We start from the raw sequence: 53,974 nt of genomic DNA on the forward strand, positions 1-53,974 counted from the left end.
CTTCATCAAGGAGGGGTGGGCCACGGCTTGTGGGGGCTGTGAGCCGGAGCCCAAGAGGACTCGGCGCTCGTGAGTTGTGGTGTCTCGCGGGGTTGGCGGGCGGCTGTCTCTGGGATTGCCGGCGTTGCGTCCGGGGCGGGGTGGTCGTGTGTGGCGGAGGGCCCGGCCGGTGTTGCGTGGCCGGGCCCTCGGTGTGTGCTCGGCTGCTCTCGGGGAGCAGGCTGCCCGTGCGCGCGCAGCCAGCGGGAGCGTGGGGCAGCGTCGGGGAGTGTATGTGGGGGGTCTGACAATGCGGGCGGCCGCCCTGTGGAGGGGCGGCCGCGGGGGGTCGTCCAGCCGGGGCGACCGAGAGTGCGTGTACAGGGTGCCATGGGTGCGGGCGCTGTCGCTGGTGTTGTCTGGTTCTCGCGCGGGTGAGTTGACTGTCTGTGAGGTGTGGTCGACCGTTGTGGGTTAGGCCGGTGGCGCGTGGATGTCCCTTCCCGGGGCGGGACGGTGCCGTGGTCTGTGCCTGGGTGGGCCGGCGTTCACTGTTGCGGAGTTTGGTGGTGGGTGTCGGGTTGCTCGGGGTGTGCCCTCGCTCGGTGCGGAGCGTGCGAGGGCACTCAGCCGCCTTCTGGTGCCGTGGCGGCTGCCGTCTGATGCGGATTCAGGCGGCCCCTGGCGGGAGGGCGGTTGGGCGGGTGGACGGCCCGGGGAGGCCCGAACAGCCCGTCGCACTTCCCCCGTTGTGTTCAGTTTCCTGCCGGATTGGCCGGAACTCGTAGGGCCGGTTGGGCCGCTTTACGGGCCGTACGGCCCTGTATCAGGCTCGATCGCTGCGCTGATGGTCGCTCAGGTGCCTGCACCGTGCCGTCTGGATATCGAATCGCCTCGTCTGCGAGCGGGAAGGGTGCGGGCGGGGCTACTCTCCCGGCGCATGGACATCTCGTGGGGCAACGTGGCCTCCCTCGCTGCGGCGGGGCTCAGTGCGGTGGCTGCTGCTGGTGCGTGGTTGGCGGCGCACCGGTCGGCGAACACTGCGGATACGGTCGCGCGGATTGAGCAGGATCGCTGGCATGCGGATCTGCTGCCCCAGTTCATCGTCAGCCTCGGGCCCTTGGAAGGCGATCGCGGCACGCTCCACGTGCACCTGGCCGGGCCACTCCCGCTGTGTCACCTGGATGAGATCCGTATCGAGATCGTGCAGAGCGATGACATGTCCTACACGTCGACTCTCGCGGGTGGTGTGTCGCAGGAGGAGATCGATGCGCAGGTGTGGGGGCCGCTCCGGTTTTCGTACGGTGCGAATGGCGCGGACATCAACGGGAGCACGGTCGATCCGTTCGATCTGGCGGTGGGCCGGGGACACCCGTTCAGTGTCGAACTGACGCGTCCGCCGCGGTGGATCGAGGGCAACGACCGGGCCGTACGGTGGCGTGAGCGGTGGGCGGGCAAGCCGATGCGACTGGTCCTGACGTGCCGGCGGGACGGTTTCAAGGACTGGGTGGTGCCCCGCGAGGTAGAGGTCCCGCAGGGCACCTGACCGCGCCAGGCCACCACCGGGACGGTGCGCGGCGCGGGACGCGCGCGGTGTGTCAGTCGAGGCCGCGCCGGTGCGCCTCGCGGCGGATCCGTACGGCCAACGTGCAGGCCTGGGTGGCGCGTTGGCGCTGGTCGCCGGTCAGGTGTTCCGGGATGGGGCTCGCAGTGCCGTCCGGTTGGAGGAACAGGTCGGCCTTGCGGGGCAGCGACAGGGCATCGGCTGCTGCGTGGCAGTCGGTCCAGCCGATGCGGTGGCCTGAGGGTGGGCACACCCAGTCTGCGTAGACGGTGGCGAGCAGGTGGTGTGCGGGTTGGCCGCCGAGTTCCGTTTCGTACGGCTCGGGCAGCTGCCGGTTGATGAACTTGGCGGCGTTGACGCGGCCGTGGGCCATGAGTCCTCCCGGACTCTTCAGCAGTCGTTCCCCGACCGCGATAGGCCCCGCGCCTGAGGCGAGTGTATGCGGCTCGCCTGCGGAGTGTTCCGGCAGCAGTCGGCACGCCAGCCCGCTGGCGTCTCGAGCCGGATCTGGACGCCAGGCGCGAACGGCTCCCCGCAGGCCGCGCACCGCCCTTCGCGGACGGCGGTGAACCAGGGCCGCTCCACAGGCGTGGGCCTGGCGGCCGGGGACGCCGACGCCCTTCGGGAAGGGACGCCGGCGTGCCCGGTTTCGGCAGGGGTGGGGCGGCAGTGCGCGCACATGCCGGGTTGCAGGTCGGTGAAGTCGCAGCGCTCGGTCATCAGTCCTTGAGGGCCGGGACGGCGGTGGTGGTGTCGAGGCGTGCTTTGAGGGCGGGGTCGGGGGTGCAGTCGCCGGTGCAGCCAGGTGGGCACCAGGCGGTGGCCGCGGGGTGGGCGTCCAGCGCCTGGAGGACGACGGAGGGTTCGCCGGCGACCTGGTGGGGGTGGTGGGCGATGAGCCAGAGGACGCGGTCGAGGGCGCGGGTCTTGTCGGTGTAGGCGTCGAGGAGGGCGTCGACGTTGTGCTGAGCGGGCATGGTCACTGTTCCTGGGGGTCTGGGGTGGTGGGGCTCAACGTCGGTAGCGGCGGGACTACTTGGGCGAGCCAGCTGGTGGGTTCTGTCGTGAAGTGGGGTGCTGGGCTGCTCTCCCACCACGACCTGGTGGCGAGGACCGTGTTTTCGGTGCTGGTGCGTTTGTCGGTGTACGTCGTCTCCCGCTCGCCGAGGTGGCGCACGGTGACGCGTCCGCGTTTGCAGCCGTCGGGGTAGTCGCTCCAGTTCACGCCTTTCTCGGACCACAGCAGTTCCTGCATGCCGGCGCTGTTCACGCCGTGGAGGCGTTGGTGGGAGAAGTGGGCCTGGGCGGCCATGCTGATGCTGTTGCTGACGGCGTCGCGTTGCCGTCCGATGAAGTAGTTCGCGACCTCGACCGGGTCGTTGATGGTGAAGACGCGGGCGTCGAAGAGTCCTCGTCGGCCGGGGCGGCGTTCGTTGAGGACGGCGGTCGCGAGGGATGCGGCGATGCTGAGCTGTTTCGCGATGACGCCGCCGAACCAGGGCTGCGTGGTGGGGGTGTCGAAGTCGGTGATCAGGATGCTGATTTCGTCGGACTGGCTGTAAGCGAAGCGGGCGCCGGCGATCTCGGTGCAGAGGGCTTCGGCGACGGCGTCCATGTCGGCCATGAACGCCTCGTCGAACGGCCGCTGCGCGCCGGCCAGGTAGGAGTGGAAGGCGCGGCCGTCGACGCGGAGTACGGCGTGTGTGCGGCGGGGCAGCACAGTCCGATAGGGGGCCTCGTACTGCTTCATGCGCTCGGCGAGCGGGGCGTTGTCGCTCATCGTGGTCAGTCCCAGGTGATGTCGTTGTTGGCGAAGGCCTTCACGATGGCGGGATCGTCGAGGAAGAGCTGGAGGGAGTCGAGTTCGGTGTCCCAGTCCTCCTCTTTGAGGTTGGCGATGAGCGGGGTGAGCGTCTCTTCTTTCAGCTCGTCGGAGGCGCCGGCCTTGATGAGGGCGCGGGCGACCGGGTTGAAGAATGTGAGGCCTGCGCTGCCGAATCCCATAGCTGTTGTCTCCTGTGTTCGATGATCTGTGCGGCTTCGTCGAGGCGTGTGGCGTGGCGGTTGCGGCGCCAGTGGCGGGTGCGGATGAACTTCACGTCGGCCAGGCCGCGGAGGTCTTCCGGGGTACTCGCGTACAGGACTTCCGGGTCGTGGGGTGAGAGGCCGCTGTCGTAGCACCAGGCGTTGAAGCGTTCCCGGGAGGAGGCGAGGACGACCAGGAGGGGATGACCCGTGGCAAGGGGAGGCGTCACTTTTTGCCCGCGCTCGCGATGACCGGCAGGCCGTCGGCGCCGGTCGGGATGTAGATCACCGAGCTGTTCTTGCCCGAGACTGCGATCTCCTTCAGTGCCTCGGTCATCTCGAACTGGACGTAGAGCGGCGTCAGAGTCGTCGCGATCTCGTCCTGCGCCTCGCGGATGCCCTTGGACTTCTCGAAGCGGATTTGCGCCTTCTGCTGCTCGATCTTCACGCGCTGCTTCTGCTGGCTGATCTCGATCTCGTTGAGCCTGACCCGGTTGTTGGCCTTGATCCGGCTCGTCGTGACGTAGTTCTTCGTGTCCTGGACGGCCTGGTAACGGTCGTAGGTCCTGTAGCCCCACATGCAGCCGAGGATGATCGCGACGAGCGCGGTGAGGCCGATGGCGACGGTGATGGTGGCGTAGCGGAAGTTCTGCTGGTCCTGGGCGGTGCTGCCGGTCATGGGTGTTGGTCTCCCTTGAGTTGAGTGGGCCCGCCAATTCGGGTGGCCGGGCACATGTTTCGGGACGGTCAGGCGGGGTGTTCGGCCTCGTACGTCTCGGCCACCGCTGCCGGGCTGGGCGCAGGCCCGGTGTGCCGGCAGTGGACGCCCGTGTACTTGTTGTTGATCCGGCACCGTTCGCGTTGGCGCCGCGCCCACTCCCGGAGCTCTTCCGCGTCCTCGGGGTGTACGAGCGTTGCTGCCGTGAGGAGTTCGGCGGTTTCGCAGGCGGTGGATGTGTACGGCGGGATGTCGAGCAACGCGAGGATGTGGGCGGGGAGCTGCTCGCGGGTGTCGCCAGGCGGCGGTGGCGTCCAGGCGATCGCTGTCGGAGCGGGCGCGGCCTCGGCCCGTCCCGCTCTCCGGGCGTATTCGGTGTTCGTCTCGTTGAGTTCGCCGACGACTTCGGCGTACCGGTCGAGGTCGTCGTAGAGCTGCTCCAGGTCCTCGACGGTCAGGTCTGCCAGGGGGATGCGGTCCTCGTGGTCCGGGTTGGGGGCACGGTCCAGGGCGCGTACTGCGCGGAGGGCTTGGAGGACGGCGAACACGTGGTGGAGGGGGATGCCCCGGCGCGCGGAGTGGATGCGTTGCGCGGTGACCTTATCGGCGGTGGCGCCGTCGGCGAGTTCTTGCGCGGTGGGTACGGGGACGGGTGCTTGAGCGGCGAGGACGGCGAACTGGTCGCGGAGGTAGCCGGACTGGCGTGTGAGGCCGGTGAGGTCGTCTTCCTCGGGGGTGACGAGCGACTGGTCGGATCCTTGCGCCCTGTGTCCGTTCCCGTTGGTCAGGGCGGACAGTCCGCTTGCGAGTTGCCGGGCGAGGGTGGGGTGGACGATGAGGCGGCGGGCGCGTTCGCGGTCGGGCTGTTCGAGGGCGTAGCCCGTGAAGTCGACCATGCAGGGGATGAATTCAGGGGTGTCGGGGTGGGGCTCGGCGAGGGCGGCTGCGAACCCGTTCGGGACGAAGACGTCCATCACCTGGGCGGAGTCGTGGCCGGGCAGCGTGGTGTCGGATTCGTAGACGCACTCGGTGCCGCAGCCGTGGCACCGCGGCTTGTGGTCGCGCTTCTTGCAGCCGCAGATGCACGCGGCCTCAGTCTCCGGCGGTGTGCGGTTGCCGGTCGTCAGTACGGTGATGAAGTCGGCTTTCAGTTTCCGGGTCTGTTCGAGGGTGAGGCCCTTCGGGCCGGCCGTCGGGATGGCTTCGGCGCTGTCGCCCGGCGTCGGCGTGGGCATCGTGTACGCGTACGGCCCGTTCGGGTCGGGCGGACATTCCGGGTGCTGGATGCCCCCGTGCTCGCGGGCCTGGCGGTCTGTTGAGAACTTTCCCGAACCGGCCCCGCAGGTGGTGCAGGTCCAGAACCAGCCGGTGTCACGGGGGTTGTCGACGACGATCGGCCCGGCCGCTGCCGGGAGTGGCCGGGCCTCGTCCAGGAGGGCGAGGATCTCGGACGGCCAGAGAGTGTCCGCGTCACATGGCTGTCCGTCCGCGCCTTCGGCCGTGTTGGCCTCGGCGAGAGCCCGTACGCGGGCGATGGCGGCCTCGGCGTTCTCGACGCGGCAGGCGTAGCACCAGTCCGCGCACGGCAGCAGCGCTGTGGTGCCGTCGGGGCGGAGCAAGCTGAACTGCATGTGGTTGGGGAAACGCTCGATGAACGCGAGCCAGTGTTCGGCCTGTGCCTCGGCGGAAGCGGCACGGGTGGTTGCGGAGGCGAGGGCCTCGCGCGCGGTGGCGAGTTGCCGTTGCGACTCGGTTTCCTCGGCTGCTTTCAGTTGCTCGTAGAGGGCGTTGAGGGCGTCGGTGGTGATCGTGTCGATGGTGTGGCGGTCGGCCATGGGGTCAGTCCTCCCTGGGTTCGCGGTAGTTGATGGCGAAGCCGGGCAGCCCGAGGCCGAAGTCGGGGTCGGCGGAGGCCGGGCGGAGTGGTGCGCGCAGTTCGGTTTCGTCGACGCTGCACGCGGGGTGTCGCTGGGACATGCCGGCGGGGACGCCGGTCCAGCGGAAGGGCTCCCTGCAGTCCCGGCAGTTGACCTTGATGTCGGCGTGGTAGCCGACGACGGTGGGGTCGGTCGCGGTGACGCGGTTGACGTCGATGTAGGCGTCGAAGTTGTCGTGCGGGCATGGGCGATCGGGGTCTGGGGACCGGGTCACCGGCTGGTCGGGGGCGGCCATGGGCTTACGGCTCCTCGTCGTGGGGGTTTTCGTCCACGTCGGCTACGGCTGTGGCCTGGGCGGATACGGCGGAGTGGACTACCGGCGCGGCGGACGCTGAGGGATCGTCCAGGAGCGGCTCTCCCGCTCGGGTGGGTGGAGGAGTGTCGGTCGCTCGACGACCGGGTTCGCGGAACTCCTCGGCTGGTAGCGGGCGTCCGGTCTTGAGGGCCCACCAGCCGGCGCAGACCTGTTCGCCGATCGGGATGGTGTGGGTGGCGCCGTCGGGGCGGTAGGTGGCGATGGGCTCGTACGAGCCGCCGTAGCCCTTGGTCATGCCGTGGTGGCACCAGAACGGGGCGTCGACGGGCAGCTGGGCGCCGTTGGCTTCGAGTTCGGGAGAGCCGGAGCGGAAGGCGCAGTCGACGCAGGCGCGGCGCATCACTCCGGGTGGGAGAGGTGCGGGGGTGAGTTCGGATTCGTCCCAGCCGCCGACGTCGTTGGTGAGGCCGATGCCGTGGCAGTGGAGACAGCGGCCCTGGGACTGGCCCATGTCGCCTTCGGTGCAGAACGGGCAGCGCCAGCGGTAGACGACGAGTTCGGTCACGGGGCGTCCACCCTCTGAAGGCCCGCGGCCTGCAGCTCCGCCGTGCGGGCGTGCTGGCGGCGTGCCCGGGCTTCGTAGTAGGCCGCTTCGGCGCGGAGGTCGACGAGCTCGTCCTGCTCGAGGATGGCCGCGATCGGGACGAAGGAGAACAGCAGGAAGATCCCCGCGACCGGGTAGTTGCCGAAGAGGTACTGCTGCACGGCGCACCAGGCGGACCAGACGCTGTGGAAGGCGTAGAGCAGGACGACGATGCGGGCGCGGACACTCACGAGGCGCTCCCGGCGGATTCGTCGGCCCAGTGCACGGTGATGGCCGGGTCATCGCCGGTGAGGGCTTCCACGGAGACGGCGCCGACGAGGCCGGCGTAGGGGTCGTCGGCGAGGACTCTGCCGGAGGGGAACTGGACGCCGTGCATGTCCGGGTGGCCAGGGTGCTGGAGGACGAAGCGTCGGGCGAACTGGACCCCGGCCAGGCCGTGCGGAGGCTCGCCCCCGGTGGAGTGGTGCGCGGTGCGGCGGACGGCGGCGAGGAGTTCGTCGGTCTCGTCGGCGAGGACGTGGACTGCGGCGCCTCCTTCGCCGTCGGCGCGGGCGGTGCGGAGGCTGACTGCCGGTTTGCCGTGGCGGTGTGAGGGTTCGATGACGAGTTCGTCGCCGTCGATGTCGGTGAAGCGGATCGGGTTGGCCGGGTCGTCGCTGTAGAGGAACGTCACTGCTGACCTCCGTCGTCGATCGTGCGGGCTGTAGCGAGCGCGGCTTCGTCGCGGTGGCGAGCCTTCGCCTGGAGGTGGTCGTAGTTGACCGCGCGGGCCAGGACGAGAGCGGGTTCGTCGGCGCTCACTTCGGTGCCGTCGAGGGCATCGGCGGTCTGGTCGAGGAGCTTGGCGAGGGCGCGGCCGACGCCGGGGTGCATGGCGCAGATGTACTGGGCATCGGTCGGCTCGTGGTGGGGGTCGGTGGTGGTGCTGGCGACGCGGTACGGGACGCCGATGTTGCTGATGGTCTGCGGGTAGTGGCGTGCCTGTTCGTTGACGATGTACCAGGGGCCGCGGTTGTCGCCGAGCGCCTGGACGAGGTCGTCCAGCTTGGCTGCCGCGGCACGGATCTCTTCGGTAGGTGTCATCGCTGCTCGCCGCCCAGGACGATGCGCGCGAGGGCGATGGTGGGGTCGATGACGGGATGGCCGGGCGCGCCGCTGCCGTGTTCCGTGTGGTCGGCGGTCTCCTCCAAGAGCTTGGCCAGCGCGCGCCCGACGCCGGGGTGCATGGCCGCGATGTAGTCGGCGTTCGCTCCGTTACTCATGGGCTCGTCGACGACGTACACGGGCGCCCGGTCCTCTGCGCCGGGGCCGTCGTGGAGGAGGCGGTCGCCTCGGTCCATGGAGAGCCAGGGGCCGGGTGTGAGTTCGGGGTCGGCGAGGCGCGCTCGCAACTTGCGGGCTGCCGTGCGGAGTTCGTCGGCAGGGCTGACCGGGTGCGGGGTGGCGAAGTCGCGCGCCTTGATCTTTGCGCGGCGGCCGTCGGGGTGATGCCACACGATGCCCTCGTACGGGCGGGTGAGGAGCCACTCGCGGAGGCCGTCGAAGTCGCGCGGGGCGGCCTCCACGTCGATGCGCTCGGACAGGGGCGCCCATCCGTGGGGCATGAGGAGGTGTGCGTCGAAGCCGTCCGCGTTGCGGTTGATTTTCGGGCCGAGGAGTTCGTAGGTGCCGGGTGCGACGGCCGTGCTGTTGGTCAGCGCTTCGGCGTGGAGCTTGGCGAATGAGGACTGGGCCATTGGCTCCCAGCCGACGAGTTTCCCGGTCGCCTCGTCGTGCTGCGCGGTGACGAAGGAGTGCGGGATGTCCTTGCCGGGTTTGACTTCGCGGCGGGCCCACCAGTTGCCGTGCTCGTCGAGCATGGTGCAGGTGCCGTCCCACTTGCGGGTTGCGATGCCTTCGCCTGCGGTCACCCATTCGCAGCCCGGGGTGACGTCGGGCAGGACGGTACGGGGGCGGCCCAGGCGGAGGTCGCGGGCGAAGAGGGTCGGGATTTTGCGCATCAGCTGGTGCCTTCTGTGGGTGGGATGAGGGTGAGGTCGGCGCCCCACATGTCGCGTGGGCTGGGGTGGTACTCGATGTGCGCGATCTCGTACCGGCTGCGTGGCCCGCCGTAGTCGATGAGGATGTGGTCGCCGCGTTCGATGCCGGGGCCCCAGCCGGAGACGCGGAGTTGCTGGAGGTCGTCGGGTTCGTGGTGGACGACGTAGTCGCGGCCCCAGCCGAGGTGATCGCGCGTGTAGTCGTGGACGCGCGGCTTCCGCCCTGGTGCGGGAGAGGGCTCTGGCGGGGCGGTCTCGCGGCGGCGCAAGAAGTTCAGCATGGAGGCTCCCCCGGGGCGGGAGCCGGTGCCGTGGGGGCGTTGGAGTCCGGTCGGTTGTGGCTGGCGTGGTCGAGGGTCTCCTCGATGGCCTGCGACCAGCTGGCGCGGATGCGCTCGGGGGCGTCGGCAGTTTCGGGGTTCAGCCGGCCGTCGACGACGGCGCGTACGCAGAGGGTGGCCAGCTGCCGGGCGTCCGTGTCGCTGGTGGTGAACTGCTCGGCGATGTTGACGGGGGTGAGGTGGTGGAGGGTGTCGGAGCGGACGGTGTGGGCTTCGTACGGTCCGTGGTCGGGGTTGAGGGCCATGACGAGGAGTTCGTGCGTGGCCCCGGGGAACTTCTTGATCGCGGGCGGGGTGCCGGGGATGTCGGCGAGGGTCACGACGGACAGCGAGTACTGGGACCACAGCGGGTGCCAGGCGGGGGCCGTGATGATCCAGAGGGTGAGAGCGGCCGGCCGGTCGGTGAAGGCCCCGTCGGGTACCCGGCGGGCGGTGCCGAGGTCTCCGGTCAGTTCGTCGAGGGGTGTGGTCATCTGTTGATGCTCCTGACGATGTTGTTGGCGAGGAGGAATGCTTCGGCAGGGAGAGGAACGGTTGTGCCGGGGGTGGTGGTGACGGTGCGGTCGAGCAACTGGGCTACGAAACGGGCGTTCGCTGGGCTGAAGAGGCCGGCGAGACGTCCGGCTGGGCCGCCAACGGCGTTGTCGATGCCGTGGCCGAACCACTCCTCCCTGGGCACGAGTTGGGAGTGCCAGTAGGTGTTGGCCGCGATCTCGTCGTCGGTCACGAACGAGAGCCTCTTGAGGTGTGCGGACGCCGTACGAACCGTGTCCGCGGGGAGCACGGTGGTCGCGCCGCTCCGTGCCGGGAGCGGCGCACGCAGAAGCTCCGGCGTCCGGTCGGGGTGGAGGCGGACGACCTGCGCGCCTGGCTGCGGGGTGGGGCGTCCGGAGTGGCCCGGGCAGTAGTCGCGGCCGTCCGAGTGGGTACGCCAGCCCTGGTGGCGGCCGAGCTCGCGGGCTTCTTCGATGCTTCGGGCACCGGTGTGGAGGGCGAAGGCGCAACGACCGTGCGTCCATTGCCGGTTGCAGTTGAGAGCGATGCTGATACTCACTGGCCGGCCGCTCCTTCGATCAGGTGGCGGAGGTCGACACACCTGTTGTCGACGACGGGGCCCGGTTGCCCGGGTCCGGGGCGGCCGGTGACCGGGGTGAGGATCGCGCGGGCGACGAGGACGGCGTGTTCGTGGTTCAGGTCGGTGGTGATAGAGGTAATGGCGAGTCGCTCGGCTTCGGCTTCGAGCCATGTGATGACGGGCTCCTTCATCCGCATCAGGGCGGCGACGTGCTGGAGGAGGCGCTCGTTGCCGCTATCGATCCGGCCGCGAGCCGGGGCGTCCTTGAGGAACTTGATCGCGGCCTGGACATCTTCGATGGGGGTGGCCATGGCTGGTACTCCGTTGCGGTCGAGGGCAGGTTGGAGGTGACGATCGTTCGCTGATCTCGTCACGCTGCCTCCTCCTGGTCTGCGGCCTGTTGCGGCTCGATGTCGACAGTCGATCGCGCTGATGGCGGAGCAGGCTCTTGGCCAGATCCGGAACATGGGTCCTCGCCGGCGCGGTGTCGGCGCATCACTCCGGCGGCCGTCAGCGACCGCCTCTTCTCGCATCCCGGGCACACCGCCTTGGGCGTCGCCGGGCGCGGGGACAGCACCAGGCGGCAGTCAGGACTGTCGGCGCGGGCGCGCGCCGCACGGCATCTGTCGCAGCGGCATTTCCAGTCGCGGAATCCGCTGAGGGTGCCGTGGAGGCGTTCGGGCATCAGGCGGCGCAGGACGGCGAGTTCTTCCTGCGCCCCGCGATACCAGTACCGGCAGGGGCCACACCGGGGGACCTTCTCCCGGCGGTGGCGCTGCCACCCCCTGCGGGTGCCGCAGTCATCGGGCCACGTCGGGGTGTCCTGGCCAGGAGGCAACGCTTGCCGGGATGCGGCCGACCCCAGCTTGCCGATCTTTCGGCGGTTGATCGCAGCGGCGGCTTCGTCATTGCTGGTGTCGAGGTAGACGCTGGTCACGGAGATGTCGGAGTGCCGCAGGACGTGCGCGACGATTGCCAGGTCGGCTTTGGCCTCGCGCACGAGGAGCGTTCCGGTGGTGTGCCGCAGGCCGTGAGGGACGTAGTGCCGCCCGAGTGCGGCCTTCGCGCAGCGCCCCACGATGTGTCCGACGCTGGAGGTGTTGAAGCGGTGCCGCTCCGCGGTGAGGAGGAGCGCCCGCTCGTCGCCCTTGAAGAGTTTCCCGTGCCGGTCGCGCCTGTCCGGCAGGGCGCCGGGTTCGGGGCGCCATTGGTCGATGTAGGCATTGATGAGGGTGGCGCACTCGTCGGTGACCGGGACGGTGGCGGCCTTGCGCCCCTTGCCGCAGCGGATCTGCACCACCCAATGCCCGGCGGGGTCTTTCTCAATGTCGTCTACGTCGAGATCGCGGATGTCGGCGTTGCGGAGCCCGGATTCCCCGGCGAGGCGGACGGCGATCTCGTCGCGGACCCAGCAGCCTTGGTCGCCGTTGAATGAGCCGTGGCCGACGCGGGCGGCGGCGAGCATCGCGTCGAGTTCGTGGCGGGCGAGTGCGGCGCGTTCCGGTCGTGTGGTGCGGGTGGGCATGGGTGCTCTGGGGACGTCGCGCATCGGGTTTTCGCGCAGCCACCGGTTAGATTCCGCGTGGGCCATGAGCCCGTTGATGGATTTGCGGCAGAACCGGATGGTGTCGGGGCTGCTCGGCTTGTCGCCCCGGCCGCGGGCCTTGTACGCGGTGAGCCAGCCGCTGATTTCTGCCGCTTCGATGCTGTCGACGGTGCGGGTGGGGCCCAGGTGGTCGATGGCGCGGCGAGCGTAGGCGAGGTAGCCGCGGGTGGTGTCGGGGCTCATCTGGTCGGCGTCGACGAGGGATCGCAGGCGGATCCCCCAGGACTGCCAGGCGGTCTCCAGGGTGACGGTGAGGTCGAGTTCGCGGGGTGCGGCCATCAGGCGGCGTCCTTCCTGTCGTTCTTGGCACGGGCGCGTGCGCGGCGGCGGAGATTGGCCACTGCCGATTCGCCGACGCGCTCGGTTCCGGCGGTGCTTCCGGCCCGGCGGTCGCAGCCCCAGTGCGACGACGGCGCCTCCCCCTCGTGCCACAGCTCACGGAACCCGTCGCGGCCCCGGCCGAGGAGGGACCGGAACGTCTGGTCCTTGATGCCCAGTAGCCGGGCCGCATTGGCGTAGTCGCCCGACGCGGCAAGGGCCGCAAGGGCTTCCCGCTGGCGCGGGGAGAGCGCCTCAAGGATCTGCGCGAGCGCCAGCCGCTCGACCAGGCTGGCCTCCGGACTGGGGGTAGCGCGGCCCGCCCATTCCCAGTACATGGCGTGCTTGAGGCCGTTGTTGGTGCCGTCGCGGCGTGCGCCGTGGTGCCGCATCGTGGCCTTGACGTCCTCGGAAAGAGCCTGGCGCCCGGCCTCCAGCAGGTCTACGCGTCGCGGTTTCTCTTCGGCGCTGCACAGGTGCTCGACGATGCCGTGCCACGCTGCGGCGTACAGGTCTTCGCGGTCGCCGGCGGGCCACCAGGCGCGGTTGTTGGAGACGACCGTGCGGGCGAGACGGTCGAGGTCTGCGAGGGTCCAGCCCCAGCGGATGCCGTCAGCGGTCATCAGGCCATCACCGCCAGGGTGTTGGGGCATTCGTCGTGCGGTGCGGTGCACCAGTGGTGCCCGGCCCAGGTGATGCCGCCGGGCTGCATGGCGCCGATTGCGAGGCAGGTGGCCATGGCGGTGAGGAGTCTGCCGCGTGTGCGTCGGTCTTCGGGGTCGCGGAAGTTGCCGGGCGCGGTGAGACGGTCCCCGGCTTCCGCGATGACGTCCGCGAGGCCGTCCTGCGCGGTGGCCTCGGCGTGCGCGCGGGCAAGTTCGCCGGGCTGGCCGAGCCGCATGAGACTTAGGGGAACGAGACCGTCGAGAACGAGGAGGAGGCGCTCGGTGTTGCTGTCCAAATGGCTCCGAGCGGAGGCAGTTTCGGGGGGTGTGGCCATGGGGGGCTGCTCCAGTGCGGTCGTGGGCGTGATGGGGGCGTGGGTCAGGCAGCGACTTCGGGGGCGCCGACGTACGTTCCGTGGATGCGGTAGTGCTGGTCCGCCGCCGTGTTCGCGGCCGTACACGGCGGGCAGGGGGTTTCTTGCCGGCGGCGATGACGGCGGTACCCGCGGCGCGTCCCGCACTTCACAGGCGTTGTCGGTATACGCCGCTTTCCGGAGTTGTCGCGGGACAGACGCTGGTTCGCTGAGACGGCCTGCTCGGGGAACCAGGCCTGAAGAGTGGCCCCGCTGACCCTGATGCGGTGAGCGATCACGGAGTACGGCACGCCCCGGTCGAAGAGCAGGGAGGCCGTGTAGCGGGCCTCGTCCTGGGTGAGCTTCCAGCCTTTGCGCAGGCCGTTGGCGGCGAGTTCCACGGCGATCAGGTCGATGCAGACGAGGCCGTCGGGGGTGGCCATCCACACCGTGGGCACCGCAAGTGTCGTGACGGGAATCCAGTCCCGCTGACGGCCGACCGGCACGCCGCTGACGAACGTGGCGGGCCGCTTCATTCGCCCACCGCCGGGAACAGGCCGAGCTGCTCCGGCGGGGCCAGGGCGTGCTCGGCGAGCCGGATGATCTGGGCGGCGAGCCAGTACGCCACCACCAGGCCACGGGCGATCTCCTTGCGGGTCTCCTCGGCCCAGAACTGTTTCTCCCAGCCCCAGCGGTACTGGTGCTTGCCGCAGGCGCAGCACATGACCTCGCTGCCGATGCCGCCGCTGTCGCGGTCACGGACCTCGAAAACGACGGTCTCGACGGTGGTCCCGCACCAGCGGCAGCCGCGCCCTCTCCGGATGCGCCCGGTCTGGTCCACGAGGCTCACCGGGCCGCGATCCTTTCGACGGGCGCGCCCACTGCGGCGCCGAGGAGCCTCCACTGCCAGCCGAGAGCGACCGCGCGCGGTGGCAGGGTGGTGCCGAGCCGCTCGTAGAGGCGCCGCCGGTACTCGCGGACCGTCGCCTTGCCGACGCCGAGTTCGTGGGCGGTGGCGCTCGTGGACAGGCCCCGGGCGGTGCACTGGAGCGTGCGCCGCAGCGAGCCGGGCATACGGAGCGCCGGCGGTACAGCCTGGGTTTTGACGGCCAGGTCGGGGATGCCGTCGAAGTCATGGTGCCGGTAGGCGTGGTCGACCAGGGCGCCCAGGGAGCGGCCCTCGATGCCGGTACGGCGGGCCGCGCGGCTGACGTGGCCGCATACGGCCCGCGGTGAGATGCCCAGTTCGGCGGCGACCTGCTGCGTCCCGTGTCCGCGGGCGTAGCAGGCGATGACGCCGGTCTGGGCCGGTGTGAGGCGCCCGTGGGGCGTGAACCCGAGGCTCAAGAGGGCTCCTTACGGGGATGTTCAGTCCGCCACGCCCGTACGGTGCGGCGGGTGTCCGTGGCGAGGAAGACGGTCAGGAGGAGTGCCTGGCGGGGGTAGGTGGCCCAGTCGTCGAGGCGGGAGCTGAGTTGGTCGTGGGCCCAGTTCCCGAGGCGCTCGCGGGGCCGGGCCCGGCCGCCGGCGTATCCGGCGGCCAGGCCCACGACCAGACAGGCCGCGCAGGCGTAGATCACGTGTGCGCTGGCGTGGCGGCGCTGTCGAAGTCGAGGACGTTGCGGGCTGCGCCGGCGTAGTGCTGCTGCTCGGCAACGGCCAGGTGCGCGTAGGGCCTTGAGATCCGGCCGGCGAGGTGGTCGTGGGCGGCCAGGAGCCGCGCGACGTCGTCGACCGACACAGCCGGCGGGTTCTGGGTCTCGTAGCTGATGACGATCTCTTCGCCATGGGGCCAGAACGCGATGGCGTTGTCCGGCACCGCGTGGTCCGCGGCGAGTCCGTGCTCGGACCGGTAGTTGCGGCTCGCGGACGTCCAGGCCCTGCTGATGTCGACGTGGTAAGCACCGTGCGCAGCATCGACAGGCACCGCGAACTCACGGCGAGTGAAGGAGATGGAACGCTCCGTGTGCGACATGAGGAACTCCAGAGTGAGGGTGGGATATTGAGAACTGGGCGGGTGAATGGGCCTTGAAGGCAAAGCCGTTACGAGGCGGCCGGCTCCATGGCTGGGGTGCTCATCGGCGCGTGGCCCTCCGGATGCCGACGACGACCAGGGCGATCACACCGGCTATCGCAGCGCCGGCGCCGACGACGCCAAGGCAGACGTAGACGGTTGCGCCGCCAATGACCAGGAAGCCGACCTGGACGACGTCACTCACGTCGATGCCTCGTCAGTCCCGCGCTTGCCCTGAGCCGTGACGTGCTCGCCATGAGGGCCCTTGACGACACAGCGCTCGACCGGTTCCGAGTCCTTCGGGAGGAGACCCACAGAGCAGTGCGGCGTCTCCTCGGCCAGGACGTCCCGGCCGCAGCCGGACTCGGTGCAACTGCTCGCGTCGCCGTCGACGTCGAGACCGGTCCGGGCGAACCAGTCGAGGCCGATCAAGTTCGCGGCCGGAGCGTGCACGAGGCACCGGAGTTGGCGCCCGTCACGGGACTGGTAGGCGGCCACAGGGTGGTGCCCCGCCGCGTGGGCACCCTGTTCGTCGGCCATGCAGACCGCGTAGCCCTTGGCGCGGCAGTCGGCGCACAGGACCGCGATCCCAGGGGCGTGCCGGACGGGCTCGGCGGGCGCGGTCGGCAGGTTCTTGCGGTGCGCGGCGATCACGCACTCCCCGGAGCAGTGCGGGCGTTCGTCGCCGGTGCGGAAAACGAAGTCGTCCTCGGCGTAGTCAGTGATGTCCTGGCGGCAGCGCGGGCAGAGCAGGCGGTCCTCGCCAGCCCCACCCGGGACAACGGCGGGCACGGCGGCCAGCAGGCGGCGCAGCGAGGTGACGGCGGCCTGGTCCTCTTCGGTGAAGCCGTCGCGGGACCAGATGTGCTCCTGTGCCTCGGCGAGGGCGTAAGCCAACATCGTGCGCTCGGCCTCGTTGAGCACGGTGGCCCCATTCAAGTTTTCGGCTTTTTCCTTGAACTTCGGACCAGGAAGTTCAAGCGAACCTGAACCGGTCTGCTGCTGCGCCTCGCTGGCCACGCGCCGTAGTTCGTCCGTGCCGGGGCTCATTCGTAGCGTCCCGTCAGCCGTCGGGTAGACCGCGACGGTGTCGGACCAGTGGAAGCCGTGCTCGTCGACGTGGTCCTGGCCTACGTGGTGGGCGGCCCTGATGCACAGGCGCATCGCGTCCCACTCCTCGACGCGCGCGTCGTACTGCGCACTGCACGTCGTTGCCGGGACGGCATTCTGGTCGGAGGCGAGTTCGGTCCCCCACATGCGCACCTGGAAGGCCGCAGCACGGTGGTAGATCCTCGTGAAGCCTTCCTTGTCGCCCTGCTCTGCGTCCGCAGCCAGGCGGTCGGCGACCTCGGCGTAGATAGCGGCCCGGTCACCGGGCTGCCGGCTCTCAGCGACCGTCAGCGCCGCGTCCGCGTACACGTGGGCCGGGATCAGCTGCGGGTACATCTTCCACCAAGCGAGGGCTTCGGGCGTGGTGTTGCTGTCGCGGATCGCCTGTGCCACGCGGCCGACCAGGGTGACGCGGCACGAGGGCGCGTGGTCGGGCGGGTACAGCTCGAGGCTGGACAGTTGGAGGACGCCTCGGGTACGTGCGTCGTGGACGCAGCGCGCGCAGTACGCCGGGTCCACGGACTCCGGCGGCTCGGGCGCGGCGGTGTCCGGGTCGTGCAACCGTGCTTCCTCTACGAGCTGCGCCGGCCACCTCGTCATGTCGCCGGAGTAATGCTGGCCAGGCAGACCATCGGTCGTCGGCCCGTCGCTCTCGGGACGCCAACGGCCGGACACGTAGACGTTGACGCGCCCCAACTGCGGATCCTCGGCGGCCAGGTAGGTCAGCGAGATCTTGGTGGGCGCGAGGGTTCCGGGGCCGTGCAGGTTCGGCACGTCGGGCATGCCGCGCACCGCGTACACGACGGAATGTGAGATCGGGGTGCGGTCGGGGTGCGGGGTAGTGGTCATCTTCTGCTCCGGGTGTGAGACTCGGTGGCCCGGGCGCCCCCGCAACTCGACTGCGGGGGCGCCCGTCGTTCAGGACGCTGGTGTGCCGGTGCTTGGGTCGACGGACAGCGGCACGGTGGAGAGCGCGCGGCCGGTGGACGGTTCGACGAGCGGGAGGAGCCCGAGGGCTACCGCGGCGCGGAGCCAGTCGCGTGCTCCCTCGATCAGCGCGGCCGGATTGTCCTTGCCGAGGGCGAGCCAGTCGGTGTGGGTGCCGCCGGTGGTGAGGTGCCAGCGGGTGTAGGCGAGGGCGCGTACACGGGGGTCGGTGTAGTGCACGCGGCTGGCGTCGGTGGTGTTGAGCAGCCGATGGAGACCTGGGCTGTCTGATCCGGGGTCCTGGCTCGGGTGGGGCGCGACGGACATTCCTGAGGCGAGCAGTTGCACCTGGCGGAGCTCGTAGGGGCTGACGTGGATGGCGCCGAGGTTGGCGAGCCACTGCATCCACACCGGTTCGATGCCGGGACTGGCTGTGAACTCGGCTTCGGTGAGGTGCCCTTGGGCGTAGGCGGCGGTCCGGTTGGCCAGGGCTTGGAGGGCGTCGGGTGTGAGCCAGCGGACGTTCTTGGTTTCCCGGGCACTCGGGGTGAGGTCGCCTGTGACGGTGGCCTGGTAGACGGTCCAGTCGTGGCCGACGCCGCGCGCGCCGGGGAGGCGGCGGCATCGGTTGTTGCGCCACCAGCCGGTGACGTGGGTGAGGCCGGTGATGGTGAGGCCGAGTTCTTCCTCGACCTCGGCGCGGGCCGCGTCCTCGGCGGTGCCGTGTTCGTCGATGTGGCCAGCGGCCGACGCGGTGCCGGGCGGGAAGGTGTTGCGGTCGAACATCAGGTAGCGGCCATGCTCGTCGGTGATGACGATGCCGACCGAGCTGTTGTCGCAGACCTTCACGGTATTCCTCCTAGAAGTGGATGAGTCGATGGGGGCGCAGTCCCGGGGCAGTCATCCGGGCAGGTCGAGGACGCCCTGCGCGAACCGCTGCTTGGCGAGGTCGTGGTACGCGGAGTTCAGGTCGATGCCGATGTACGGCCTCCCCAGGCGGCGGGCCGCGGCGCCGGTGGTGCCCGACCCGCTGAAGGGATCGAGGACGGTCCCGCCGGGGCGGCAGCCAGCCTTGATGCAGCGCAACGGGAGATCGATGGGGAACACCGCGAAGTGTGCGGCCGAGTAGGGCCGTGTCGGGATGGACCATACGTCGCCCGGGTTCCGGCCGAGCGGGTGCCCGTCAACGCCCGGCTCGTCGCGTTGGGAAGTCGAATACGTCTGTGCCGGCAGCACGCCGAGCCTCTGCCGCTCCTTGTGACCTCGGGGCCTGCGCTGCGGTCGCATTGTGTGCGGCTCACGGACTGGGTCGAGATCGAAGCTGTACCGCTCTGCCTTGACGAACAGGAAGATCTGCTCGTGCCGCGAGGACAGCCGGTCCTTGATGCTCTCCGGCATGGCGTTCGTCTTGTGCCAGATGATCTCGTTACGCAGGATCCACCCGTCGTCCTGCAACGCAAACGCCGTGCGCCACGGGATCCCCAGCAGGCTCTTCCTTGGCCGGTCGGCCGGCTTTGACGGCATGTTCTGCATGAGTTGCACGCGCCTGCCTTGCAGGGCGCTCGTGCTGCCGGGGTCGGTGTGTCCACCTGCGGCGGCGTAGCTGTCGCCGAGGTTGAGCCAGAGCGTCCCGTCTGCGGCGAGCACTCGACGGGCCTCGGCGAACAGGCTGCTCATGCGGTCGACGTAGGCGCTCGGGGTGGGCTCCAGCCCGTACTGGCCAGGCGTTCCGTAGTCGCGGAGCCCGTAGTACGGCGGCGAGGTGACGATGCAGTCGACGGACTCGTCCGGCAGGGTGCGCAGTTGCTCCAGGGCGTCGCCGAGTAGCAGGGTGACCTGTTCGTCTCGGTAGTAGGGCGTGTTCACCGTGGTCCTTGGTGGTCAGAGTTGGGCGATGACGGTGGCGGCATCCGAGTCGGTGGCGTGGCCGTGTTCGCCGGCCCAGTCCGCGACGTCGAGGGGCCAGCGCTTGTCGAAGTAGCTGATGACCACGTCCGCGCCGTCATGGCGGATCGTGTGGACGCCGCCGCTGCGCCGGATGGCCTCCTCGGCGACCGAGACGACGGTGGCCGCGTGCTGTTCGTCGAGGCAGGTCAGACGTGCTTCGTTCACGCTGATGTGTTCTTTCGGGATGGCGAGTTGGCCGGGGATCGTGTGGGGCGGCGGCCCGAGGCGGCGCCGTACGGCGGCCGCGGCCCGTCCGGCCGCCGTCTGACGCCAGCGGTCGCGGCGTTTGCGGCGGCAGCCGGGGCCGAGCCCGTCGGGGCTCCGGCGGAGCATGACGTGCTTGCAGTCGGCGCAGCGGACCTTCGCGGTCACGTCGGGATCGACTCAAGGGAGTCGAGGTGCTCCAGGAGCGCGATGACAGCGGCGCCGGTCTGGACGCCTTCCTGGCGGACGTCGGCGAGCCGGGCCTCGGGGTGAACGTCGTCGCTACCGGCGGTGAGGACCGCTTCAGCGATCCGGCCCATGTTTTCGACGAGGACCAGCAGCCACTCCTGCAGGATGTGGTGCTCGGCGCCGAGCCGGCCTTTCTGGGCGGCACGTTCGGTGTGGATGTCGAGGTAGGGGCCGGTGAGGCGGGGGCTGTCGTAGTCGGGGTACATGGGGTGCTCCGTTCCTGTGGTGGTGGCGTGTCAGCGGGTGCTGGTGGCGATGGCGTGGAGGGTGTCGATGCCGGTGGGGCTGCACCGGGTGAGCCGCACGGCGGCGACGAGCGCCGGGTAACTCCGGGCCAGGGCGATGCGGTTGGCGGTGTCGGCCTCGGCGATGAGCGCGACGAGGCGACCGCGGAAGGTGTGCGTCTTGTCGGGGATGCCGGGGAGCGTGTAGCCGAGGTGCTGGAGGACGAGGCGGGCGTCGTCCCGGGTGATCGCCGGGTGCTCGTCGTCGACGCCCCCGGGCTGGAATGCGGTCGGGACGGGGCAGGTGGTGGTGGTCACTGGTGGGTGTCTCCGAACAAGTGGTGCAGGAGGCGTGCGAGTTGGCGGAGGGTGGCGTGGTCGATGACGTGGTCGGGTGCCACGCACAGCGGCATCGCGCAGCCGGGGACGACCGGGCCTTGCGGGTCGTTGGGGTGGGTCATGCGCCAGGCGACGCGCAGCGCGGAGTGGACGTGCCGGTTGTAGTGGAGGACGGGGAGCCCGTGGTCGACGTGGTCGAGCCACAGCAGGTGGCCGCCGTGGATGTGACGGGTGCGGGAGCGGAAGTACTGCTCGATCGTGAGGCGGCGGCGCAGGGAAACTCCGGCGCGGCCCAGGCTCCTGAGGACGTCGGTAACGTCGCTCGGCGCGACGCAGAGTTCCCGCACGACCATGTGCGGGGGCCGGCCGCCGAGGAGGTGCTCAGTGATGTCGACCCTCACCTGCGGCGCGAGGACAGCGAGGCTCTCCGGCACGGCGGCCTGGCCGTCCTCCCCGACGGCCCCCGCCGTCGGTCCTGGGGTGAGTGTGGAGGCGGTCACAGGATGCTCCTGGTCTTCTCGACGGAGCTGTGGCGTTGGTCGATGAGGGCTTCACTGACGATGCGCAGGGCGCCGTTCGTGGAGGCGAGTTCGTGGCGTGTGGCGGCGAGCGCGTGCAGCGCGCGGTCGAGCCGGCCGCGGAGGTTGGTGCGCTCCCGGGTGTGGGCGCGCTCGAGACGTCGGCGTTCGAGTTCCGCGGAGGTGCAGGCCTGGGTGAGCTGGTCGGTGAGTCGTGCTTCGACCGTGCGGAGGTGTCTGGTGGTGGTGAGGCCGAGCATCGCGTTTCCCTCTCGGTCAGCGGTTTCGGTTGCGGCGGCGGTCGTCGAGCCGGACCACGCCCTTGGGCAGCGGGAGCGGCAGCTGCGTCTGTTGGGCCCGGCAGGTGGCGGCGTGGGGCATGTGGAGGCGCTCGTAGCCCATGAGGGGCTGCTGGTCGGTGACCCGGCGGGAGACCCAGGCGGTGGTGCCGTCCCGGCGAATCGCGGTGTTCCCGGCCGGGTCCGGGGCACGGTCGACCGGCAGGCGCTTCCCGCCGGCGGTCGTCGCGCCGGGCAGCGTGCGCGTCCACAGGACGGGACGGTGGCAGTCGGGGCAGAACCCGGGACCGTTCATCGGGGCCGTCCCTTCACATTGCGGGACGCGTTCTCCAGGGCCGTCGCGTAGGTGTCGTCGGCGGCCTGCGCGCGCTCGGGGTGCACGCCGGTCATCGGCGTCCCGCCCTCGGTCGTGCACGGGATGCCGGCCTGCGCGGGGCAGGTGGTGCAGTCGGTGTGCGCGACGACCCAGGCGTCACGGCGGCTGGGGTGGGGCTCGCGGCGCGGGCCGTTGCGGCGGTTCGTGCAGGGCTCGCCGGGTGCGGCGTGGCACCAGCCGCAGCGCTGCTCGACCGCGGGGTGCCGGCGTTCAGCTCGTGAGGTCATCGTCATCTCCCCAGGGGTCAGGTTCCGGTTGATGTGCGGGGCCGCTGCTCGGCGGTCTCCCGCAACTGCGCGCCGAGTTCGGCGCGTTGCGGGTGGATTCCGTGGCGCGGGGTTCCGCCGGGGTCGGTGCAGGGGCTGCCCGCGGTCGCCTTGCAGCTGGGGCAGGTGGTGTAGGTGATGTCCCAGGCGTCCAGGCGGGCTTCGTGGGCGGCCCCGCGGAGTCCGGCGCTGCTGCTGCAGGCCGTGCCGGCGGAGGCGTTGCAGTAGCCGCAGGGGACCGCCGCTTCGGCCGGTCCGGGGTGGTGGCGTGGGCTTTCGCAGGTGCCCGTGACGAGTTCCCGCATGACGAGCCCGCGGCCGTATCGCCGCAGGGCTGCGGGTACACCGAGATCGGCGATCGTCTGGCGGACACGCTCCACCGTCGCTACCTCCTGTCCCGGTACGGCGAGGAGCAGCGGCGGCTGGGTCGGCCCGTCTGCTGCCGGCTTCTTTCTGACGCGTCCCGGGGGTGCGGGCACCGAAGCCAGCACGGGTCCTGTCTTCTCCGAACCGGCGACGCGGCTTTCAGAGGCGCCCCCAGGTGAGATCGGTGGACGGGGTTCGGTGCCGGCAGCGTCTTGGTGTGCTTCTCTCGTCTGCCCGTCGCCTGGCTCCGCCTCGCGCGCCGCCAGGGCCTCGGCGATCGCCTTCTCTTTCAGCCGCCGCTTGGCCCGGGCCTGCGGGGTGTCGGTGTAGAGGTGCAGGTGCTCGTCCCAGTCCAGGCCCTGGTCACCCAGCGGCGGATGGAGCAGGTATTCGGAGTTGGTGTTGGGGCGTCGCCGCTCGACAAGCACCCCGAGCGCCTTGAGAACCTTTTTGGCCCGGGAGACGGTCTCCTGGCTGGAGCCGACGATGGCCGCGATGGTCTCGGTGGCCGGGTCAGCGTTCGTGCCGTCGGCATCCGCGTACGAGGCGATGACCCAGCCGACGTGGACGATCTTCGAGATCTCCGGGCGGTCCATGCGCAGAGCCTCGGCCCGCATGGCGTGCATCCACGCCGTCCTGGGGGCCTGCACCGGCTCGCTGTCGGTCACGAGAGCGCGCTCCTGGTGGCTGCGTGGGGCACGGTGGCTCCGATCAACGAGAAGAAACAGGTACGGGGTGGGCTACTCGCGTTGAGGGTGCTGAGCGGCCTGGGCGGCCCGGTAGGTGTGCTGGCTGGAGCGGCGATTGCCGGAGCCGATGGCCCGCTCATCGATGAGCGCGGACGCGGCCAGCGGTGACGGCGTCGTCCAGGCACCGGCCGGTAACCCGGGCCCGGGCCGTGGCTCAGGCCGCCCGGCCAGCGCGGCCGGTGTGTGGAGCGGGCACCGGCGGCCGGTCAGGTACGACCGCAGGTCGTCCCCGGCGAGGCAGTACCGGCGCACGGCGCCTATCCAGTGGCCGCACACGGGACTTTTCGCGGCGCCACGCGGGAGGCTGCTCACGCTGCACCGCCGTCGGCTTCGGCAGCAGCAGCGCGGCGTTGCTTGGCCGCGAGGTCCCTGCGGCCTCTGGCGGTGTGCCCGCCGAAGACGCCGGACCTGTGACCGTTCTCGCCCTCGTGGCGCATGGCGTCCTCCAGGCACTCCACCCGCACGGGGCACGAGGAGTTGCAGAAGGCCATCGCCGTCTGCGTCTTCGCCCGGTTCTTCGAGTGGAAAAAGTCGGCCGGCGGTCCCCAGTCCTTGCCGCAGGCCGCATCGAGCAGCCAGGGACGGTTCTTGATTCCGTCCGTCCATTCACGTACCGGCATTCAGTTCGCCCCCAACAGGGCTGCTGCCGCGTCGAGTTGCCGGGGCTGGGTGCGGGTCCTGTCGCGGTCTACGGTGTCCGCCTGGTGCTCGGGAGCGACGCACCAGGCGTACACGCAGGCCGCTTTGACGCGGCCGACGGGTTTCCGGCCGTGCTGGATCTCGTAGGCGATCGGACGCACCGACAGCTTCGTGCCGCTGTGGGAGAGGACCGGCGCGCAGTCCTGCGTGCGTTCCCCCGTCCACACCATGTGTCCGCCGGCGACCTCCACGGTGGCGGCGGTGAACTTGTCCCGCGAGGTGGGCGGGATGCTTCGGGGCGGCGGCGGGTAGCCGAGTTCCTCTCGCACCTGGGCGGCCGTTTCCCGGGTGATGCGCAGCTGCCGGGCGATCTGCGTGTTGTTCATCCCGGCCTCGAGGAGCCGGCGGATGTCGGCCTCTTTGTAGTGCGTGCGGATCGCCACAGGTTCACCTCTCCCGGGGGCTGCGGGGGCGCGGCAGGACAACCCGTCGGCGGGGGGCCTGCCCCCGGCCGGAGCCGGGAGCAGGCGCAGCAGCGCGGTGGGCGGAGGGATGCCGGAGCTTCGCTCGGTCCCGGTCGGCCCGCGTGGCCAGCGGTTCGCCGGTGTCGTCCACGTCCTCTTCCGCGACCTCGTCCTGGCCGAGGTCGCAGCTGCCGCCCTCGTCGCCCGGCTCGGAGTCCAGGGCTCCGAGCCGGGACAGGGCAGTGCCGGTGATGACGGCGATCGCCAGCACGAAGACCAGGACGAGCGCGGCGTAGAGGACGGTCACTGGACAACGCCGCCCCGAGCCGTACGCACGGGCACGTACCGGCGACGCGCAGTGTGCGAGTTGTCCACGGTCAAGTGGCCGGCTTCCGCGAGGGCGGCTAGGTCCCTCCTCGCGTCGGAGAGGCCCAGTCCCTTCCAGCCCCAGCTGATGTAGATGTGATGGACGTCCGACGTGGTCACCGGGTGGCACTTGTTCTCGATGTGCGTCCGGAGCCTGGAGAGGCGGTCCGCGATGCCGGGCGGCATCGGGCGAGTGGACGCCGCCCCCGCCACAGCGGCGGAGGTGTCCTTCTCGCCCTGCTGTCCGTCGCGCACGTCGCCCGTGCCGCTCCGCATCGAGGCTTGGAGGGCGGCGATCGACGCCCGCAGCTCGGCGATCTCTGCGGCCTGGTCGTAGACGAGCCCGCGCAGCAACGCCTCCTCGTCGAGCCCCGGGCGCCGCTCAGGCTCCATCACCAGCGACGGCCACTGACGCCAGACGCCGTCGACGTAGGCGGCGTGCGCCCGGGAGAGCCGGTGCCCGAACTGTCCGGCGCAGATGGCAGGGGGGTTGTCCGGGTCGGGTTGTCCGCAGTAGCCGCCAGGCGGCGGGATCTCGATACGGTGCCAGGCGCCGTCCCGGAGTTCCTCCGTACGCCAGGTGCCCATCGTGCGGCAGTACCGCAGCCGTACGCCCGTGTCGGGGTGGGTGGTCTCGTGATCTTCCCAGTGGGAGCGCGGAAGGTCGCACTGTGCCGGGATCGACCAGTGCACTGAGACACAGCGCTTGTCGTCGGACAGGTTCGGAGCGATCTCAGACATCCTCCCCACCCCCCGCGCCTGCCATCGAGACCGGGGCTGGGGCTGGGGCGAGTGCGAAGCAGCTGCGGGGCTTGTCGAGGTTGGGAAAGATGACCTGCCAGGGGCCCGGGAGCAGACCGTACGCGGCCCACTTGCAGCCCCGTCCGCTGTAGCCCTTGGACAGGGCGCCGAGGGTGCGGCCGATGCACTCCTGGCTGAGGAAATCCGAGTACTGCGCCACCTTGCCGTTGGGCAGCTCCCGGGGACGCTCCTCCAGCGCTTTCCGGAAGTCCAACCCGGTCGCGACGTCCTTGCAGCCCGGGCACACGAACGCCCAGTTCAACGAGTCCTGACCGAACCGGGCCCGGGCCTCTTCCCAGAGCTCGTCGATGGTGAAGGTCCGGCTGTCACTCATCGGCGCGCCTCCCGGTCTTCGGCAAGGAGCTGGCCGAGGCGCGTGAGGCTCTGGACTTCGTCGATCCGGTCGACGCCGCACGCTCCGCAGGGCCGTACGAGCTCAAGCGCGAGAGTCTCCTTGCCGTGGTCGGCGCGGCATCTGAGGTACTCCAGGCGCCCCGGCTCGAGGAGCGCGGTCGCCTGCTCCACCTCGTCGGGGAGGCCCTCGCTGGGGGTGTACTGCCAGTCGAGTTTCCCGGCGTCGGCGCACAGCGTCTCGCCCGCGCAGCGGCGCGCGAGGACGAGGAACTCCTCGCGGGCCTGCTCGAACATCTCCGCCATCTCGACGGCGTGCGCCGGTTCTGCGGCCTCGTACTCGTCGTAGGTCGTGAGGGCGAGTTCGATGAATTTCATACGGCTACCTCGACGGTCTGGGGCTTGTACTGGGCGGCGATCCACGCGGCGGCCTGGGCGACGGAGTGCAGCTCGTTCTGGCGGCGTGCCCAGCGCAGCTGGTCACCGCCGTGCGGCCCGTCGGGGTCGGGGATGGCGTGGGCCTTCCAGCGGGTGTGGTGGCCGGCGGTGAAGCAGCTCTCGATCGTCCCGGCGACGTCCACGGCCCGGACCGGCATGTCGGGAGCACGGGTGACCAGCCAGTCGTCCGGGTCTTCCTTGAAACCCGGGATCGGCTGCTCGCCGGGCCACAGCCACAGGCCCTCGACCTCACGGGGGGTATTCCCGTAGCCGTACGCCGCGGTGGTTTTGCGGTCGATACCGACGTCCTCGCCGCTGATCGTGTGGACGGCCGTGCAGGAGCGGCACACCAGGCGCACGGTGAACCGGCGGAACAGGTTGGCGTGGAGGCACTCCTCGGCCGTACACGCGTGGACCTGCTCGTCAGTGCCGGTGAGACGCCCGCGTCGGCCGTGGTCCATCCGCAGCTGCGCCTCCCACGCCGGTGTCGGGCAGCCGCGCCGGTGGGGAAAGCAAAGCCAGTCGAGGTAGAGGTCTCTGACGAGGTTCACTGCTCACCCCGGGCGCCCTGCGGGACGGTCACGGCGTGCGCTGCGTCGGTCGCGGTGAGCGGGCCGCTGTTCATGACGATCGAGCCGAGCGGGTAGACGGGCCCGTCGGTGCCGCGCAGGAGCAGGAGCGGCATGCCGCCGTCCTGGCGGTGACCGAGGAAGAGCCAGGTGTTCCCGTGCCGGTCGACCTGACCGCGGCTCAAGTCGTACATCCGGCCCCACAGGTAGAACGGCTCCCTGGCCGCCTGCTCTGCTTCGTGGAGCAGGTGCGGGACGTCGTGCGCGGTGAGGTGGACGGGGGCGCCGTTGATCTGTCCGGCGGCGAGCTGTGCGTTTTCGACCGTGCGGGTGGCCACGTTGGGGGGCGCGCCGATCGCGTCGAGCCAGTACTCCCAGTCGCGCAGCGAGTGCGCCCGGATGACGACGGTGACGCGGTCGCGGTCGGGAGCGATCTCCGTGAGGTCGAGGCGCCCGGCGTGCTGGAGCTGCAGGGTCGCTGCCACGGTCACGGCATGCGCGCACGCGGCCTCCCAGCCGGCTGTTCCCTCGGCCCGGGGATTCGTCTGCCGGGCGGCGGCAGGCCGGATTTCCGGGGCCTGCCCGTTCACCCGCTCCACTGTCAGACGTTGCACCACGGCGCGTTCGAGGCGGGGCGCGACAGGCAGGACAACGGCGCCGCGGGCAGCCGGGCTGAGCGGCCCCCGGCCTGGGCCCGGCTCGGGTTGCGGTCCGGGCCGCGGTTCGCCGTCGCCGCCGAGCAGCCCCTTGCGGCGCAGCGCGGTCGCGACGCGTACGGCAACCTCGCTCGGGTATCCGCACTCGTCGACGATGGTGTCGACGGCCACCTGGTACACGTCGGGCAGGTTCCGGCGCGCTTCGACCTGCGTGCGCAGCCGCTTGAGGACGGCCGCGTCGCCGGCCTCCACCAGATGCCCCTGCGCCTGGAGGGCGGTGAAGAAGCCCTTGGCGTATTCGCCGAGCCGTTCGCCGAGCCGGGCAGCCAGCTGCGTTTCCAGTTCAGGTGTGGTCGTCATGCCGCTGCCCCCCTGTAGGCCCTTCGGAGCGAGTCGATGGCCCGGAACTGAAGCTGTTTGACCGCGCCGGGGGTGACGCCGAAGACGTCGGCTGTCTCCGAGAGCGACATCTCGTCCAGGAACCGCAGCCGGAGGACCTCCTGCTGCCGCGGCAGCAGGCCGCCGAGGGCGGTGAGCAGGTCGGCTTCGTCGAGCGCGGCGAGCACGGTGTCCTCGGCGGTGCCGGCGGGGGCTCCCCAGGCGTCCTCGACGTCGCGCATGTCGCCGACGTAGTGCAGGCGCTTGGTGGAGGCCCCTTTGTAGTGGTCGGCCACGGCGTTCCGGGCGATCGCGCAGAACCAGGCCCCGATCGGTGCCCCGGTCCACCTGAAGGTGTCGATCTTCTTGAAGGCCTTGAGGAAGACATCGGCGGTGAGGTCCTCGGCGACCGGGTGGTTCCAGGAGACGCGCTTGAGGATGTAGCCGAAGATGTCGTCGTGGTTCGCCCTGTAGAGCTCGGCGAACGCGCTCGGGTCGCCTTGCTGAGCGCGGGTGATGAGGGCTGGTTCTCTCGTATCGCCGGACCGTGGTGCGGCGTTAGCCTCAGTGATCAAGGCCTACTCCCGTTCAGGAATGGTGAACTGTGGTGGGCTGGTGATGCGAGGGGTTGCTCCCGGCCATGGCCCGGCCTGGGGCGCCCCTCGTGCTTGTGTCAGCCGATGCGCGTGCGACGACCTGCAGAGGTACGGGTCCGCGTGCGGGAGCCGACCGCCCTCGAAGGCAGCGCATCAGGCGAGTCCGGCTCGCAGGTCTTGTCCGTGTCGAGCTGCGCCGGCTCCTCGTAGACGAGGCTGTCGAGCTTCATGCCGTAGGCGCCGCGCAGGGCCCACAGCGTGGACAGGCTCGGCGGCTGGGAGCCGGCGGCGAGCCTGTGAAGCGTCGACTCGTGAATGCCGGTTCGCGCCGCGATGGCGGCGACGGTGCCGTCGCCGGCCTTTTTGGCCTTCCGGTAGACCCTGTCCGTGCACAGGCGGAGCGGCATGGGCAGAGCACCCCCTAAGACTTGGCTTGCATGCATGCGACTTGCTTGCACACATGCAACCTATGCAACTAAGTCGCACGTGCGCAAGTTGCATCGCTCGAATGGCGGGAGATTTTTTTAAAGGCACAGGCGTGCGAGCAAGGCCATCAGGCCTGCGGAAACGTGAAACCAGCCTCCGACCTGCAAAGTCGCACGTACGCAAGTCGCATGTGGGTTGCATGCGTGCGCGTTACTCTCCAGTTATGCGGAGCATGGAAGATCCCCCCCACGGCGTCACGCGCGAGGAGCGGCAAACCGTCGCGCGACACGTCGGCGCATACCTGACGAAGGCCGCGACCGCGGCCGGGTTCGACGTACGCCAGAGGGCCGGCGGCCGAGCCCAGCTCGCCGGCCGGCTCAACGTGAGCCTGACGACAGTCAGCCGGACACTGGAGGGCAAAACCCTCCCGATGCCGTCACAGCTCACATCCTGGGCGTCAGTGCTTGGGCTGGACCATCAGCAGTTGCTGTTCGAATCCGGGCTGATTCCTTCCGAATCGGACCCAGACGCTCCAAATGCGGATGTAGCCTCGCCCACACTCACCCCGGAGGCAGCGATGGATGCGTGGGAGATCACAGATCCCAAAATTCGCACAATGCTCGCCGGAAACATCAGGCAGGCGCGTGAACTCCAGCAGGAGACCGACGCCGCCGACCGGGGGGCCACAGCAAGGGGGTAGAACGAGTGGCGTACAAACTGGCTGGGGCCGCCACAGCCGCATGCGCAACCGGGGGGATCCTGACCGGTGACGGAGTCTTCCGGCACACCTGGGAGACCAGCGCTGCCGGCGTCGGGTTCCTCGCGGTCGGCGTCGCCGGCGTCCTGGCCGCGACGATTCGCTACATGCTCGCGCGGTTCGAGGAGCGCACACGTCGCGACCTGGACGAAGTCGCCGAGCAGCGGCGGCACCTCGAACTGGAGATGCAGCAGCGGGAGCTGAACCTGGAACGGCGAGAGGGGGCCTTGAGCCGCTCCAAGGTGACGGGCAGCGTCCGCATCGCGAGCTACGCGTACGAGCTGGACAGGAACCGGACCCTCGTGAGCCAGCTCCGCCTGCGCGTCGAGGAGCAGCAGACAGAGATCGAAGAAATCAACGACGAACGCAACCAGCTCATCGCCAGGGAGCTCCTCCTCACGCGCGGCCAGTTCACGCAACGGAGCTACGGAGCGCTCAAAGCCGTCGCAGGGGCCAACGCGCATGCGCTGTACCCCTCGGGGGGTGGAGAGTCCTCGGCCGAGGTGACGGTTCTGTACGCCGATCACGGCCGTGAGCACAGATGAATCGATCCCTCAACCTCCTTTGCGGTGAAGGACGTTGACGCGAGCCTGCCGTGTGACGGAAGCCGCCTCCGGTTCTCCCGGAGGCGGCTTCCGTCTGCAAAGGGGATCGTCCCCAGCGCCCGGTGGAGACGTGGCCGCCCGGGCAGGTGGCGTCTCACAGAATCTCACGAGCCCCCGTGGAAGATCTTCGCTGTGAGACACCATCCGCAGGATTCATGCGCCGTGCGCAAAGGTCGGCGCCCGTCTGCACGGTCCGTATGCTCCAGCAGATTACATCCGACCCCGATCCCGCCCCTCTGGGAGGGGCGGGACACAAGAGGCGCCTGAGATCACTTCAGCGCAGGTGGCGCCGCCTGGGGTGATGTACCCCACTCCGACGGGTGCGGGCCGACCGTGAAGTCGAGCGACCGTACGGAGCGGAGATCGCCGGTCGTCAGGTACGTCCGGTCGTACGATGCCCCGTCCGCCCGCGCCCCCTGGATGTAGCGGTCGGCGGCGGAGGTGCCGGGTGCCTTGATGGTCAGGGCGCCGTGCGGGTAGTAGCGCCGGTCGAGGGTCAGGTCGACCCGGTCGAACACGGGCGTGGACAGGCCCCAGGTGTCGTAGCCGGGCTGAACCGGGAAGATCCCGATCGACGACAGCACGTTCCAGGCGGACATCGTGCCGAGGTCGTCGTTACCGGTCATGCCGGTCGGACCGTCCGTGAACAGGGTCAGCGCGGCATGGACGACGTCGGTCGTCTTCCAGGGCTGACCGGTCGAGAGGTAGGTGTACGGGGCGATCAGGTCGGGTTCGTTCTGCGGGTTGTACTTGTCCGCGTTGTAGTAGTCGTACGGCCCGTTGACCCACACCTCGCGCGCGGTCTTCACCGGGTCGGCCAGCAGCTGGTCGTAGGCGAAGAAGGAGTCGAGCCGGGCGTTGGCCGCCTGCCGGCCGCCGATGAGGTCGACCATGCCCGGCAGGTCCTGCGGCACCAGCCACTGGTACTGCCACGACGTGCCCTCGTGGAAGCCCTCGCTCTGCGCCGGGTCGGCCGGTCCGACGAAGGCGCCGGAGGCGTCGCGGGCGCGGAAGAAGCCGGTCGAGGGGTCGAAGATGTTCCGGTAGTTCTGGGCCCGGGCGGCGTAGCGCGCGGCGTCGGCGCCGTGTCCGAGGTCGCGGGCCATCTGCGCGAGCATCGCGTCCGAGAGGGCGTACTCCAGGGTGGCCGAGGCGCCGTGGTCGTAGTCGGAGTCACCGGGCTTCGCGTGCGGGCGGTCCTTGATGTACGGCGCGAACCCGTTCGCGAGGTACTCCTTGTTCGCCTCCCGGCCGACCGCCGCCGAGTCGGTGGGCGGTACGCCGTCGGCGTTCTGCTTCAACGCCCGGTAGGCGCGCTCCTCGTATCCCTTCAGGAGCCCTTGTTGATAGGCGTTGGTGAGGAACGGGGTGACCGGGTCGCCGGTCATGATGTTCGTCTCGACCGTGCCGTAGCCCCATTTGGGCAGCCAGCCGCTCTCCTCGTCGATTTTGATCACCGAGATCGCCATGTCGCGGGCCTCGCGGGGTGCGAGCAGGGAGAGGAGCTGGGACTGGGTGCGGTAGGTGTCCCACAGGGACCAGTTCTGGTAGTACGTGAAGCCCTTGGCGCGGTGGATCTTCTGGTCCCAGCCGGTGTAGCGGCCGTCGGCGTCACTGCCGATGTTGGGCGCGAGGAAGGACCGGTACAGGGAAGAGTAGAAGGTCCGGCGCAGGCTGTCGGAACCGCCCTGCGCGCGGACGTCGTCCAGCCGGTCCTCCCAGGCCCGTTGGGCGCGGTGGCGCACCGCGTCGAACGAACTCCCGCCCTCCGCACGGAGGTTGACGGCCGCACCGTGCGCGTCGACGTACGAGAGAGCCGTGGTCGCCTCGACCGTACGGTCCTTCGACGTGTCGAAGCGGACGTATGCGCCGCCGCTCCCGGTCTTCGAACCGGCGGTCACCGTTGGACCGTTCCAGGTGCCGTACGTGGTGAAGGGCCGGTCGAAGTGGGTGACCGTGTAGACGGTGTACGGCTTGGTGTCCTGGCAGAAGCCGCGGCCGGTGATGGCGGTGCGCACGGTCCGGCTGTCGAGGACCTCGACCTTCGAGGTGACCCCGCTATGCAGTGACTGGGCCGCGTTCAGCAGGACGTTGGCCTTGTCGGTGGCCGGGAAGGTGTAGCGCTGGACGCCGGTGCGGGCGGTCGCCGTCAGTTCGGCCTCGATACCTGATTTCAGGCCGACTTGGTAGTAGCCGGGGCTCGCGTGCTCGTCGTCGTGGCTGAACTCGGCCGCGTACTGGGCGTAGTCCGTCTGCGTCACGTCCCCGGTCGTGGGCAGTACGGGCAGATCGCCGCCCAACCCGCAGCCGACGCCGGAGAGGTGCACGAGAGAGAAGCCGCGAATGTGGTTCTGGGAGTAGTCGTAGCCGGTGTTGTGACCGGTGTCCGGCGAGAACTGCACCATGCCGAAGGGCACGGCGGCGCCGGGATAGGTGTTGCCGTCGTTCTCGGTACCGATGAACGGGTTGACCAGGTCGGTGAGTTGACCATGGGCAGATGCTTCGGCTGCGGCGGGGACGGCGAACAGCGCGGACGCTGCCACCGCCCCCGCCATGCCCAGGCGCAGGCGCCGGGTCCATCTCATGCGGGTGGGCCTCCAGTTGGCGAAAGGGGTCAGGTGGTGGGGCAGTTCGCGGGCGTCGCCTGCGAGGCGTCACGGATCAGGGCCTGTTGAGCGGCCTTCACCCGCTGCGCGTCGGGCTTGAGCACCCGCCGGTCGTACGTCATCAGGCCGTTCAACTCGCCCTCGACGTCCGAGATTTGGGTGTAGACCGCGCCGTTGCTCCCCTGACAGGTCAGGGCGTGCACCTCGGCGAGCTTGGCGAGGTAGTCGTCGGTGTAGGCGGCCGGGTCGACGTCGACGTACGACTGCTGGACCGACCAGGCGTGTCCCGGCACCGCGAGCCCGAGTCCGCCGTACTCCCCGCTGACCAGGGCGCGTTGACTGTCCGGGTGAGGTGGCAGGGCGGGGCTGGGATAACCGTGTTCGTCGATGATGTCGCCGGTGCCGCCGTCCACGCCGAGGTTGATGCCGGACATGCTGTTGACGAGCCGCGTCGGGTCCCAGGCCTTCGCCTGGTCGGCGATCCGGGCCTCGTCGTACTGGCCCCAACCCTCGTTGAACGTCACCCACATGACGATCGACGGGCTGCTGATGTGCTCGTCGATCATCTGCTTCATCTCGCGCTCGTACTCGGCCCGGGCGGCGGTCGACGGGTTCACGCCTGCGGTCATCGCGGGCATGTCCTGCCACACCATGAGGCCGAGCTTGTCGGCCCAGTAGAACCAGCGGTCGGGCTCGACCTTGATGTGCTTGCGCACGGCGTTGAAGCCCAACTCCTTGTGAATCTTGAGGTCATGGGCGAGCGCCTCGTCGGTCGGGGCGGTGTAGAGACCGTCCGGCCAGAAGCCCTGGTCGAGGGTGGCCATCATGAAGATCGGCTTGCCGTTGAGGACCGTGCGCGGGACGCCGTTGACCTTCTCGACGGCGATCGAGCGCATCCCGAAGTAACTGCCGACGCGGTCCTTGCCGACGGTGACCTTCAGGTCGTAGAGGAACGGGTCGTCGGGTGACCAGAGATGCGGGTTCGCGAGGGTCAGGGTGAGCGGTGCACCGGTGCGGCCCTGCGCTGTGGCGACCACGCGCTTTCCGTCGTACGCCGTCGCCGTGATCGGTACGCCGTCCCGAACTCCCTTTGCCTCGACGGTGAGTTGGCTCTTGGTGACGTCGGGGGTGAGTTTGAGGGAGTCGACGTGGTCGGGGGCGACCGGCTCCATCCAGACGGTCTGCCAGATGCCCGAGGTCGGGGTGTACCAGATGCCGCTCGGGTCGAGGCGCTGCTTACCGATCGGGGGGTTCTCGCCGTTCGCCGCGTCGGTGGGGTCGTAGACGCCGACGATCAGCTCCTGGGTGCGGCCGGGCTTCAGGGCGTCGGTCACGTCGGCGCTGAACTTGTCGTAGCCGCCTTGGTGTTCGGTGACCTTCGTGCCGTTGACGTAGACCTCGGCCCGCCAGTCGACGGCGCCGAAGTTGAGCATCAGCCGCTTGCCCGAGCCGATCCTCCAGTCGGCGGGGACGGTGAAGGTGCGGCGGTACCACATGCGGTCCTCGTGTCGTTCGAGGCCGGAGAGCTGGGACTCGACGGGGTAGGGGACGAGGATGTGCTCGGCCAGATCGCGGCCCACAGGCGGCTGTTCGCCCTCTGCGGCTGCCGCGAACTGCCAACTCCCGTTGAGGTTGCGCCAGTCGGTGCGGGTGAGCTGGGGGCGCGGGTACTCGGGGAGGGCGTTGTGCGGGCCCACCTGGTCGGCCCACTGGGTGCGCAGCTCGTAGGTGGAGCGGTTCGGGCCGGTGCTCCAGAAGCCGTTGATAACGTTGCCATCCACTGACGCGAGGCCGGCTTCGCCGTCGTAGCGGATGTCCGCGGTGCCGGATGCGGTGCCGGTTTTGTTGCCTACGACCGGCTCGGTGAGCGGGATGAGCAGGCTGCGCGGGTCCGCAGAGTCCAACTCGGCTGTTCCCATCGGCCACTTGGCGCCGCCGATCACCGCTTCGAGGTGGTCGGTCAGGTCGGCCGGGGGCGCGGCGAGGGGCTGGGCGAAATCGAGCTTCAGGGTGCGGCCGGTGCTCGTGACGGTGGCGGCGAGGGCGCCGTCGTAGTCGTAGCCGTCGGGGAGCCGGAAGGCCGACTGCGGGATGGCCACCTTGGTGCCGCCGGGCTCGGTCCAGCGGACGTGGAGGTTGGAGCCGCCATAGTGCTCGAAGTACTCGACCTTGATGTCGTAGGCCGTGCCGGCGGTCAACTCGACGGGGGTGGAGGTCTGTTCGGTGTCCCAGTCGTCGACCCAGTGGTCGATGGCGAGTCGTCCGTCGATCCAGAGGCGGAAGCCGTTGTCGCCGATGATCGAGAAGGTGTGGGGGCCGGACTTCGCCGGGACGAGCTTGCCGGTCCAGCGGACGCTCACGTCGTCCGATTGGCCGGTGGTGAAGGCGAGTCGGGGTTCGAGGTTGTCGAAGTCGAGGTTCGGGTCGACGCCGGTGGCCTTGAGGTCGGCGAAGTCGAAGGCGCCGGGGGCGGACTGGGTGTAGTACTCGCCCTTCAGGCCGTGGATCTCGACGGGGTCGTCGGCGGCGGTGGCGCTCGCGGTGGGGACGGCGGCCAGCCCGGCGATGCCGAGGGCCAGGGCGAGCAGTAACGCGAGTCGGTCTCTGAGTCGTCTGATGCGCACGGAACCTCCATAACAACGTTGTCATAGGCGGCAGTTGGCATGACAACACGGATTCCGGATTCCGTCCAGGGACATGACAAGCACGGGCGGGACTGCGGCGGGGCCCGGGCGGGAACGGGGCGCGGCAGGCACCCGGACAGCGCGCAGCCCCGGTGCGGCCGAAAAGCACCGGGGCTCTGCATCGCCAAGACGTGGTGTTACGTGACCAGTTGGCCCTTCCCGAGTGCGATGACCCCGCCCTTGGAGACCGTGTACAGGTCGGCGTCGCGCTCCGGGTTGACGCCGATCGTCGCGCCCGGCGGTACCTCGACGTTCTTGTCCAGGACCGCGCCCCGAACCACCGCGCCCCGCCCGATGTGGACGTTGTCGTGCAGGATCGAACCCTGGACCACGGCTCCGGGGTCGACCACGACCCCCGGGGACAGCACCGAGCGCGTGACCTGGCCGCGGATGAGGCACCCGGAGCTGATGATCGACTCGCTGGCCATGCCGCCGGCGTTGAAGCGGGCCGGGGAGAGCTGGCCGGAGTGGGTGTAGATGGGCCAGTTGCGGTTGTAGAGGTTGAAGGCGGGGCGCTCGGCGATGAGGTCCATGTGGGCGTCGTAGTACGCGTCCAGGGAGCCGACGTCACGCCAGTAGCCCTGGTCCCGGGTCGTCTCGCCGGGGACGTGGTTGGCGCTGAAGTCGTACAGCGCGGCCTCACCCCGCTCGGTGAGCGCGGGCAGGATGGAACCGCCCATGTCGTGCACGGAGCCGATGTCCTCCGCGTCGCGCTGGAGGGCCTCTATCAGCGCCTTGGTGGTGAAGATGTAGTTGCCCATCGAGGCGTAGACGCACTCCGGGTCGTCCACCAGACCGGGCGGGTCGGCGGGCTTCTCCAGGAAGTTCTCCACCGTCTGGCCGTCCGAGCCCGGCGTGATCACGCCGAACTGCGAGGACTCCGCGCGCGGGACGCGGATACCCGCCACCGTGACGCCCGCGCCGCTCTCGATGTGCTGGGCGAGCATCTGCCGCGGGTCCATGCGGTACACGTGGTCGGCGCCGAACACCGCGACGTACTCGGGGCGTTCGTCGTAGATCAGGTTCAGCGACTGGAGGATCGCGTCCGCGCTGCCGAGGTACCAGCGCGGGCCGAGGCGCTGCTGGGCCGGGACGGGTGTGACGTAGTTGCCGAGCAGGCTGGACATGCGCCAGGTGGTGGTGATGTGGCGGTCCAGCGAATGCGATTTGTACTGCGTGAGCACGCAGATGCGGAGGATGTCCGCGTTGACGAGATTGGACAGCACGAAGTCCACTAGGCGGTACGTTCCGCCGAAGGTGACCGCGGGTTTGGCCCGGTCGGCGGTCAAGGGCATCAGCCGCTTGCCCTCACCGCCCGCCAGTACGATCCCGAGCACCGAAGGTCCGCCACGACGCATGGCCGCTCCCCTCACCCTGGTTGACCCCAGCCTGCCCCTGAGCAGCGCACACTAAGCCTGTTTGGCGATCTCCCCGTAGAGCCGCGCGGTGCGCAGCGCCACGGCGTCCCAGCCGAACTCGCCCACCGCGCGCTCCCGCCCGGCCTCGCCCATCCGTTTCGCAGTCTCCGGGTCGGCGAGCACGGAGTCGAGAGCGAGCGCCAGGTTGGCCTCGAAGTCGTCGTCGACGGACACCAGCAGCCCCGTCTCCCCATGTGCCACCACCTCCGGGATGCCCCCGACCCGGGAGGCGACCACCGCCGTACCGCAGGCCATCGCCTCCAGGTTCACGATCCCGAGGGGCTCGTACACCGAGGGGCAGGCGAACACGGTGGCGTGGGTGAGGAGCTGGATCACTTCCGGGCGCGGCAGCATCTGCGGGATCCAGTGCACGCCCGCGCGGACGCTGCTCAGCTCCTGGAAGAGCTCACGGAACTCCCGGTCGATCTCGGGGGTGTCCGGCGCGCCCGCGCACAGCACGACCTGCGCGGCCGGGTCGATGTCCCGCACGGCGCGCAGCAGATGGGGCACACCCTTCTGGCGGGTGATCCGGCCGACGAACAGCACGTAGGGGCGGTCGGGGTCGATGCCCAGCCGGGTGAGGACGTCGGTGCCGTGGTCGGGCTGGTAGAGGGTGGTGTCGATGCCGTTGTGGACGACCTGCACCTTGGCGGGGTCCAGCGTCGGGTAGCAGTTGAGGATGTCCTCGCGCATGGCTCCCGACACGGCGATCACGCCGTCGGCGGCCTCGATCGCGGTGCGCTCGGCCCAGCTGGAGAGGGCGTATCCGCCGCCGAGCTGCTCGGCCTTCCAGGGGCGCAGCGGCTCCAGGGAGTGGGCGGTCATCACGTGCGGGATGCCGTGGAGGAGCTTGGCGAAGTGGCCGGCGAGGTTGGCGTACCAGGTGTGGGAGTGAACGAGTTCGCGGCCTTCGAGGGCGGCGGCCATGGAGAGGTCCACGGAGAAGGTGCGCAGGGCGTCGTTGGCGCCGTCGAGGGTGGGCCACGAGCGGTGGCGTACGACGCCCTCCGTGCGGCCCTCACCCCAGCAGTGCACGTCGAGATCGACCAGGGGCCTCAACTCCCGGGCGAGGAACTCCACATGGACGCCCGCGCCGCCGTACACATCCGGCGGGTACTCCCGGGTCAGCAGTCCCACTCGCACCCGAAACCCCTTGTTCTCGGCGGCTGATTGCCCTCATGGTCACCCAGAAGCGGCGTTTCGGGAAGAGCCAGGCAGCTGTGTGAAGCAGCAGTCCCCGCACACCCCGCCACCGGGGATCCGATAGTAGAGGCAGCAGCTGCGGCGCCGGAAGGAGCCGCCGGTGAACGTTCCGGTTCCGGCGAGGAGCGGGTGGGCGAGGAGTTCCGCGGTGAGCGCACGCGCGCGCGTGGCGACGTCCCGGCGGCCACGCGTGCGTGCCCAGCGGTCCAGTTCCCGGGCGGCGCCCGCGAGCGCGGAGGCCACGTTGCCCCACAGGAGGCCGGTGGCGATGCGGTGGCGGGCGACCAGGGCCGCGTTCAGGGGTTCGAGGTGGGCGTGGAGCACGGTGTCCGCGAGGGCGCGGGCGTCGCCGGGCAGCGGGCGGACCTCGGCCAGCCACAGGTCGTCCGGGGCGCCGCTGTCGGCGTCCCAGTGCAGCAGTAGCGGGTCGAGGTCGGGGATCCGGCCGTACAGGGCGGCGCAGCCGAGCGCCACCGACCACAGCCGGGCCGCGAGCGCCTGCTGGGCGATCGAGGCGGCGATGCGCAGCTCAGGGGCCTGGAGACGCTCCGCGACGACATGGACACGAAAAGTCAGGGAATTTCCGTAAACCTCCGACACCGGGTTTTCGTAGGTCCGCGCGAGCGTCGGCAGCGGGCCGGGCGGCACTCCGCCCGTGCGTAGTACGAAGAAGCCGCCGAGGGGGCGGAGCGCGGCGAGTTCGGGGTCGAGGTCCACGAAGAGCAGTAGTACCAAGGCTCCTAAGGGTTTCACCCAGGGGGTGTCGTCCGGTGTCACCCACCTTGGGGAGGACAAGGGTCCTTTCGTACTCCATCGGCAGTACTACCCAATCGGTGCTCAGGTACGACGACGGGAAGAACATCAAGCGGCATCGTGTTCTGTATGAAAGCCGACCGTTCGCCGCGTGGTGCCAGAGGCGCCCGCCTGACGCAGAGGAGCTGCCGATGAGCGCCCTCGCGTTGTCCATCGTGCTGTCGCTCGTCTCCGCCGTGGCCTACGCCGGCGGAGCGATCGTGCAGGAGCGCGTCGCGGTGTCCTCTCCCGACCAGGAGTACGCGCCGCTGCGCCGCCCGAGCTGGTGGGCGGCGGTCGCGTTGAACGGTACGGGCGGTCTGCTGCACGTGGTGGCGCTGGCCTACGGCCCGCTGAGCCTGGTGCAGCCCCTCGGTGCGCTGACGATCGTGTTCGCGCTGCCGATGGCGGCCCTGTTCGTCGGCCGCAAGGCCGGTTCCACCGCCTGGCGCGGCGCCATCATGGCGACGATCGGTCTCGCGGGTCTGCTGTCCCTGGTGGGGACGTCCGACGGTCAGTCGCTGAGCACCGCCCAGCGGGTGTCCGTGGCCGTGTTCACCGGCGCGGTGGTCGTGACCCTGATGATCGCCGGCCGCGCGGCACACCGGCACCCGGCGGTGCGCAGCGTGCTGCTGGCGACCGCGTCCGGCATAGCGTTCGGCATGTCCTCGGTGTTCACCAAGACGGTGACGGTCGACTGGGACAACGGCGCGGTCTCGGCGACCGACATCCCGTTCCTGGGCGTCATCGCGGTGTTCGCGGTGGCCGGTCTGATGCTCTCGCAGGCGTCCTACCGGGGCGCGGGCCTGGCGGCTCCGCTGGCAGTGCTGACGGTCGTGAACCCGGTGGTGGCGGCGGCGGTCGGCATCACGATGTTCGGTGAGACCTTCCGCTACGGCACGACGGGCACCCTGCTCGCCCTGTCCGCCGGAGTGGTTGCGGCGGGCGGCCTGATCCTGCTGACCACGGAGCGGCTTGGCAGCGAGAGCGCACCGGCCGACACCACCACACCTCCTGTGGTGCCCTCGCCCGTCGAGGAGTTGCTGGACGCCCTCCCTGGACAGCCCGTCGGCGTGAGCGTGAACGTCGACGTGCCGGCCGCGGACATCACGGCCGGCACACCGGGCGGCGGAATCCTCCTCCCGGCCCAGGCGACGATTCCGGCCGGCGAGAGTTACGAGACCCTGGAGCCGGCCGGCTCCGCTGAACCGGTCGGCTACTTCGGTCCGTTCCACGCCGGGCTGTACGTGATGATGCCGGTCCACGACCGGCACCGCACCCGAGTCAAATCCTGACGCCGCCGGCCCGCAGATAGGCGAGCGGGTCGATGTCGGAACCGAATCCGGGCCCCGTCCGCACCTCGAAGTGCAGATGCGGGCCCGTGGTGTTCCCGGTGGACCCCGACCGCCCGATGCGCTGCTCCTCGCCGACCGACTGGCCGTCCCGTACGGAGATCGCGGACAGGTGCGCGTACTGCGAGTACCGCCCGTCGGCGTGCCGGATCACGACCTGGTAGCCGTACGAACCGGCCCAACCGGCGCTGACGACCGTCCCCTTCTCGATGGCCTTCACCGAAGTGCCGGTGGGGACAAGGAAGTCGACGCCGGTGTGGTAGCCCTTCGACCAGGAGGAACCCGACGCGTGGTACGCGGTACCGATGGGGGCGTTCACCGGGGCGACGAGGGAGTGACTCGTCGTCTTCTTGTGGGTGACCTTTTCCGTGGTCTCCGAAGAGGCCTTCTTCTTCGGAGACTTGGTGGTCGACGACTTCGTAGTCGACGACTTGGTGGCCGGTTTCGTCGTCGTGTGGGCCGTCGAGGCCGCCTTGCCGTGCAGGCTGAGCCGCTGGCCCGGCAGGATCAGGTCGGGATCGTCCCCTACGGTGGTGCGGTTCGCGGCGTAGAGCCCGTGCCAGCCGCCGTCCACGCGCTCGGTGTCGGCGATCCCTGAGAGGGTGTCGCCGCGCACGACCGTGTACATCTCGGCGGTGCCCGCGCGGGACTGCGGTGTGGTCTGCGGCTGGACGTCCTTCACGGACCGCTTGACGACGGTCTGCGTCTTGGCGTCCTCGGCCTTGGTCTTCTTGTCGGTGACCTTGGTGCCGCCCACGTGGATGTCGGGGGTTCCGCCGCCCCGGGTGAGCCCGGCGCGCACCGAGCAGACCGGCCAGGCGCCGGGTCCCTGCCCCTTGAGCACCTTCTCCGCTATGGCGATCTGCTGGTCCCGGGTGGCGAGGTCGGCGCGGTGCGCGTACGCCGTGCCGCCGTAGGCCTCCCAGGTGGACTGGGTGAACTGCAGCCCGCCGTAGTACCCGTTGCCGGTGTTGATGCTCCAGTCGCCGCTGGACTCACAGGCGGCGACCTTGTTCCAGGTGCTGACCTCGGCCGCCTGGGCGGTGCCCGCGCCGACGGTGGCGAGCGGGATCGCGATGCCCGCGCCGCCCGCCGTGACCGTGAGCAGCGAGGCCCGGTTGATCCTGCTCGGCTGATACCGGCGGTGCCGACCGCGTACGGCCATGGGGAATCCCCCTCCACATGCGTCAGGAGGGCCAAAAATAAGCGCCCCGAACAGGCCATGACAAGACGGGTACCGGCCTCCCTGGGGCTCAAGTGACCGGTATTCCCTGCCCGTTGGGAAACGGGTGGGGCCAGTGGGGTTGGGGTTGCGTATCCGCGGAAGGAGCGCTGGTGGAACACCGACCGAAGGCGGACAACTTCGCACGGCCAGCACGTGCGGTCGGGGTACCGGCGGGCCAGGATGGTCAGTGGGGCAATACTGGCGAGCACGACCGGTACCACCGATGTCAGGACCTTCCTGATCTTTAGGAGCCAACCGAATGAGCACTTCAGCGCAGATCGGCGTCACGGGTCTCGCGGTCATGGGCCGCAACCTCGCCCGCAACTTCGCGCGCAACGGCTATACGGTCGCCGTGCACAACAGGACCGCGTCCCGCACGCGTGACCTGGTGGCGGAGTTCGGCGGCGAGGGCGACTTCATCGCGGCCGAGACCGCCAAGGACTTCGTGGCGGCGCTGGAGCGGCCCCGCCGCCTGGTCGTCATGGTGAAGGCCGGTGACCCGACGGACGCGGTGATCCAGGAGTTCGCCCCGCTCCTCGAACCGGGCGACATGATCATCGACGGTGGCAACGCGCACTTCGCGGACACCCGGCGCCGGGAGCACGACCTGCGCGAACAGGGCATCCACTTCGTCGGCATGGGCGTCTCCGGCGGCGAGGAGGGCGCGCTGCACGGGCCGAGCATCATGCCGGGTGGCCCGAAGGAGTCGTACGACTCGCTCGGTCCGATGCTGGAGAAGATCTCCGCGAAGGCGAAGGACGGGGCACCCTGTGTGACGCATGTGGGTCCCGACGGCGCCGGGCACTTCGTGAAGATGGTGCACAACGGCATCGAGTACGCCGACATGCAGCTGATCGGCGAGGCGTACCAGCTGCTGCGCGATGTCGCCGGGTACTCCCCCGCGCAGATCGCGGACATCTTCCGCACCTGGAACACGGGCCGGCTGGACTCCTACCTGATCGAGATCACCGCCGAGGTGCTGTCCCACGTGGACGCGGCCACCGACAAGCCGTTCGTGGACGTGGTCGTCGACCAGGCCGAGCAGAAGGGCACCGGCCGCTGGACGGTCCAGATCGCCCTCGACCTCGGCGTCCCGGTCTCGGGCATCGCCGAGGCGGTCTTCGCCCGCTCCGTCTCCGGCCACGCGGCACTGCGCGAGGCCTCACGGGGTCTGGCCGGACCCACGGCCTCACCGCTGAGCGAGTCCGAGGCGGGGGCCTTCGCGGACCGGGTCGAGCAGGCGCTGTACGCGTCGAAGATCGTGTCGTACACGCAGGGCTTCCACGAGATCGCGGCGGGCAGCGAGGAGTACGACTGGAACGTCGACCTCGGCGCCATCTCCTCGATCTGGCGCGGCGGTTGCATCATCCGCGCGGCCTTCCTCGACCGCATCCGCGCCGCGTACGACGCCCGCGCGGACCTGCCGAGCCTGCTGTCCGACGAGACGTTCGCGCAGGAGATCGCGGGGGCGCAGGACGACTGGCGCGAGGTCGTCGTCGCGGCCACCCGCCAGGGCGTCCCGACGCCCGGCTTCTCGGCGGCCCTCGCGTACTACGACGCGTTGCGCGCCGAGCGGTTGCCCGCGGCGCTCACGCAGGGACAGCGGGACTTCTTCGGGGCGCACACGTACCGGCGGCTGGACCAGGACGGCTCGTTCCACACTCTCTGGGGCGGTGACCGCTCGGAGGTCTCCGGCTGACCTCTCCCGCTGTGCCGAGTGCTGTGGCAGCCCGCCTGCCGATGAGACGGTCAGGCGGGCTGCCACAGTTCGACGCGGTTGCCCTCGGGGTCGGTGACCCAGCCGAAGCGGCCGACGCCCTCCATGTCCTGGGTCTCCCCGTCCACGTCCGCGCCCTTGGCGCGCAGCTGCGCGAGCATCGCGTCGAGGTCGCGGACCCGGAAGTTGAGCATGGTCTGCTGGCTGCGGGACCCGAAGTAGTCGGTCCCGGACTCGAACGCCGCGAACACCGTCGGCCCGGCTTCCTGACCCCACAGACCGTGCTCGTCGACGTCCAGACCGAGGCAGTCCCGGTACCACGCGCTCAGGGCCTCCGGGTCGGTGGCCCGCAGGAAATATCCGCCGATTCCAAGCACACGTTCCATGGGGGCATCCTGCCAGGACGGCAGGGCCGGTGCCGGGTGGCCCGTTTCGGGCGAGCTTTCAGGTGAGCGGCGGTCCCGGCTCCGGGGTCGGTACGGGTTCCGGGCCCGGGGGGATCGGGGACGGGGACGGCTCCGGGCTGGGGCGAGGGCCCGGTGGTGGGGTGGGGAGCGGTACCGGGGGCTGCGGGTCCGGCACCGGTACGGGACCGGGTCCGGGCTGCGGGTCCGGCACGGGACCGGGTCCCGGAGTGGGCGCCGGGGGTACGGGGTCGGGGTACGGGTGGGTCATCGTGTCCTCCAGTCAGTGGTGAATGTCGGCTACGTCGGCCCTGGACTACTCCCCCGCGTACCCGTGACCGGCGCGGACACTCACCCGGGTGGGCTCACCCGCCGCACGCCGCACGCGCACCGGCCGCGAGCCCGGGGCGGGGACTCGACAGCACCGGGATCGCCGTGGTCGTCAGGTGCTGGGCCGGTGCCATGGAGCCCTGCGCGAGGATGATCGCGTCGGCGCCGGTGACCGCGTCCACGGCGTCCGCGACCAGCCGGGCGCAGCCCTCGGTGTCGCCGGCCTCGAAGCGGGTCCAGGCGTCCTCGACGAGCAGTGTGCGGACTTCGAGAAGTCCCACAGGGCGGCCGAAACACCTGCCTTCCTCCTCGACCAGCGCCACGGTCGGTTCCAGGGTGCTCTCCAGCGTCGCGGCCACGACGACACGTGGACCGGCGGCCACCGCGGCCGCCGCCATCGGGCGGTCACCGCGCAGCACCGGCACGCCGACCCGCGCACCGGCCGTCTCCGCGACCCCGCCGATGGTCGAGCAGGTGCACAGCACCGCCCGGGCCCCTTCGGCGACGGCCGCGTCCAGCACGTCCCGCACCGCCCCGGCCACCGCTTCCGGTCCCTCGCGGCGGGCCCGTGCCAACAGGTCCTCGTCGACGAAGTGCCGTAGTTCCAGGCCCTGGTGGTCCTCGTCGCGCAGGGCGTCGAAGACGGGGACGTGAGCGGGCGAGGTGTGCAGGAGGGCAAGCACGCGGGCGTGCCTTTCTTCAGGTTCGATCTTCAGGCCACCGGTTCGGGCCCCACCGGTTCAGGTCCGCAGGTTCAGAAGCGAACGGTGCCCTAGAACCGACCCGGATGCGCCCTGAGCCACTCCATCGCCGCCCGCAGCAACGCCGGGTCGGCGGCCGGTGCCTCCTCAGGATGCCGTTCCGCCCACTTGACGACGTACGGGCAGAGCGGGGCGACGACGATGCCCTCGCGGGCCGCGATGCCGTACAGCTCGCGGGCCAGGGAACCCGCGATGCCCTTTCCCTCGTGGGCCGGTTCCACGAGCGTGTGGACCGGGACGAGGGCGCGGGCGGGGGATTCGAGGACGAAGTACTCGATGTGGCCCACGACTTCACCGCCGGCGATCGCCTCCAGGCGGCCTGCCGCCCGGTCGTCGCGGATCTCGATCTCGCTCATGGGCTTCCTCCAGGTGCGATGGTCAGGCCGTGAGGTCGGCGGAGTCCACACCCGAGCGTAACGGATGGTGATCACCAGGTCTCCGGGATGTACCGGGCAGACGGCCGGACGCGCTTCTCGTAAGGACCAGGTAAAGACCGTGGTTCACAGTTTCGGTTGCGGTTGCCGGTTCCCGTGCGGGGGATGAATGTGGCCACACAGGCCGGATCAGCACCCTGGAGACGCCGTGACCACCACATCAGAGCCCCGGGTGTCCGGGCTGGAGATACGTTCCATCGACTATGTGCCCCTCAGCGAGCGCCACGGCAAGCTGTGGCACCTGGGGCCCCTGTGGTTCATGTCGAACGCGCAGATCGCCACCCTCGCCGTCGGCCTGATCAGCATCACCGAGGGCGGCAACCTCATCTGGTCGCTCATCGCGATCGTCGCGGGCACCCTGCTCGGCACCTTCTTCATGGCCTTCCACTCGGCCCAGGGCCCACAGCTGGGGCTGCCGCAGATGATCCAGTCGCGGCCCCAATTCGGTTACGTGGGCGCCCTGTTGGTGTGGCTGTTCGCGTATGTGCAGTACGCGGGCTTCAACGTCTTCAACACGATCCTCGCCGGGGAGGCGCTGCACACCACGGTGCACGGCGGCACCAAGATGTGGGTGGCCGTGGTCACCGTGGTCGGCTTCGTGATCGCGCTGGTGGGCTACGACGTCATTCACAAGGCGGAGCAGTTCCTGACCTACACCTTCCTGGTCGTCTTCGGGATCTTCACCGTGGGCGTGCTGGCGACCCTGCACTACCCGGCCGGCTCCTTCGACCTCGGCGGCTTCTCCTGGACGCCGTTCCTCGCGCAGTTCGGTGTGGTCGCGGGATACCAGATCAGCTGGGCGATCTACGTCTCGGACTACTCGCGCTACCTCCCGCCGGACGTGACCGTCCGCAAGACCTTCTACTGGACCTACTTCGGCTCGGCGCTCGGCGGGGTCTGGCTGATGACGCTCGGCGCGCTGCTCGCCGCCTGGGCGGGCAAGGACTTCGACACGATCCGCTCGATCAACGCGGCCGGCGACAAGGTGTTCAGCGGCTTCGGCGCGATCGTGCTGCTCTTCGCCACCCTGGGCCTGGTCTCGGTGACCGCGCTGAACATGTACGGCGGTTCGCTGACCCTGATCAGCGCGATCGACTCGTTCAAGAAGGTCCAACCGACCGTGTCCGTAAGGGCGTTGACGATCGGGCTGACGGCCGTACTCTCCCTGGTCGGCGCGATGGCCGCGACCGCCGACTTCCTCACGAACTTCAACAACTTCCTGCTGCTGGTGCTCTATCTGTTCATCCCGTGGACCGCGGTCAACCTGATGGACTACTACGTGGTGCGCCGCGGCCACTACGCGATCGCCGAGATCTTCAACCCCCATGGCATGTACGGCCGTTGGGGCTGGCACGGGATCATCTCCTACCTGGTGGGCTTCGGCGTCATGGTGCCGTTCTTCTCCGTCGGCACGCTCTACGTCGGCCCGATCGCGCACGCCATGGACGGCGCCGACCTCTCCCTGTTCGTCGGGCTGCCGGTCGCCGGGTTGCTGTACTGGTGGCTGAGCCGCTCGATCGACGTGGCGGCCGAGATCCGGGTGGCCGAGGCGGAGGCCGAGGGGTTGGAGCAGGCGGCGAACGAGCACCGCGAGCCCTGACGCCCGTTACGCCGCTCCGCCGTCACACCACCGCTTCCTGGACCGGTCCAATCTCCGGCTGCTTCTCGAACTGGGTGCGGTACAGCTCGGCGTATCGCCCACCGGTGGCGAGGAGTTGCTCGTGCGTGCCGCGTTCCACGATGCGGCCCGCCTCGACGACGAGGATCTGGTCGGCGGAGCGCACGGTGGACAGCCGGTGGGCGATCACCACGGCCGTGCGGCCCTGCAACGCCTCGGTGAGTGCCTCCTGGACGGCCGCTTCCGAGGTGTTGTCCAGGTGGGCGGTGGCCTCGTCGAGGATGACGACGCGCTGCCCGGCCAGCAACAGCCGGGCGATGGTGAGGCGTTGGCGCTCGCCGCCGGAGAGCCGGTAGCCGCGTTCGCCGACGACCGTGTCCAGGCCGTCGGGCAGCGACCGTACGAGATCGTCGAGGCGGGAGCGGCGCAAGGCGTCCCACAACTCGGCCTCGGTGGCGGCGGGTTGGGCCAGCAGGAGGTTGGCGCGGACCGAGTCGTGGAAGAGGTGGCCGTCCTGGGTGACCATGCCGAGGGTGGCCCGCAGGGAGGCGGCGGTGAGGTCGCGGACATTGACGCCGCCGACGCGTACGGCGCCTTCGTCGACGTCGTAGAGCCGGGGCAGGAGTTGGGCGATCGTCGACTTTCCGGCGCCGGAGGAGCCGACGAGGGCGATGGTCTGGCCGGGTTCGGCGCGGAAGGAGATGCCGTGCAGGACCTCGGCGCCGCCGCGGGTGTCGAGGGAGGCGACCTCCTCCAGTGAGGCGAGGGAGACCTTGTCGGCGGACGGGTAGGCGAAGCGGACCTCGTCGAACTCGACCGCGACCGGACCCTCGGGGACCTCGCGGGCGTCGGGTTTGTCCTCGATCAGCGGTTTCAGATCCAGCACCTCGAAGACGCGCTCGAAGCTGACGAGGGCGCTCATCACCTCGACGCGGGCCCCGGCGAGGGCGGTGAGCGGGGCGTAGAGGCGGGTCAGGAGCAGGGCCAGCGACACGACCGCGCCCGGCTCCAGGGTGCCGTGCAGGGCGAACCAGCCGCCGAGGCCGTAGACGAGGGCGAGGGCCAGGGCGGAGACCAGGGTCAGAGAGGTGATGAAGACGGATTGGGCGGTGGCCGTGCGGACGCCGATGTCGCGGACCCGGCTCGCTCGCTCCGCGAACTCCACGGACTCCTCGTCGGGGCGGCCGAAGAGCTTGACCAGGGTCGCGCCGGGCGCGGAGAAGCGTTCGGTCATGCGGGTGCTCATCGCGGCGTTGAGCGTGGCCGCCTCGCGCTGCATGCCGGCCATCCGGCTGCCCATCCGGCGGGCCGGGATCACGAACACCGGCAGCAGCACGAGCGCGAGCAGGGTGATCTGCCAGGACAGGGTGAGCATCACGGCCAGCGTGAGCAGCAGCGTCACGAAGTTGCTGACCACTCCGGACAGGGTGTTGCTGAACGCCCGTTGGGCTCCGATGACGTCGTTGTTGAGTCGGGAGACGAGCGCGCCCGTACGGGTACGTGTGAAGAACGCGACAGGCATGCGCTGCACATGATCGAACACAGCCGTCCGCAGATCGAGGATGAGCCCCTCCCCGAGCGCCGCGGAGAGCCGCCGACCAAGAATCCCGAGGGCCGCCTCGGCGATCGCGATCAGGGCGATGAGCAGGGCCAGGCGTACGACGGTCCCGTCGTCGCCGCCCGACACGATCGCGTCGACGACGTGCCCGGCGAGTACGGGAGTCGCGACGGCGAGCAGCGCGGTCACCACCCCGAGCAGGACGAACCGCGCGATCGGGCGGCGGTGCGGCCGAGCGAACTCCGCGATGCGGCGCAGCGTGGCGCGGGCGAAGGGGCGGCGTTCCTGTTCTGCGGTCATGACACTGTGCAATTGGGTCCAGGCCGTGCTTTCCATGCTCATGGGAGAGACCGTAGGACCTCAAGCGGCGTTGAGGTCAACGTGTTCACCGCAGCCTCGTGTAACGACGCGCGTAAGGAGCTGTCCCCGCTGCCGCAACCCGCAGTTGTCGTGGCGCGGAAACCCTCCAGTGATGTGAGACACGTCCGCGTCCGGCAGATCCTGTGCCTGCTTCCGCTGCTCCTGGTCACCGTCGTCGCCGTCCAGCACCGGTCCGTTCTCGTCGAGGGCTTCGGCCAGCTGCGGGCGGCGGAGTGGCCCTGGTTGGTGGCGGCGGCCGGTGCCACCTGTCTGACCTGGGTCGCCGCCGCGTTCACCCGGCAGGGTGCCGTGGTCGAACGGCTGCCCGCGCGGCGGCTGTTGGCCACGCAGTTCGCGGCGGGCGCGGCAAACCACCTGCTGCCCACGGGACTTGGCGCGGGCGCGGTCAACCTGCGCTTCCTGACGGTGTGCGGGCTGCCGCTGGCCCGTTCATCGGCGGCGCTGGCCCTGTACCTGCTCGCGGAGTCGATAGCCCGGCTGACCCTGCTCACCGGTCTGCTGATCGCCTTCCCGGGCGCCCTGCGCCTGGGAACTCTCCTTCCGGCGGGGGCACTTGGCCCGCTGCTCGTGATCATCGGCGCCGTACTGGGCGCGGCGGTCCTGGCCCTCGTTCTGGTACGGCGGCTGCGGACGGCGATCCTGTCGTTCCTCCGTACGGCGTTCAGCGAGGCCCGTTCCGTGCACACGCGGCCGGCCCGGGCACTGGCGCTGTGGGGCGGTTCGCTGGCGTTCCCCGCGCTCCAGGCGGCCGGACTCGTCGCGGTGGGGCAGGCGTTGAACCTACCGGTGCCGCCCGCGCAGATGGCGCTCGCCTATCTGGCGGCGACGGTCGCGGTCGCGCTGGTGCCGACGCCGGGCGGGATCGGCTCGGTGGAGGCCGCGTTGATCGTGGCGCTGGTGGCGGCGGGCGGCCCGGTCGCGGTGGCCACGGCGGTGGTGCTGGCCTACCGGATCATCACCGTCTGGATCCCCATCATTCCGGGCGCGTTGACGCTCGGCGCGCTGGTCCGACTGAGAGTCATCTGATTCTCGGGTCCGCTCGAACATTCTTGTAAAGCAGCATCAGCCCTGGTCGAGACATCAACCGGGGCTTCTTCACGTTCGCCCCAACTCCTTTGTTTTACTTTTTACTTGACTCCACATGACAGCGCGAGTTGACTGAAGAGCGTTGATTTGTCAGCCGAGGAGGCAGGACTGTCATGGGGGACGAGACGTTAGGAATCATCCTGGCGGGAGGCCGGGGCGAACGCGCCAAGCCGCTCACCCTCGCCTCGGCCGACTACATCCGCAGCAAGGCCCTTATCCCGTTCGTCGGCCGTTCGGTCGTCGAGTGGCTCGTCGAGTCCTGCCGCGACCAGGGCATCCGCCGCTTCTACGTGATCGCCCAGGGCGCCGAGAACCACAGCCAGATCAAGCTCGTGCTCGGCCACGGCGAACGGTTCGGCGTGGAGATCCACTACTCCCGCGCCCGCCTCGACCGCTACAACGTCGGCTCGGGCGCCGCCACCCTGCACAACCTCGAACAGTGGGACCTGACCGGCCGCGCCCTGGTGCTGCCGGTGGACTCCGTCTTCGAGTTCGACCTGCGCAGACTGAAGGACGCGCACGACGCCGCCGACGCCGCCGTGACCGTCGCCTCGGTCGGTCGTACCCCCGAGGAGATCGCCGGCAAGTACGGCGTGATGCAGACCTCCCCGGACGGACTGGTCTCGGGGTTCGTGGAGAAGCCCACCCTGGACCGCGTCCACCGGATCTTCCCCGAGACATCGTTGCCTTCGTCCGTCCGCACCCTGCCGACCAACGCCGGCATGTACCTGGTCGACTGCGGCAGGCTGCGGCTGGCCGCGCGCAACCCCGAGATGATCCGGCTCGCCCAGCAGCGCCTCGACTGGGGCGGCGACCTGCTGCCCTGGCTGGTCGGGCGCGGGCTGCCGGTCGCCGCCGCGCCCATCGACCGGCTCGGCGACCTCGGCAGCATCGCCGACTACCTGGCCACCCTCGGCGACGTGCTCGGCGGTCGCTACGCCTGGATGCGTAGAGCCATGGGCGAGCCGACGAGCACCGACCCGCCGTACTGGATCCACGAGTCCAGCCTGCGCACCAAGGACAGCGTGACCGGCACCACCCTCGCCCAGAAGATCTCCGAGGGCAGTGTCGTGATCGGGCCCGCCGTGCGCATCGGGCGCAACGCCGAGATCGGACCGTGCGTGAAGCTGCGGTTCAGCGACATCGGTGACGGTGTCGACGTGGACGAGGGCGCCCGGCTCAGCCGGACGGCGATCGGCGACAGCGCTGTCGTCGGGCCGTACGCCCGCATCACCGACTCGTACGTCGGGCCGATGGCGCGGGTGCACTCCGAGCGGGACAACCCGGTCCGGCTCGTCCACTCCGCGATCGGCGAGGCCGCCGATCTGCGGCCCGGCACCCGGCTGTCCGGGGTGAGCGTCTATCCGCGGCTGCGGGTGCCCGCCGTCACCGGGCTGCCCACCGGCACCCATCTGACCAGCTCCGACGACATCCTGCACTGGATCTGAGCACCCTCAGCTCCCCCGCCCTTTCCGGCTCTTCCGCAGCCCCCGTGGAGACCTCGATGGACAGCCCGATCGCCGTCATAGGAGGAACCGGCCGCACAGGCCGGCTCGTCGCCCGTCAACTGCTCGCCCGGAGCGAGAGCGTCCGCGTCATCGGCCGCAGCACCCAGCGCGCCCGCCGCCACACCCCGCCGCAGGCCCAGTTCTTCGCGGCCGACGTGCGCTCCCCCGACTCCGTCCGCACCCCGCTGTACGGCTGCTCGGCGGTCGTCTACATCGTGGAGCCGGGCACCGACGACGCCGGTCCCGACAGCCCGGAGACCACCCTGCACACCGGGGTCCGCCATGTCCTCGACGCCCTGCGCTCCACCGCCGCGGCCCCGCACTTCGTGCTGGTCAGCCAGCGCCATGTGACCCGCCGCGACCACCCCATGAACGCCTACGGCCGGATGCTGGACTGGCGGCTGGCCGGCGAGAACGCGGTCCGCTCCTCCGGGCTGCCGTACACCGTGATCCGGCCGGGCTGGCTGACCGACGACCTCGGCCACGGCCATCTGCACCTGGAACAGGGCGACTTGGGCGACGGCCGGGTGGCCCGCCCGCTGGTCGCCGACGCCTGTGTGCAGGCGCTCTACTCCCCCGCCGCCCAGGGCGTGACCTTCGAGATGCGCAGCGAGACAGGACCGGGCGCGACTCCCGTGCCCTGGCAGGAACTCTTCGCCGGCCTCCGCGCCGACGCCCCGACCGCGGCCCGGGCCGCACTCACCTGAGGGTGGCCACCCATGCGTACGACACTCCGACGGACTCTGCGACCGATGCCATGACAGAACAGATGACCTTACGCCCCGACCAGGCCACCGGTTCCTCCACCGGCGGCCGTCCCTCCGACGTCACCCCCGGGCGGCCACAGCCGCTGGGCCCCACCGTCGACGCCGACGGTGTCAACTTCTCGCTCTTCTCCGAACACGCCACGCGGGTCGACCTGTTGCTCTTCGAGCACTGCGACAGCCCGCAGCCCTACCGCACCATCACCCTGCTGCCCGACCGCCACCGCAGCTTCCACTTCTGGCACTGCCACGTCAGCGGGATCGGCGCCGGACAGGTCTACGCGTTCCGCATCGACGGACCGCGCGACAACGGCGAGTTGGGCACCCGGTTCGACCACCGCAAGGTGCTGATCGACCCGTACGCGCGCGCCAACATCAACGGCCGCTGGGAGCGCACCCACGCCATCGGCCCCGGCGACAACGTCGCGAGCTGCATGCGCAGCCTGGTGGTCGACCTCGACGACTACGACTGGGAGGGCGACACCCCGCTGCGCACCCCGATGGCGGAGACCGTCGTCTACGAGATGCACGTGCGCGGTCTGACCGCGTCGCCGACCTCGGACGCCGAGCGGCCCGGCACCTTCTCCGCCGTCATCGACAAGATCCCGCACCTGCGTGAACTCGGCGTCACCGCAGTGGAGTTGCTGCCGGTCTTCGACTTCGACGAGACCCAGGTCCTGCGCACCGGACCCGACGGCACCCCGCGCCGCAACTACTGGGGCTACGACCCCTACGGCTTCTTCGCCCCGCACACCGGCTACTGCTCCAGCCCCCATCTCGCCACGCACATCACCGAGTTCCGCGACATGGTGAAGGCGTTCCACCAGGCGGGCATCGAGGTCATCCTCGACGTGGTCTTCAACCACACCAGCGAGGGCAACGAGTTCGGGCCGACGATCAGTTTCCGGGGCGCGGCCAACGAGGCGTACTACCACCTGTGGCCGCAGGACCGCTCGCACTACATGGACTTCACCGGGTGCGGCAACGCCGTCAACGCCAACCATCCGATGGTCACCAAGTTCATCGTGGAGAGCCTCGAGTACTGGGTGACCGAGCACCACATCGACGGCTTCCGCTTCGACCTCGCCTCCGAACTCTCCCGCGGCCCGCTCGGCTACGAGATGGCGGTGCCGCCGGCCCTGTGGGCGATCGAGCTGTCGCAGGTGCTGGCCGAGACGAAGATCATCGCGGAACCGTGGGACGGCGGCGGCCTTTATCAGGTCGGCCGGTTCCCGGGGAAGCGCTGGGCGCAGTGGAACGGTCCATTCAGGGACGACGTACGGCGGTTCGTGCGCGGTGACGCGGGGATGGTCGGCGAGGTCGCGTCCCGGCTCGGCGGCTCGGCCGACCTGTTCGCAGCGCAGGGTGAACTCCCCACGAACAGCATCAACTTCATCACCTGCCACGACGGCTTCACCCTCAACGACCTGGTCAGCTACAACTCCAAGCACAACCACTCCAACGGCGAGGCCAACGCCGACGGCGCCGACGAGAACTACAGCTGGAACTGCGGTGTCGAGGGCCCCACCGACGACGTCGACGTCGAGTGCCTGCGGGTACGGCAGATCAAGAACCTGCTGTCCCTGCTGATGCTCAGCCGCGGGGTGCCGATGCTGCTGGCCGGCGACGAGTTCCGCAACAGCCAGGGCGGCAACAACAACGGCTACTGCCAGGACAGTCCGGTCTCCTGGCTCGACTGGAACCAGGCCAGGAAGGAGAAGGAGACCACCGGCTTCACCCGGCGCGTCATCCAGCTCCGCAAGCGCTACCGCGCCCTGCGCGAACCGCAGTTCTTCTCCGAACGCCTCAACTCCCGCTCCCAGCCCGACATCACCTGGCACGGCACCCGGCTCCACCAACCCGGCTGGGACGACCCCAACGCCCGGGTGCTGGCCTGCACGTACGGCGGCTTCGACGGTGACCCCGACCTGCATCTGATCCTCAACATGTACCACCTGGGCCTCGACTTCGAGCTGCCCGAGATCCCCGGTCACCGCTGGCACCGCGTGCTCGACACGG

68 protein-coding genes (2 of these 68 cut by a window edge) are annotated in these 53,974 nt (G+C 70.0%); 11 read left to right on the forward strand and 57 right to left on the reverse strand.

The annotated features are described in order from the left end of the window. Positions 1-73: the final stretch of a DUF6233 domain-containing protein gene (locus SPR02S_RS66185; protein WP_373283336.1), read on the forward strand. It extends 398 nt beyond the left edge of the window; 73 of the gene's 471 nt are visible here — the last part of the coding sequence; its start codon lies off the left edge, out of view; the stop codon is at positions 71-73. Positions 74-919: 846 nt separating this feature from the next. Beyond that, positions 920-1,525: a hypothetical protein gene (locus tag SPR02S_RS26325; protein ID WP_019059998.1), complete on the forward strand. Its 606-nt coding sequence runs from the start codon at positions 920-922 to the stop codon at positions 1,523-1,525. Between the two features lie 52 nt (positions 1,526-1,577). On the opposite strand, the gene SPR02S_RS26330 is transcribed toward SPR02S_RS26325, so the two are convergent. The 47 genes from SPR02S_RS26330 to SPR02S_RS26555 all read right to left on the reverse strand — a co-directional run bounded on the left by SPR02S_RS26330 (position 1,578) and on the right by SPR02S_RS26555 (position 28,733). Continuing rightward, complete coding sequence (locus tag SPR02S_RS26330) at positions 1,578-1,916, reverse strand: hypothetical protein (RefSeq protein ID WP_019059999.1); 339 nt, start codon at positions 1,914-1,916, stop codon at positions 1,578-1,580. Between the two features lie 346 nt (positions 1,917-2,262). Further along, on the reverse strand, positions 2,263-2,520 hold the full coding sequence (locus tag SPR02S_RS26335) for a hypothetical protein (protein ID WP_043258493.1): 258 nt from the start codon (positions 2,518-2,520) through the stop codon (positions 2,263-2,265). Between the two features lie 2 nt (positions 2,521-2,522). Next, a complete protein-coding gene (locus tag SPR02S_RS56370) occupies positions 2,523-3,323 on the reverse strand; it encodes a tRNA(His) guanylyltransferase Thg1 family protein (RefSeq protein WP_019060001.1) in 801 nt (266 codons plus the stop codon). Positions 3,324-3,328: 5 nt separating this feature from the next. Beyond that, positions 3,329-3,547 (reverse strand): hypothetical protein, encoded by a 219-nt coding sequence (locus SPR02S_RS26345; RefSeq protein ID WP_019060002.1) that lies wholly within the window; start codon positions 3,545-3,547, stop codon positions 3,329-3,331. Between the two features lie 247 nt (positions 3,548-3,794). Next, positions 3,795-4,247: a hypothetical protein gene (locus SPR02S_RS26350; RefSeq protein ID WP_019060004.1), complete on the reverse strand. Its 453-nt coding sequence runs from the start codon at positions 4,245-4,247 to the stop codon at positions 3,795-3,797. Between the two features lie 68 nt (positions 4,248-4,315). Then, complete coding sequence (locus SPR02S_RS26355) at positions 4,316-6,121, reverse strand: hypothetical protein (protein ID WP_019060005.1); 1,806 nt, start codon at positions 6,119-6,121, stop codon at positions 4,316-4,318. Positions 6,122-6,125: 4 nt separating this feature from the next. Next, positions 6,126-6,458: a hypothetical protein gene (locus tag SPR02S_RS26360; protein ID WP_019060006.1), complete on the reverse strand. Its 333-nt coding sequence runs from the start codon at positions 6,456-6,458 to the stop codon at positions 6,126-6,128. A gap of 4 nt (positions 6,459-6,462) precedes the next feature. Beyond that, positions 6,463-7,044: a hypothetical protein gene (locus SPR02S_RS26365; protein WP_019060007.1), complete on the reverse strand. Its 582-nt coding sequence runs from the start codon at positions 7,042-7,044 to the stop codon at positions 6,463-6,465. Beyond that, positions 7,041-7,313: a hypothetical protein gene (locus SPR02S_RS26370; protein WP_019060008.1), complete on the reverse strand. Its 273-nt coding sequence runs from the start codon at positions 7,311-7,313 to the stop codon at positions 7,041-7,043. The genes SPR02S_RS26365 and SPR02S_RS26370 overlap by 4 nt, the downstream gene beginning before the upstream one ends. Then, entirely contained in the window at positions 7,310-7,756 is a 447-nt protein-coding gene (locus SPR02S_RS26375; RefSeq protein WP_019060009.1) for a hypothetical protein, read from the reverse strand. Before SPR02S_RS26375 ends, SPR02S_RS26370 begins: the two co-directional genes overlap by 4 nt. Further along, on the reverse strand, positions 7,753-8,166 hold the full coding sequence (locus tag SPR02S_RS26380) for a hypothetical protein (protein WP_019060010.1): 414 nt from the start codon (positions 8,164-8,166) through the stop codon (positions 7,753-7,755). Before SPR02S_RS26380 ends, SPR02S_RS26375 begins: the two co-directional genes overlap by 4 nt. Further along, positions 8,163-9,083 carry a hypothetical protein gene (locus SPR02S_RS64985; RefSeq protein WP_019060011.1) on the reverse strand — a complete coding sequence of 307 codons (921 nt, stop codon included), beginning with the start codon at positions 9,081-9,083 and terminating at the stop codon, positions 8,163-8,165. The genes SPR02S_RS26380 and SPR02S_RS64985 overlap by 4 nt, the downstream gene beginning before the upstream one ends. Next, positions 9,083-9,403 carry a hypothetical protein gene (locus SPR02S_RS56380; RefSeq protein WP_019060012.1) on the reverse strand — a complete coding sequence of 107 codons (321 nt, stop codon included), beginning with the start codon at positions 9,401-9,403 and terminating at the stop codon, positions 9,083-9,085. Before SPR02S_RS56380 ends, SPR02S_RS64985 begins: the two co-directional genes overlap by 1 nt. Further along, on the reverse strand, positions 9,397-9,936 hold the full coding sequence (locus SPR02S_RS26395; RefSeq protein ID WP_019060013.1) for a hypothetical protein: 540 nt from the start codon (positions 9,934-9,936) through the stop codon (positions 9,397-9,399). The genes SPR02S_RS56380 and SPR02S_RS26395 overlap by 7 nt, the downstream gene beginning before the upstream one ends. Next, entirely contained in the window at positions 9,933-10,517 is a 585-nt protein-coding gene (locus SPR02S_RS26400; RefSeq protein WP_019060014.1) for a hypothetical protein, read from the reverse strand. Before SPR02S_RS26400 ends, SPR02S_RS26395 begins: the two co-directional genes overlap by 4 nt. Then, the gene (locus SPR02S_RS26405; RefSeq protein WP_019060015.1) at positions 10,514-10,849 is read right to left on the reverse strand and encodes a hypothetical protein; all 336 of its coding nucleotides are present in this window, start codon (positions 10,847-10,849) and stop codon (positions 10,514-10,516) included. Before SPR02S_RS26405 ends, SPR02S_RS26400 begins: the two co-directional genes overlap by 4 nt. A gap of 59 nt (positions 10,850-10,908) precedes the next feature. Continuing rightward, positions 10,909-12,423, reverse strand: coding sequence for a tyrosine-type recombinase/integrase (locus SPR02S_RS26410; protein WP_019060016.1), 1,515 nt, complete (start codon positions 12,421-12,423; stop codon positions 10,909-10,911). Further along, complete coding sequence (locus SPR02S_RS56385; protein WP_019060017.1) at positions 12,423-13,085, reverse strand: sigma factor-like helix-turn-helix DNA-binding protein; 663 nt, start codon at positions 13,083-13,085, stop codon at positions 12,423-12,425. The genes SPR02S_RS26410 and SPR02S_RS56385 overlap by 1 nt, the downstream gene beginning before the upstream one ends. Next, positions 13,085-13,462, reverse strand: coding sequence for a hypothetical protein (locus tag SPR02S_RS26420; protein WP_218006583.1), 378 nt, complete (start codon positions 13,460-13,462; stop codon positions 13,085-13,087). Before SPR02S_RS26420 ends, SPR02S_RS56385 begins: the two co-directional genes overlap by 1 nt. Positions 13,463-13,506: 44 nt before the next feature. Next, positions 13,507-14,016: a hypothetical protein gene (locus SPR02S_RS26425; RefSeq protein ID WP_019060019.1), complete on the reverse strand. Its 510-nt coding sequence runs from the start codon at positions 14,014-14,016 to the stop codon at positions 13,507-13,509. Further along, on the reverse strand, positions 14,013-14,330 hold the full coding sequence (locus tag SPR02S_RS26430) for a hypothetical protein (RefSeq protein ID WP_019060020.1): 318 nt from the start codon (positions 14,328-14,330) through the stop codon (positions 14,013-14,015). The genes SPR02S_RS26425 and SPR02S_RS26430 overlap by 4 nt, the downstream gene beginning before the upstream one ends. Next, the gene (locus tag SPR02S_RS26435; protein WP_019060021.1) at positions 14,327-14,827 is read right to left on the reverse strand and encodes a LuxR C-terminal-related transcriptional regulator; all 501 of its coding nucleotides are present in this window, start codon (positions 14,825-14,827) and stop codon (positions 14,327-14,329) included. The genes SPR02S_RS26430 and SPR02S_RS26435 overlap by 4 nt, the downstream gene beginning before the upstream one ends. Next, on the reverse strand, positions 14,824-15,060 hold the full coding sequence (locus tag SPR02S_RS56390; RefSeq protein WP_019060022.1) for a hypothetical protein: 237 nt from the start codon (positions 15,058-15,060) through the stop codon (positions 14,824-14,826). Before SPR02S_RS56390 ends, SPR02S_RS26435 begins: the two co-directional genes overlap by 4 nt. Continuing rightward, positions 15,057-15,455, reverse strand: coding sequence for a hypothetical protein (locus SPR02S_RS26445; protein ID WP_019060023.1), 399 nt, complete (start codon positions 15,453-15,455; stop codon positions 15,057-15,059). The genes SPR02S_RS56390 and SPR02S_RS26445 overlap by 4 nt, the downstream gene beginning before the upstream one ends. A gap of 100 nt (positions 15,456-15,555) precedes the next feature. Then, complete coding sequence (locus SPR02S_RS63260; RefSeq protein WP_019060024.1) at positions 15,556-15,699, reverse strand: hypothetical protein; 144 nt, start codon at positions 15,697-15,699, stop codon at positions 15,556-15,558. After that, a complete protein-coding gene (locus tag SPR02S_RS59035; protein WP_019060025.1) occupies positions 15,696-17,453 on the reverse strand; it encodes a hypothetical protein in 1,758 nt (585 codons plus the stop codon). The genes SPR02S_RS63260 and SPR02S_RS59035 overlap by 4 nt, the downstream gene beginning before the upstream one ends. Before the next feature lie 69 nt (positions 17,454-17,522). Then, complete coding sequence (locus SPR02S_RS64525) at positions 17,523-18,380, reverse strand: NUDIX hydrolase (protein WP_019060026.1); 858 nt, start codon at positions 18,378-18,380, stop codon at positions 17,523-17,525. Between the two features lie 51 nt (positions 18,381-18,431). Further along, positions 18,432-19,397, reverse strand: a complete 966-nt coding sequence (locus SPR02S_RS26465) for a DNA-methyltransferase (protein ID WP_019060027.1) — start codon at positions 19,395-19,397, stop codon at positions 18,432-18,434. Between the two features lie 15 nt (positions 19,398-19,412). Then, complete coding sequence (locus SPR02S_RS26470) at positions 19,413-19,850, reverse strand: hypothetical protein (protein WP_019060028.1); 438 nt, start codon at positions 19,848-19,850, stop codon at positions 19,413-19,415. Continuing rightward, complete coding sequence (locus SPR02S_RS26475) at positions 19,847-20,137, reverse strand: hypothetical protein (RefSeq protein ID WP_019060029.1); 291 nt, start codon at positions 20,135-20,137, stop codon at positions 19,847-19,849. Before SPR02S_RS26475 ends, SPR02S_RS26470 begins: the two co-directional genes overlap by 4 nt. Positions 20,138-20,167: 30 nt before the next feature. Beyond that, positions 20,168-20,473: a hypothetical protein gene (locus SPR02S_RS56405; RefSeq protein ID WP_019060030.1), complete on the reverse strand. Its 306-nt coding sequence runs from the start codon at positions 20,471-20,473 to the stop codon at positions 20,168-20,170. Next, positions 20,470-20,994 (reverse strand): hypothetical protein, encoded by a 525-nt coding sequence (locus SPR02S_RS26485; protein ID WP_019060031.1) that lies wholly within the window; start codon positions 20,992-20,994, stop codon positions 20,470-20,472. Before SPR02S_RS26485 ends, SPR02S_RS56405 begins: the two co-directional genes overlap by 4 nt. Further along, entirely contained in the window at positions 20,991-21,272 is a 282-nt protein-coding gene (locus SPR02S_RS26490) for a hypothetical protein (RefSeq protein ID WP_019060032.1), read from the reverse strand. The genes SPR02S_RS26485 and SPR02S_RS26490 overlap by 4 nt, the downstream gene beginning before the upstream one ends. A 16-nt stretch (positions 21,273-21,288) precedes the next feature. Further along, positions 21,289-21,606 carry a hypothetical protein gene (locus SPR02S_RS26495; protein ID WP_019060033.1) on the reverse strand — a complete coding sequence of 106 codons (318 nt, stop codon included), beginning with the start codon at positions 21,604-21,606 and terminating at the stop codon, positions 21,289-21,291. Continuing rightward, positions 21,603-21,914 (reverse strand): zinc finger domain-containing protein, encoded by a 312-nt coding sequence (locus SPR02S_RS56410; protein WP_158697879.1) that lies wholly within the window; start codon positions 21,912-21,914, stop codon positions 21,603-21,605. The genes SPR02S_RS26495 and SPR02S_RS56410 overlap by 4 nt, the downstream gene beginning before the upstream one ends. A gap of 17 nt (positions 21,915-21,931) precedes the next feature. Further along, positions 21,932-22,987 carry a helix-turn-helix domain-containing protein gene (locus tag SPR02S_RS26505; RefSeq protein ID WP_019060035.1) on the reverse strand — a complete coding sequence of 352 codons (1,056 nt, stop codon included), beginning with the start codon at positions 22,985-22,987 and terminating at the stop codon, positions 21,932-21,934. 72 nt (positions 22,988-23,059) lie between these two features. After that, entirely contained in the window at positions 23,060-23,380 is a 321-nt protein-coding gene (locus tag SPR02S_RS64370) for a hypothetical protein (protein WP_174447564.1), read from the reverse strand. Beyond that, positions 23,377-23,688 carry a WhiB family transcriptional regulator gene (locus tag SPR02S_RS56415; RefSeq protein WP_019060036.1) on the reverse strand — a complete coding sequence of 104 codons (312 nt, stop codon included), beginning with the start codon at positions 23,686-23,688 and terminating at the stop codon, positions 23,377-23,379. The genes SPR02S_RS64370 and SPR02S_RS56415 overlap by 4 nt, the downstream gene beginning before the upstream one ends. After that, positions 23,689-24,150: a hypothetical protein gene (locus SPR02S_RS56420; RefSeq protein WP_019060037.1), complete on the reverse strand. Its 462-nt coding sequence runs from the start codon at positions 24,148-24,150 to the stop codon at positions 23,689-23,691. A 4-nt stretch (positions 24,151-24,154) separates the two neighbouring features. Continuing rightward, positions 24,155-24,478, reverse strand: coding sequence for a hypothetical protein (locus SPR02S_RS26520; protein ID WP_019060038.1), 324 nt, complete (start codon positions 24,476-24,478; stop codon positions 24,155-24,157). Continuing rightward, a complete protein-coding gene (locus SPR02S_RS26525) occupies positions 24,475-25,278 on the reverse strand; it encodes a hypothetical protein (protein WP_019060039.1) in 804 nt (267 codons plus the stop codon). The genes SPR02S_RS26520 and SPR02S_RS26525 overlap by 4 nt, the downstream gene beginning before the upstream one ends. Then, a complete protein-coding gene (locus SPR02S_RS56425) occupies positions 25,271-25,672 on the reverse strand; it encodes a VVA0879 family protein (protein WP_019060040.1) in 402 nt (133 codons plus the stop codon). The genes SPR02S_RS26525 and SPR02S_RS56425 overlap by 8 nt, the downstream gene beginning before the upstream one ends. Then, complete coding sequence (locus SPR02S_RS26535; RefSeq protein WP_019060041.1) at positions 25,669-26,067, reverse strand: hypothetical protein; 399 nt, start codon at positions 26,065-26,067, stop codon at positions 25,669-25,671. The genes SPR02S_RS56425 and SPR02S_RS26535 overlap by 4 nt, the downstream gene beginning before the upstream one ends. After that, a complete protein-coding gene (locus SPR02S_RS26540; RefSeq protein WP_026150879.1) occupies positions 26,064-26,678 on the reverse strand; it encodes a hypothetical protein in 615 nt (204 codons plus the stop codon). Before SPR02S_RS26540 ends, SPR02S_RS26535 begins: the two co-directional genes overlap by 4 nt. Then, positions 26,675-27,712 carry a BN159_2729 family protein gene (locus SPR02S_RS26545; RefSeq protein ID WP_019060043.1) on the reverse strand — a complete coding sequence of 346 codons (1,038 nt, stop codon included), beginning with the start codon at positions 27,710-27,712 and terminating at the stop codon, positions 26,675-26,677. The genes SPR02S_RS26540 and SPR02S_RS26545 overlap by 4 nt, the downstream gene beginning before the upstream one ends. After that, positions 27,709-28,305: a sigma-70 family RNA polymerase sigma factor gene (locus SPR02S_RS26550; protein ID WP_019060044.1), complete on the reverse strand. Its 597-nt coding sequence runs from the start codon at positions 28,303-28,305 to the stop codon at positions 27,709-27,711. Before SPR02S_RS26550 ends, SPR02S_RS26545 begins: the two co-directional genes overlap by 4 nt. A 98-nt stretch (positions 28,306-28,403) precedes the next feature. Beyond that, entirely contained in the window at positions 28,404-28,733 is a 330-nt protein-coding gene (locus SPR02S_RS26555; RefSeq protein ID WP_019060045.1) for a helix-turn-helix domain-containing protein, read from the reverse strand. Positions 28,734-28,975: 242 nt separating this feature from the next. Here SPR02S_RS26555 and SPR02S_RS26560 point away from each other — a divergent pair, with 242 nt between their 5' ends. Next, the gene (locus SPR02S_RS26560) at positions 28,976-29,452 is read left to right on the forward strand and encodes a helix-turn-helix domain-containing protein (RefSeq protein ID WP_019060046.1); all 477 of its coding nucleotides are present in this window, start codon (positions 28,976-28,978) and stop codon (positions 29,450-29,452) included. 5 nt (positions 29,453-29,457) lie between these two features. Then, on the forward strand, positions 29,458-30,054 hold the full coding sequence (locus tag SPR02S_RS26565) for a hypothetical protein (RefSeq protein WP_019060047.1): 597 nt from the start codon (positions 29,458-29,460) through the stop codon (positions 30,052-30,054). Positions 30,055-30,383: 329 nt separating this feature from the next. Here SPR02S_RS26565 and SPR02S_RS26570 read toward each other — a convergent pair whose 3' ends face one another. The 5 genes from SPR02S_RS26570 to SPR02S_RS26590 form a co-directional block, all read right to left on the reverse strand. Next, positions 30,384-32,699 carry a GH92 family glycosyl hydrolase gene (locus SPR02S_RS26570; protein WP_019060048.1) on the reverse strand — a complete coding sequence of 772 codons (2,316 nt, stop codon included), beginning with the start codon at positions 32,697-32,699 and terminating at the stop codon, positions 30,384-30,386. Between the two features lie 29 nt (positions 32,700-32,728). After that, entirely contained in the window at positions 32,729-35,344 is a 2,616-nt protein-coding gene (locus SPR02S_RS26575) for a glycoside hydrolase family 2 (RefSeq protein ID WP_019060049.1), read from the reverse strand. A 197-nt stretch (positions 35,345-35,541) separates the two neighbouring features. Further along, entirely contained in the window at positions 35,542-36,762 is a 1,221-nt protein-coding gene (gene glgC, locus SPR02S_RS26580; RefSeq protein WP_078623000.1) for a glucose-1-phosphate adenylyltransferase, read from the reverse strand. 51 nt (positions 36,763-36,813) lie between these two features. Continuing rightward, positions 36,814-37,965, reverse strand: coding sequence for a glycogen synthase (gene glgA, locus SPR02S_RS26585; RefSeq protein ID WP_019060051.1), 1,152 nt, complete (start codon positions 37,963-37,965; stop codon positions 36,814-36,816). 39 nt (positions 37,966-38,004) lie between these two features. Beyond that, positions 38,005-38,760: a (2Fe-2S)-binding protein gene (locus tag SPR02S_RS26590; RefSeq protein WP_019060052.1), complete on the reverse strand. Its 756-nt coding sequence runs from the start codon at positions 38,758-38,760 to the stop codon at positions 38,005-38,007. Between the two features lie 209 nt (positions 38,761-38,969). Between SPR02S_RS26590 and SPR02S_RS26595 the strand changes: the two genes are divergently transcribed. Continuing rightward, the gene (locus SPR02S_RS26595) at positions 38,970-40,112 is read left to right on the forward strand and encodes a DMT family transporter (protein WP_019060053.1); all 1,143 of its coding nucleotides are present in this window, start codon (positions 38,970-38,972) and stop codon (positions 40,110-40,112) included. On the opposite strand, the gene SPR02S_RS26600 is transcribed toward SPR02S_RS26595, so the two are convergent. Then, positions 40,102-41,334: a transglycosylase family protein gene (locus SPR02S_RS26600; protein ID WP_019060054.1), complete on the reverse strand. Its 1,233-nt coding sequence runs from the start codon at positions 41,332-41,334 to the stop codon at positions 40,102-40,104. The two genes, SPR02S_RS26595 and SPR02S_RS26600, sit on opposite strands and share 11 nt — an antisense overlap. A gap of 319 nt (positions 41,335-41,653) precedes the next feature. On the opposite strand from SPR02S_RS26600, the gene gnd reads away from it, so the two are divergent. Then, complete coding sequence (gene gnd, locus SPR02S_RS26605) at positions 41,654-43,093, forward strand: NADP-dependent phosphogluconate dehydrogenase (RefSeq protein ID WP_019060055.1); 1,440 nt, start codon at positions 41,654-41,656, stop codon at positions 43,091-43,093. 50 nt (positions 43,094-43,143) lie between these two features. On the opposite strand, the gene SPR02S_RS26610 is transcribed toward gnd, so the two are convergent. From SPR02S_RS26610 to SPR02S_RS26620, 3 genes are all read right to left on the reverse strand, one after another. Then, positions 43,144-43,497, reverse strand: coding sequence for a VOC family protein (locus SPR02S_RS26610; protein ID WP_019060056.1), 354 nt, complete (start codon positions 43,495-43,497; stop codon positions 43,144-43,146). Positions 43,498-43,880: 383 nt separating this feature from the next. Next, a complete protein-coding gene (locus tag SPR02S_RS26615; protein WP_019060057.1) occupies positions 43,881-44,528 on the reverse strand; it encodes an aspartate/glutamate racemase family protein in 648 nt (215 codons plus the stop codon). Positions 44,529-44,617: 89 nt separating this feature from the next. Beyond that, positions 44,618-45,013, reverse strand: coding sequence for a GNAT family N-acetyltransferase (locus SPR02S_RS26620; protein WP_281169906.1), 396 nt, complete (start codon positions 45,011-45,013; stop codon positions 44,618-44,620). 175 nt (positions 45,014-45,188) lie between these two features. Between SPR02S_RS26620 and SPR02S_RS26625 the strand changes: the two genes are divergently transcribed. Beyond that, a complete protein-coding gene (locus tag SPR02S_RS26625) occupies positions 45,189-46,640 on the forward strand; it encodes a purine-cytosine permease family protein (RefSeq protein ID WP_026150880.1) in 1,452 nt (483 codons plus the stop codon). Between the two features lie 22 nt (positions 46,641-46,662). Here SPR02S_RS26625 and SPR02S_RS26630 read toward each other — a convergent pair whose 3' ends face one another. After that, the gene (locus tag SPR02S_RS26630) at positions 46,663-48,552 is read right to left on the reverse strand and encodes an ABC transporter ATP-binding protein (RefSeq protein WP_026150881.1); all 1,890 of its coding nucleotides are present in this window, start codon (positions 48,550-48,552) and stop codon (positions 46,663-46,665) included. A gap of 138 nt (positions 48,553-48,690) precedes the next feature. Between SPR02S_RS26630 and SPR02S_RS26635 the strand changes: the two genes are divergently transcribed. The 4 genes from SPR02S_RS26635 to glgX all read left to right on the forward strand — a co-directional run. Continuing rightward, positions 48,691-49,623: a lysylphosphatidylglycerol synthase transmembrane domain-containing protein gene (locus SPR02S_RS26635; RefSeq protein ID WP_019060061.1), complete on the forward strand. Its 933-nt coding sequence runs from the start codon at positions 48,691-48,693 to the stop codon at positions 49,621-49,623. A 173-nt stretch (positions 49,624-49,796) separates the two neighbouring features. Beyond that, on the forward strand, positions 49,797-51,131 hold the full coding sequence (locus SPR02S_RS26640) for a sugar phosphate nucleotidyltransferase (RefSeq protein WP_019060062.1): 1,335 nt from the start codon (positions 49,797-49,799) through the stop codon (positions 51,129-51,131). A gap of 56 nt (positions 51,132-51,187) precedes the next feature. Then, positions 51,188-51,898, forward strand: a complete 711-nt coding sequence (locus tag SPR02S_RS26645; RefSeq protein WP_019060063.1) for an NAD(P)H-binding protein — start codon at positions 51,188-51,190, stop codon at positions 51,896-51,898. A gap of 62 nt (positions 51,899-51,960) precedes the next feature. Continuing rightward, positions 51,961-53,974: the 5' portion of a glycogen debranching protein GlgX gene (gene glgX, locus SPR02S_RS26650; RefSeq protein WP_019060064.1), read on the forward strand. The gene runs 125 nt beyond the window's last position; only the first 2,014 of its 2,139 coding nucleotides appear in the window; it begins with the start codon at positions 51,961-51,963; the stop codon falls past the right edge of the window.

Source organism: Streptomyces prunicolor NBRC 13075 (genome assembly GCF_000367365.1).
In the GTDB taxonomy this organism is placed as follows: domain Bacteria; phylum Actinomycetota; class Actinomycetes; order Streptomycetales; family Streptomycetaceae; genus Streptomyces; species Streptomyces prunicolor.

Coding starts and splice junctions, on each gene's coding strand:
- SPR02S_RS64985 (WP_019060011.1), bottom strand. CDS start 9,083: ATGCGCAAAATCCCGACCCTCTTCGCCCGCGACCTCCGCCTGGGCCGC.
- SPR02S_RS26360 (WP_019060006.1), bottom strand. CDS start 6,458: ATGGCCGCCCCCGACCAGCCGGTGACCCGGTCCCCAGACCCCGATCGC.
- SPR02S_RS56370 (WP_019060001.1), bottom strand. CDS start 3,323: ATGAGCGACAACGCCCCGCTCGCCGAGCGCATGAAGCAGTACGAGGCC.
- SPR02S_RS26495 (WP_019060033.1), bottom strand. CDS start 21,606: ATGAACGGTCCCGGGTTCTGCCCCGACTGCCACCGTCCCGTCCTGTGG.
- SPR02S_RS26490 (WP_019060032.1), bottom strand. CDS start 21,272: ATGCTCGGCCTCACCACCACCAGACACCTCCGCACGGTCGAAGCACGA.
- SPR02S_RS56410 (WP_158697879.1), bottom strand. CDS start 21,914: ATGACCTCACGAGCTGAACGCCGGCACCCCGCGGTCGAGCAGCGCTGC.
- SPR02S_RS26555 (WP_019060045.1), bottom strand. CDS start 28,733: ATGCCGCTCCGCCTGTGCACGGACAGGGTCTACCGGAAGGCCAAAAAG.
- SPR02S_RS26380 (WP_019060010.1), bottom strand. CDS start 8,166: ATGACACCTACCGAAGAGATCCGTGCCGCGGCAGCCAAGCTGGACGAC.
- SPR02S_RS26525 (WP_019060039.1), bottom strand. CDS start 25,278: ATGTCTGAGATCGCTCCGAACCTGTCCGACGACAAGCGCTGTGTCTCA.
- SPR02S_RS26345 (WP_019060002.1), bottom strand. CDS start 3,547: ATGGGATTCGGCAGCGCAGGCCTCACATTCTTCAACCCGGTCGCCCGC.
- SPR02S_RS26355 (WP_019060005.1), bottom strand. CDS start 6,121: ATGGCCGACCGCCACACCATCGACACGATCACCACCGACGCCCTCAAC.
- SPR02S_RS26610 (WP_019060056.1), bottom strand. CDS start 43,497: ATGGAACGTGTGCTTGGAATCGGCGGATATTTCCTGCGGGCCACCGAC.
- SPR02S_RS26410 (WP_019060016.1), bottom strand. CDS start 12,423: ATGGCCGCACCCCGCGAACTCGACCTCACCGTCACCCTGGAGACCGCC.
- SPR02S_RS26645 (WP_019060063.1), top strand. CDS start 51,188: ATGGACAGCCCGATCGCCGTCATAGGAGGAACCGGCCGCACAGGCCGG.
- SPR02S_RS26445 (WP_019060023.1), bottom strand. CDS start 15,455: ATGTCGCACACGGAGCGTTCCATCTCCTTCACTCGCCGTGAGTTCGCG.
- SPR02S_RS56415 (WP_019060036.1), bottom strand. CDS start 23,688: ATGCCGGTACGTGAATGGACGGACGGAATCAAGAACCGTCCCTGGCTG.
- SPR02S_RS26535 (WP_019060041.1), bottom strand. CDS start 26,067: ATGAAATTCATCGAACTCGCCCTCACGACCTACGACGAGTACGAGGCC.
- SPR02S_RS26640 (WP_019060062.1), top strand. CDS start 49,797: ATGGGGGACGAGACGTTAGGAATCATCCTGGCGGGAGGCCGGGGCGAA.
- SPR02S_RS56385 (WP_019060017.1), bottom strand. CDS start 13,085: ATGACCGCTGACGGCATCCGCTGGGGCTGGACCCTCGCAGACCTCGAC.
- glgC (WP_078623000.1), bottom strand. CDS start 36,762: ATGCGTCGTGGCGGACCTTCGGTGCTCGGGATCGTACTGGCGGGCGGT.
- SPR02S_RS26335 (WP_043258493.1), bottom strand. CDS start 2,520: ATGCCCGCTCAGCACAACGTCGACGCCCTCCTCGACGCCTACACCGAC.
- SPR02S_RS26330 (WP_019059999.1), bottom strand. CDS start 1,916: ATGGCCCACGGCCGCGTCAACGCCGCCAAGTTCATCAACCGGCAGCTG.
- SPR02S_RS26545 (WP_019060043.1), bottom strand. CDS start 27,712: ATGACGACCACACCTGAACTGGAAACGCAGCTGGCTGCCCGGCTCGGC.
- SPR02S_RS26475 (WP_019060029.1), bottom strand. CDS start 20,137: ATGTACCCCGACTACGACAGCCCCCGCCTCACCGGCCCCTACCTCGAC.
- SPR02S_RS26420 (WP_218006583.1), bottom strand. CDS start 13,462: ATGGCCACACCCCCCGAAACTGCCTCCGCTCGGAGCCATTTGGACAGC.
- SPR02S_RS26395 (WP_019060013.1), bottom strand. CDS start 9,936: ATGACCACACCCCTCGACGAACTGACCGGAGACCTCGGCACCGCCCGC.
- SPR02S_RS26595 (WP_019060053.1), top strand. CDS start 38,970: ATGAGCGCCCTCGCGTTGTCCATCGTGCTGTCGCTCGTCTCCGCCGTG.
- SPR02S_RS56380 (WP_019060012.1), bottom strand. CDS start 9,403: ATGCTGAACTTCTTGCGCCGCCGCGAGACCGCCCCGCCAGAGCCCTCT.
- SPR02S_RS26560 (WP_019060046.1), top strand. CDS start 28,976: ATGCGGAGCATGGAAGATCCCCCCCACGGCGTCACGCGCGAGGAGCGG.
- SPR02S_RS26325 (WP_019059998.1), top strand. CDS start 920: ATGGACATCTCGTGGGGCAACGTGGCCTCCCTCGCTGCGGCGGGGCTC.
- SPR02S_RS26405 (WP_019060015.1), bottom strand. CDS start 10,849: ATGGCCACCCCCATCGAAGATGTCCAGGCCGCGATCAAGTTCCTCAAG.
- SPR02S_RS26570 (WP_019060048.1), bottom strand. CDS start 32,699: ATGAGATGGACCCGGCGCCTGCGCCTGGGCATGGCGGGGGCGGTGGCA.
- SPR02S_RS26600 (WP_019060054.1), bottom strand. CDS start 41,334: ATGGCCGTACGCGGTCGGCACCGCCGGTATCAGCCGAGCAGGATCAAC.
- gnd (WP_019060055.1), top strand. CDS start 41,654: ATGAGCACTTCAGCGCAGATCGGCGTCACGGGTCTCGCGGTCATGGGC.
- SPR02S_RS26425 (WP_019060019.1), bottom strand. CDS start 14,016: ATGAAGCGGCCCGCCACGTTCGTCAGCGGCGTGCCGGTCGGCCGTCAG.
- SPR02S_RS26630 (WP_026150881.1), bottom strand. CDS start 48,552: ATGGAAAGCACGGCCTGGACCCAATTGCACAGTGTCATGACCGCAGAA.
- SPR02S_RS26350 (WP_019060004.1), bottom strand. CDS start 4,247: ATGACCGGCAGCACCGCCCAGGACCAGCAGAACTTCCGCTACGCCACC.
- SPR02S_RS59035 (WP_019060025.1), bottom strand. CDS start 17,453: ATGACCACTACCCCGCACCCCGACCGCACCCCGATCTCACATTCCGTC.
- SPR02S_RS56425 (WP_019060040.1), bottom strand. CDS start 25,672: ATGAGTGACAGCCGGACCTTCACCATCGACGAGCTCTGGGAAGAGGCC.